The 55541-nt window shown below is 64.4% G+C and carries 56 protein-coding genes (2 of these 56 only partly in view); 22 read left to right on the top strand and 34 right to left on the bottom strand.

From position 1 onward, the window contains the following. A protein-coding gene (locus DH08_RS06065; protein WP_192178354.1) for a methyltransferase family protein crosses the window boundary here: on the bottom strand, positions 1–597 show its 5' portion. Its footprint begins 48 nt before the window's first position; 597 of the gene's 645 nt are visible here — the first part of the coding sequence; its start codon is at positions 595–597; its stop codon lies off the left edge, out of view. Between the two features lie 160 nt (positions 598–757). After that, positions 758–1294 (bottom strand): translation initiation factor IF-3, encoded by a 537-nt coding sequence (gene infC, locus DH08_RS06060; RefSeq protein WP_081482097.1) that lies wholly within the window; start codon positions 1292–1294, stop codon positions 758–760. Between the two features lie 207 nt (positions 1295–1501). On the opposite strand from infC, the gene DH08_RS06055 reads away from it, so the two are divergent. The 4 genes from DH08_RS06055 (at position 1502) to DH08_RS06040 (ending at position 4892) form a co-directional block, all read left to right on the top strand. Beyond that, the gene (locus DH08_RS06055) at positions 1502–2272 is read left to right on the top strand and encodes an alpha/beta hydrolase (protein WP_192178353.1); all 771 of its coding nucleotides are present in this window, start codon (positions 1502–1504) and stop codon (positions 2270–2272) included. Between the two features lie 3 nt (positions 2273–2275). Next, a complete protein-coding gene (locus DH08_RS06050; protein WP_192178352.1) occupies positions 2276–3418 on the top strand; it encodes a benzoate/H(+) symporter BenE family transporter in 1143 nt (380 codons plus the stop codon). A gap of 116 nt (positions 3419–3534) precedes the next feature. Continuing rightward, complete coding sequence (locus DH08_RS06045) at positions 3535–4014, top strand: DUF2852 domain-containing protein (protein WP_192178351.1); 480 nt, start codon at positions 3535–3537, stop codon at positions 4012–4014. 119 nt (positions 4015–4133) lie between these two features. Beyond that, a complete protein-coding gene (locus DH08_RS06040) occupies positions 4134–4892 on the top strand; it encodes a M48 family metallopeptidase (protein WP_192178350.1) in 759 nt (252 codons plus the stop codon). A gap of 27 nt (positions 4893–4919) precedes the next feature. Here DH08_RS06040 and DH08_RS06035 read toward each other — a convergent pair whose 3' ends face one another. Continuing rightward, the gene (locus tag DH08_RS06035; RefSeq protein WP_246800695.1) at positions 4920–5207 is read right to left on the bottom strand and encodes a hypothetical protein; all 288 of its coding nucleotides are present in this window, start codon (positions 5205–5207) and stop codon (positions 4920–4922) included. Positions 5208–5250: 43 nt separating this feature from the next. Here DH08_RS06035 and DH08_RS06030 point away from each other — a divergent pair, with 43 nt between their 5' ends. From DH08_RS06030 to DH08_RS06005, 6 genes are all read left to right on the top strand, one after another. Further along, positions 5251–5910, top strand: a complete 660-nt coding sequence (locus tag DH08_RS06030; protein ID WP_192178384.1) for a phosphoribosylanthranilate isomerase — start codon at positions 5251–5253, stop codon at positions 5908–5910. Positions 5911–5998: 88 nt separating this feature from the next. Then, positions 5999–7219 carry a tryptophan synthase subunit beta gene (trpB, locus tag DH08_RS06025; RefSeq protein WP_192178349.1) on the top strand — a complete coding sequence of 407 codons (1221 nt, stop codon included), beginning with the start codon at positions 5999–6001 and terminating at the stop codon, positions 7217–7219. Between the two features lie 2 nt (positions 7220–7221). Further along, complete coding sequence (gene trpA, locus DH08_RS06020; protein ID WP_192178348.1) at positions 7222–8061, top strand: tryptophan synthase subunit alpha; 840 nt, start codon at positions 7222–7224, stop codon at positions 8059–8061. 36 nt (positions 8062–8097) lie between these two features. Continuing rightward, positions 8098–9024 carry an acetyl-CoA carboxylase, carboxyltransferase subunit beta gene (gene accD / locus DH08_RS06015; RefSeq protein WP_192178347.1) on the top strand — a complete coding sequence of 309 codons (927 nt, stop codon included), beginning with the start codon at positions 8098–8100 and terminating at the stop codon, positions 9022–9024. Between the two features lie 62 nt (positions 9025–9086). Continuing rightward, on the top strand, positions 9087–10412 hold the full coding sequence (locus DH08_RS06010; RefSeq protein WP_192178346.1) for a bifunctional folylpolyglutamate synthase/dihydrofolate synthase: 1326 nt from the start codon (positions 9087–9089) through the stop codon (positions 10410–10412). Positions 10413–10442: 30 nt separating this feature from the next. Next, positions 10443–10862, top strand: coding sequence for a VOC family protein (locus DH08_RS06005; protein WP_192178345.1), 420 nt, complete (start codon positions 10443–10445; stop codon positions 10860–10862). Positions 10863–10883: 21 nt separating this feature from the next. Here the strand turns inward: DH08_RS06005 and DH08_RS06000 are convergent, their stop codons facing one another. The 13 genes from DH08_RS06000 to DH08_RS05940 all read right to left on the bottom strand — a co-directional run bounded on the left by DH08_RS06000 (position 10884) and on the right by DH08_RS05940 (position 28816). Further along, positions 10884–11165 carry a cupin domain-containing protein gene (locus DH08_RS06000; protein ID WP_140606681.1) on the bottom strand — a complete coding sequence of 94 codons (282 nt, stop codon included), beginning with the start codon at positions 11163–11165 and terminating at the stop codon, positions 10884–10886. 132 nt (positions 11166–11297) lie between these two features. Next, entirely contained in the window at positions 11298–11621 is a 324-nt protein-coding gene (gene trxA, locus DH08_RS05995; protein ID WP_006201263.1) for a thioredoxin, read from the bottom strand. Between the two features lie 73 nt (positions 11622–11694). After that, entirely contained in the window at positions 11695–15213 is a 3519-nt protein-coding gene (gene addA, locus DH08_RS05990) for a double-strand break repair helicase AddA (protein WP_192178344.1), read from the bottom strand. After that, the gene (gene addB, locus DH08_RS05985; protein WP_192178343.1) at positions 15210–18329 is read right to left on the bottom strand and encodes a double-strand break repair protein AddB; all 3120 of its coding nucleotides are present in this window, start codon (positions 18327–18329) and stop codon (positions 15210–15212) included. The genes addA and addB overlap by 4 nt, the downstream gene beginning before the upstream one ends. Continuing rightward, positions 18326–19054 carry a nucleotidyltransferase family protein gene (locus DH08_RS05980; RefSeq protein ID WP_345892352.1) on the bottom strand — a complete coding sequence of 243 codons (729 nt, stop codon included), beginning with the start codon at positions 19052–19054 and terminating at the stop codon, positions 18326–18328. The genes addB and DH08_RS05980 overlap by 4 nt, the downstream gene beginning before the upstream one ends. Next, the gene (tsaE, locus tag DH08_RS05975; RefSeq protein WP_192178342.1) at positions 19051–20556 is read right to left on the bottom strand and encodes a tRNA (adenosine(37)-N6)-threonylcarbamoyltransferase complex ATPase subunit type 1 TsaE; all 1506 of its coding nucleotides are present in this window, start codon (positions 20554–20556) and stop codon (positions 19051–19053) included. Before tsaE ends, DH08_RS05980 begins: the two co-directional genes overlap by 4 nt. Before the next feature lie 8 nt (positions 20557–20564). Then, the gene (locus DH08_RS05970; RefSeq protein WP_192178341.1) at positions 20565–23129 is read right to left on the bottom strand and encodes a sensor histidine kinase; all 2565 of its coding nucleotides are present in this window, start codon (positions 23127–23129) and stop codon (positions 20565–20567) included. A 186-nt stretch (positions 23130–23315) separates the two neighbouring features. Further along, the gene (gene ahcY, locus DH08_RS05965; RefSeq protein ID WP_192178340.1) at positions 23316–24716 is read right to left on the bottom strand and encodes an adenosylhomocysteinase; all 1401 of its coding nucleotides are present in this window, start codon (positions 24714–24716) and stop codon (positions 23316–23318) included. Positions 24717–24907: 191 nt separating this feature from the next. After that, on the bottom strand, positions 24908–25204 hold the full coding sequence (locus DH08_RS05960) for an HPr family phosphocarrier protein (protein ID WP_006201270.1): 297 nt from the start codon (positions 25202–25204) through the stop codon (positions 24908–24910). After that, a complete protein-coding gene (locus DH08_RS05955) occupies positions 25201–25602 on the bottom strand; it encodes a PTS sugar transporter subunit IIA (protein ID WP_006201271.1) in 402 nt (133 codons plus the stop codon). The genes DH08_RS05960 and DH08_RS05955 overlap by 4 nt, the downstream gene beginning before the upstream one ends. Positions 25603–25766: 164 nt before the next feature. Further along, positions 25767–26228, bottom strand: coding sequence for an HPr kinase/phosphorylase (locus DH08_RS05950; RefSeq protein WP_192178339.1), 462 nt, complete (start codon positions 26226–26228; stop codon positions 25767–25769). A gap of 17 nt (positions 26229–26245) precedes the next feature. Further along, complete coding sequence (locus tag DH08_RS05945) at positions 26246–28030, bottom strand: sensor histidine kinase (protein ID WP_006201273.1); 1785 nt, start codon at positions 28028–28030, stop codon at positions 26246–26248. An 84-nt stretch (positions 28031–28114) separates the two neighbouring features. Continuing rightward, positions 28115–28816, bottom strand: a complete 702-nt coding sequence (locus tag DH08_RS05940; RefSeq protein ID WP_006201274.1) for a response regulator transcription factor — start codon at positions 28814–28816, stop codon at positions 28115–28117. 344 nt (positions 28817–29160) lie between these two features. Here DH08_RS05940 and DH08_RS05935 point away from each other — a divergent pair, with 344 nt between their 5' ends. The 3 genes from DH08_RS05935 to DH08_RS05925 all read left to right on the top strand — a co-directional run bounded on the left by DH08_RS05935 (position 29161) and on the right by DH08_RS05925 (position 31994). Then, positions 29161–30762 carry a phosphoenolpyruvate carboxykinase gene (locus DH08_RS05935; RefSeq protein ID WP_192178338.1) on the top strand — a complete coding sequence of 534 codons (1602 nt, stop codon included), beginning with the start codon at positions 29161–29163 and terminating at the stop codon, positions 30760–30762. Between the two features lie 82 nt (positions 30763–30844). Further along, a complete protein-coding gene (gene arfB, locus DH08_RS05930) occupies positions 30845–31282 on the top strand; it encodes an alternative ribosome rescue aminoacyl-tRNA hydrolase ArfB (protein WP_040582465.1) in 438 nt (145 codons plus the stop codon). 94 nt (positions 31283–31376) lie between these two features. Further along, positions 31377–31994 carry an alpha-ketoglutarate-dependent dioxygenase AlkB family protein gene (locus DH08_RS05925; RefSeq protein ID WP_192178337.1) on the top strand — a complete coding sequence of 206 codons (618 nt, stop codon included), beginning with the start codon at positions 31377–31379 and terminating at the stop codon, positions 31992–31994. A gap of 38 nt (positions 31995–32032) precedes the next feature. Here the strand turns inward: DH08_RS05925 and DH08_RS05920 are convergent, their stop codons facing one another. From DH08_RS05920 to hisB, 14 genes are all read right to left on the bottom strand, one after another. Continuing rightward, positions 32033–33631 carry a diguanylate cyclase family protein gene (locus DH08_RS05920; RefSeq protein ID WP_192178336.1) on the bottom strand — a complete coding sequence of 533 codons (1599 nt, stop codon included), beginning with the start codon at positions 33629–33631 and terminating at the stop codon, positions 32033–32035. 114 nt (positions 33632–33745) lie between these two features. Beyond that, positions 33746–35344 carry a hypothetical protein gene (locus DH08_RS05915; RefSeq protein WP_192178335.1) on the bottom strand — a complete coding sequence of 533 codons (1599 nt, stop codon included), beginning with the start codon at positions 35342–35344 and terminating at the stop codon, positions 33746–33748. Then, a complete protein-coding gene (locus tag DH08_RS05910) occupies positions 35337–35738 on the bottom strand; it encodes a GtrA family protein (protein ID WP_192178334.1) in 402 nt (133 codons plus the stop codon). The genes DH08_RS05915 and DH08_RS05910 overlap by 8 nt, the downstream gene beginning before the upstream one ends. An 8-nt stretch (positions 35739–35746) precedes the next feature. Beyond that, complete coding sequence (locus tag DH08_RS05905) at positions 35747–36511, bottom strand: class I SAM-dependent methyltransferase (protein ID WP_192178333.1); 765 nt, start codon at positions 36509–36511, stop codon at positions 35747–35749. Beyond that, positions 36511–37446, bottom strand: coding sequence for a glycosyltransferase family 2 protein (locus tag DH08_RS05900; protein ID WP_192178332.1), 936 nt, complete (start codon positions 37444–37446; stop codon positions 36511–36513). The genes DH08_RS05905 and DH08_RS05900 overlap by 1 nt, the downstream gene beginning before the upstream one ends. Before the next feature lie 150 nt (positions 37447–37596). Beyond that, positions 37597–38556 (bottom strand): type I pantothenate kinase, encoded by a 960-nt coding sequence (gene coaA / locus DH08_RS05895; protein WP_006201285.1) that lies wholly within the window; start codon positions 38554–38556, stop codon positions 37597–37599. Between the two features lie 23 nt (positions 38557–38579). Beyond that, the gene (locus DH08_RS05890) at positions 38580–38903 is read right to left on the bottom strand and encodes a phosphoribosyl-ATP diphosphatase (RefSeq protein WP_192178331.1); all 324 of its coding nucleotides are present in this window, start codon (positions 38901–38903) and stop codon (positions 38580–38582) included. Positions 38904–38912: 9 nt separating this feature from the next. Beyond that, positions 38913–39707: an imidazole glycerol phosphate synthase subunit HisF gene (gene hisF / locus DH08_RS05885; protein ID WP_192178382.1), complete on the bottom strand. Its 795-nt coding sequence runs from the start codon at positions 39705–39707 to the stop codon at positions 38913–38915. Then, a complete protein-coding gene (locus DH08_RS05880) occupies positions 39704–40540 on the bottom strand; it encodes an arginase family protein (RefSeq protein WP_192178330.1) in 837 nt (278 codons plus the stop codon). Before DH08_RS05880 ends, hisF begins: the two co-directional genes overlap by 4 nt. Next, entirely contained in the window at positions 40537–41283 is a 747-nt protein-coding gene (gene hisA, locus DH08_RS05875) for a 1-(5-phosphoribosyl)-5-[(5-phosphoribosylamino)methylideneamino]imidazole-4-carboxamide isomerase (RefSeq protein ID WP_192178329.1), read from the bottom strand. Before hisA ends, DH08_RS05880 begins: the two co-directional genes overlap by 4 nt. Beyond that, entirely contained in the window at positions 41284–41574 is a 291-nt protein-coding gene (locus DH08_RS05870) for a DUF1330 domain-containing protein (RefSeq protein WP_192178328.1), read from the bottom strand. Between the two features lie 3 nt (positions 41575–41577). Then, a complete protein-coding gene (gene hisH, locus DH08_RS05865) occupies positions 41578–42228 on the bottom strand; it encodes an imidazole glycerol phosphate synthase subunit HisH (protein ID WP_192178327.1) in 651 nt (216 codons plus the stop codon). Between the two features lies 1 nt (position 42229). Further along, entirely contained in the window at positions 42230–42703 is a 474-nt protein-coding gene (locus tag DH08_RS05860) for a DUF2628 domain-containing protein (RefSeq protein WP_192178326.1), read from the bottom strand. Positions 42704–42706: 3 nt separating this feature from the next. Next, positions 42707–43306 carry an imidazoleglycerol-phosphate dehydratase HisB gene (hisB, locus tag DH08_RS05855; RefSeq protein WP_192178325.1) on the bottom strand — a complete coding sequence of 200 codons (600 nt, stop codon included), beginning with the start codon at positions 43304–43306 and terminating at the stop codon, positions 42707–42709. Positions 43307–43533: 227 nt separating this feature from the next. On the opposite strand from hisB, the gene hslV reads away from it, so the two are divergent. The 5 genes from hslV (at position 43534) to DH08_RS05830 (ending at position 47641) form a co-directional block, all read left to right on the top strand. Continuing rightward, positions 43534–44085, top strand: a complete 552-nt coding sequence (gene hslV, locus DH08_RS05850) for an ATP-dependent protease subunit HslV (RefSeq protein WP_006201294.1) — start codon at positions 43534–43536, stop codon at positions 44083–44085. Then, entirely contained in the window at positions 44075–44611 is a 537-nt protein-coding gene (locus DH08_RS05845; RefSeq protein WP_192178324.1) for a GNAT family N-acetyltransferase, read from the top strand. Before hslV ends, DH08_RS05845 begins: the two co-directional genes overlap by 11 nt. 4 nt (positions 44612–44615) lie before the next feature. Beyond that, a complete protein-coding gene (locus DH08_RS05840) occupies positions 44616–45215 on the top strand; it encodes a DUF2585 domain-containing protein (RefSeq protein ID WP_192178323.1) in 600 nt (199 codons plus the stop codon). Positions 45216–45220: 5 nt separating this feature from the next. Next, positions 45221–46534 carry an ATP-dependent protease ATPase subunit HslU gene (gene hslU, locus DH08_RS05835; protein ID WP_192178322.1) on the top strand — a complete coding sequence of 438 codons (1314 nt, stop codon included), beginning with the start codon at positions 45221–45223 and terminating at the stop codon, positions 46532–46534. A 147-nt stretch (positions 46535–46681) separates the two neighbouring features. Further along, the gene (locus DH08_RS05830) at positions 46682–47641 is read left to right on the top strand and encodes a DUF1402 family protein (RefSeq protein ID WP_192178321.1); all 960 of its coding nucleotides are present in this window, start codon (positions 46682–46684) and stop codon (positions 47639–47641) included. An 18-nt stretch (positions 47642–47659) separates the two neighbouring features. Here the strand turns inward: DH08_RS05830 and DH08_RS05825 are convergent, their stop codons facing one another. The 4 genes from DH08_RS05825 to DH08_RS05810 are packed head-to-tail and all read right to left on the bottom strand — an operon-like array spanning position 47660 to position 51203. Then, the gene (locus DH08_RS05825; RefSeq protein ID WP_192178320.1) at positions 47660–48466 is read right to left on the bottom strand and encodes a 3-methyl-2-oxobutanoate hydroxymethyltransferase; all 807 of its coding nucleotides are present in this window, start codon (positions 48464–48466) and stop codon (positions 47660–47662) included. A gap of 39 nt (positions 48467–48505) precedes the next feature. Further along, positions 48506–49744: an NAD(P)/FAD-dependent oxidoreductase gene (locus DH08_RS05820; protein WP_192178319.1), complete on the bottom strand. Its 1239-nt coding sequence runs from the start codon at positions 49742–49744 to the stop codon at positions 48506–48508. Continuing rightward, positions 49741–50055 carry a Rieske (2Fe-2S) protein gene (locus tag DH08_RS05815; RefSeq protein ID WP_006201301.1) on the bottom strand — a complete coding sequence of 105 codons (315 nt, stop codon included), beginning with the start codon at positions 50053–50055 and terminating at the stop codon, positions 49741–49743. The genes DH08_RS05820 and DH08_RS05815 overlap by 4 nt, the downstream gene beginning before the upstream one ends. A 44-nt stretch (positions 50056–50099) precedes the next feature. Then, a complete protein-coding gene (locus tag DH08_RS05810; protein WP_192178318.1) occupies positions 50100–51203 on the bottom strand; it encodes a fatty acid desaturase family protein in 1104 nt (367 codons plus the stop codon). A gap of 173 nt (positions 51204–51376) precedes the next feature. On the opposite strand from DH08_RS05810, the gene DH08_RS05805 reads away from it, so the two are divergent. The 4 genes from DH08_RS05805 to DH08_RS05790 all read left to right on the top strand — a co-directional run. Next, a complete protein-coding gene (locus DH08_RS05805) occupies positions 51377–52408 on the top strand; it encodes a LacI family DNA-binding transcriptional regulator (protein ID WP_192178317.1) in 1032 nt (343 codons plus the stop codon). A gap of 311 nt (positions 52409–52719) precedes the next feature. Next, complete coding sequence (locus tag DH08_RS05800) at positions 52720–53661, top strand: sugar ABC transporter substrate-binding protein (protein WP_192178316.1); 942 nt, start codon at positions 52720–52722, stop codon at positions 53659–53661. A gap of 112 nt (positions 53662–53773) precedes the next feature. Further along, complete coding sequence (locus DH08_RS05795) at positions 53774–54844, top strand: ABC transporter permease subunit (RefSeq protein ID WP_192178315.1); 1071 nt, start codon at positions 53774–53776, stop codon at positions 54842–54844. A 2-nt stretch (positions 54845–54846) separates the two neighbouring features. Next, on the top strand, positions 54847–55541 hold the 5' portion of the coding sequence (locus DH08_RS05790) for an ATP-binding cassette domain-containing protein (RefSeq protein ID WP_192178314.1). The gene runs 76 nt beyond the window's last position; only the first 695 of its 771 coding nucleotides appear in the window; its start codon is at positions 54847–54849; its stop codon lies beyond the right edge, outside the window.

Here is a 55541-nt window from a genome sequence, read left to right as displayed (position 1 = left end):
ATCGATGGTTTCGAAGACGGGCAGCGCCACCAGGAACACCAGGCCGTCGAGCAAAGTGGTCAACAGCAGGCGCGGCTTGAAGCTGCCGGTATCGCCTTCCTCATAAAGCGAAAGCTTCGGCAGGAAGCGCGGCACCTTCGCCAGATAGGCCTGGTAAGGCGCGCCGAGAGCCTCCTTGAGGAATTTCTCCTCGCGCAGGATGACGATGTAGAAGGCGCCGGCGCAGAGCAGCCCAAAGCCGATCGTGGCTGTGATCGAGCCGATCTGTGCGCCGACGCCGGCGGCGGCGATGCTCGAGAAGACATAGAGTGGGTTGCGGGTGATCGAATAGGGTCCGCCGGTCACCACCTCGGCGGATTTGCGCCCGCCAATATAGAGCGTCGACCACAAGCGTCCGACGACGCCGAGGAAGATCAACAGCACGCCGAACATTTCGATGGACTCATGCACCGGGGTGTCTGGCGGAAAGGTCGACTGCCCGAACAGCAGCGCCGCGAACAGGACGACGACGAGCACCGCAAGCACCATCCGGCGCGTGTGCTGGTAGTTGCCCAGTCCATATTTGAAGTCCTCGGCAGGCTTCACTTCATTGACCATGTCGGAATCCGATCGTCGAGGGGTTCGGAGCAATCCTTGCTCCAGCCGGCAATCGCAGCGTTTGGACAAGAAAATAAGGCGTCCCGCCGATCGCCGGGACGCCCTGGGGTATGATTCAGGCGGATTTAAAGCGCGACGACCCACGCTGAACTGATCGTGATCAGCGGGGCGCCAGCACCATCATCATCTGGCGGCCTTCGAGCTTCGGTTCCGCTTCGACCTTGGCGATCGGCGCCACTTCCTCGCGGACCTTGTTCAGAAGCTGCATGCCGAGTTCCATATGCGCCATCTCGCGGCCACGGAAGCGCAGCGTCAGCTTGACCTTGTCGCCTTCCTCGAAGAAGCGCCGCACGGCCTTCATCTTGGTCTCGTAGTCGTGGCTGTCGATGTTCGGGCGCATCTTGATCTCCTTGATCTCGATGACCTTCTGGTTCTTGCGCGCCTCGGCCGCCTTCTTCTGGTTGGCGTATTTCAACTTGCCGAGATCGAGGATTTTTACGACGGGCGGTACCGCATTGGGCGATATCTCGACCAGATCGAGCCCGGCCTCTTCGGCGAGCAGCAATGCGTCGTTGATGGAAACGTCGCCGCGGTTCTGGCCTTCTGCGTCGATAAGCTGGACCCGGGGAACCCGGATGTCGCGGTTGGAGCGCGGCCCATCCTTGGTGGGCGCCGCTGCTTTGAAAGGTCTGCGAATGGTCGTGGTCTCCTTGAGCCGTTTCGTTCAGGGTTCTTCAGTTCGGATGTTCAGGACGCGCCAATGTGGTGAGCGCGCGGCGCAAGTCAATAGCACAGCCTTCTCAGGAAATCACCTGATCGCGAGCTTGCACCAAGCAAAGAAAGTTGCAGGCCGCTTTTCGTTGAACGCGTGGCTGTGCCAAAAGACCCGGCGTGAGGGAAAGCCATGACCGCCACTGCGCCTGAGTTTCTGGAAGTCGAGGGAACCGATATCGCCGTCAGACGCGCGCCGGGGGCTGCGCCCGGCGTCGTCTGGCTCGGCGGCTACAAATCCGACATGCTGGGCACCAAGGCCGAGACGCTGGCTGAGTGGACGGCAAAGGAAGGCCGCGCCTTCCTGCGCCACGACTATTCCGGCCATGGCGAATCGGGCGGCGCCTTTGCCGATGGCACCATCTCGAAATGGCTCGGACAAAGCCTCGCCGTCTTCCGTCGCTTCACCAAGGGCAAGCAGATCCTGGTCGGCTCCTCCATGGGCGCCTGGATCGCGTTGCGCATGATCCAGGAATTGCACAAGGCGGGTGACGACCGCATCGCCGGCCTGGTGCTGCTGGCCCCCGCGCCGGATTTCACCGCCGAGCTGGTCGAGCCAGTGCTGACTGAGGCGCAGAAGCGCGATCTCACTGAGAAGGGGTTCTTCGAGGAGCCGTCCGACTATTCGGCCGAGCCTTACATCTATACGCGCGCCTTGATCGAGGACGGCAGGAAGAACCTTGTCATGACCGGGCCGATCGACACCCATTGCCCGGTCCACATCCTGCAGGGCCTGGCCGATGCCGACGTGCCGTCGAGCCATGCGCTGAAGCTGGCCACCTTGCTGCCGGCCGATGACGTGACGCTATCGCTCATCCCCGATGGCGACCACCGCCTGTCCCGACCGCAGGATCTCGACATGCTGCTGCGGGCAGTGGGCGACATGGTGCGGCGAGCAGGGTAGGCCATGCGCATTTCCATCCCGATATCCGCCTTCGTCGCGGCAATCGTCGGCTTTGGCGGCACGCTGGCCGTGGTCATCGCCGCCGCCAAGGCGGTCGGCGCCACCCAGGTCGAGACCGCGAGCTGGGTCACCGCACTGTGCCTGGCGATGGCCATCGAGTGCCTGTGGCTGTCCTGGCGCACGAAAATGCCCGTCATCACCGCCTGGTCGACGCCGGGCCTGGCGCTGATCGCGGCATCGAGCGGCTTTACGGTAAATGATGCGGTGGGCGCCTTCATCGTCACCGCCATCCTGTTGATCGCCACCGGCCTGTTCAAGCCGCTGACCCAGCTGATCGCCAGGATACCGGCCTCGGTCGCTTCCGGCATGCTGGCCGGCATCCTCGTCAGCTTCGCCACCGGCGCGGTCAAGACCATTCCCGCCGACCCCTGGCTGATCCTGCCGCTGATCGGGGCATTTTTCGTCATCCGCCTGTTCAACCCGGCGCTGTCGGTTCTCGCGGTGCTGATCGGCGGCGGCTTCGCGGCCTTCCTCACCGGCCGCGTCGGCGGCCTGCCGACGCCGGAACTGTCGACCCTGACGCTGATTGCGCCACATTTCAGCACCGCATCGATCATCGGGCTGGCTCTGCCGCTCTACCTCGTCACCATGGCCTCGCAGAACCTGTCCGGCCTCGCCGTGCTGAGGGCCGCCGGTTACCATCCCGAGCCTGGCCCGCTGATCGGCGTCACCGGCCTGTTCTCGCTGCTGTCGGCGCCATTCGGCGCCTCGACCACCAATCTGGCGGCGATCTCGGCGGCGATCTGCACCGGGCCGGATGTCCACCCCGACCCGGCCGAGCGCTGGAAGACCGGTCCCTTCTATGCACTGGCTTATCTCATCTTTGCCATCTTCGGCGCCTCGCTGGTGGCGATCTTCGCTGTCCTGCCGCAGAGCCTGATCGTGCTGGTCGCCGGCCTGGCGCTGATGGCGCCTTTGGCCAACGCGCTGTCGATAGCCTTGAAGGAAGAGGGCGAGCGCATGGCCGCCACCGTCACCTTCGCCGTCACCGCTTCCGGGCTGACGCTGTTCGGCGTCGGCGCCGCATTCTGGGGCCTGGTTGCCGGCCTAGCCGTGCTTTTCCTCGAAATGCTCAAAAAGAAATAATCATTTCAGCCCTTTGTCCGGTTTTGGCCGGATCTGTCTTGAATAGCCGTTTTCCCCATCCCATTTCGATTCCACGCAGCCGATCTGGCTGTCTCCAACGGAAGGACTGGGAGAAAATGAACACGACTGCATTGATCCGCCCGGCCTGGACGCCGGCGACCATCGCGTTGATGGTGATCGGCTTCATGGTGTTCTGGCCGCTCGGCTTCGCCATGCTCGCCTACATCATCTGGGGCGACCGGCTCGACGGCTTCAAGCGCGACGTCAACCGCGCTACGGACGGCATCTTCGCCGGCTGCCGCCGCGGTTCCGACAAGGCCGCGCGCTGGGGCCACGGCTCCGCCCGCACCGGCAACGTCGCTTTCGACGACTGGCGCGAAAAGGAGCTTGAGCGCCTTGCCGAAGAGCGCCGCAAGCTCGACGAGATGCTGACCGAATTCGACGACTATGCTCGCGAACTGCGCCGCGCCAAGGACCAGGACGAGTTCGACCGGTTCATGGCGAACCGCAACAAGTCGACTGCTCCGACGACGACTGAGTCGAGCAAGTCGGCGACCACCAAGCGTGGCAAGGGTTCGAACCTGCTTGACGACTGAGGCCGCGCGACAGGTCTCGGCATGACAAACGGCGTCGCGCAAGCGGCGCCGTTTCTTTTTTGTTCTCTTTTCAGCTTCGCTCCACTGGCCGTTTTCCTCGAATCGCGTATCGTCCAGCCATGTCTTTCGGCTTCTTCCGCAACCTGACCAAGCCCAAGCCCTCGCCCGTCGTCGAGCGCGAGCATAGCGTCGCCGGCCGTACGCTGCCGCTCAAGATCGTCGAGAGCGCCAGGGCTCGCCGGCTGACGCTACGCATCGATTCCGGCGGTCAGGGCCTGCGCATCACCGTGCCGCCGGGCCTGCGGCGCGGCGAGGTCGAGAAATTCCTCGACCGTCACCAGGACTGGCTGGAGCAGCGGCTGGCCAAGGTGCCGACACGGCCGCAGGTGCGGCCCGGCATCAAGATCCCGGTGCGCGGCGTGGCGCACCGCATCGTCCATGAGCCTGCGAAACGCGGCACCGTCACCGTGTCGCGCGACGAGCGCGGCCCGCTGCTGATCGTGCATGGCGAGCGCGTGCACCTGCCGCGCCGCATCGCCGATTTCCTCAAGCGCGAGGCCAAGCGCGAGATCGAGCGTCTGGTGGCCAAGCACAGCGCGGCGATCGGCAAACGCGCCAAGGCGATCCGCTTCAAGGATACGTCGAGCCGCTGGGGCTCCTGCACCTCCGACGGCAATCTGTCCTTCTCCTGGCGCATCATGATGGCGCCCGCGCCGGTCATAAACTACCTGGTCGCGCATGAAGTGGCGCATCTCAAGGAGATGAACCACGGCCCGAAATTCTGGAAATTGTGCGAGCAACTGTGCCCCGACACCGAGCGCTGCAAGGACTGGCTTAAGCGCAATGGCGGCGCCCTGCAGGCGATCGTGTTCGACTAGGGCGTCCGGGTCGGCCTCGCCAGCCGCTCAATCGTCATTCGCCGCGTTCAACTCCTCCGGCCGCAAGCCCTCATCGCCCTGGCGCGGCCACGGCAGGAAATTCCGCTCGAAGGCGTCGCCGCCGAAATAGTCGAGCGCGCGGTGCGCCTCGGCGCCGTTGAAGGCTGCCTTGTCCATCAGATGCGCGATCACTTCGTGGGCCTGCGCGATCTTTTGCCTGAGTTGGGCAACGCTCTGGTCAGTCATGACTATCTGCTCCCGCCTGTGTTTCCCTAATTGAAAGGTAGTGCTTTCCGCCCCGGCGGCAAACAGCATGCTTTTTCTCGACTCTTATGCTGTTTCGTGCCAATCCCGCGCCATGGCGCTCGACATCAAGATATGCGGGTTGAAGACCGATGACGCATTGGCCGCGGCGCTCGCCGGCGGTGCCAGCCATGTCGGCTTCATCTTCTTCGCCAAGAGCCCGCGCTACGTCGCGCCCGAAGAAGCCGGGCGCCTGCGCCAGGTAGCAATCGGCAAGGCCAGCGCGGTCGCCGTGACGGTCGATGCAGGCGATGCGTTCCTGGATGAGATCGTCGAAAAAATGCACCCCGACATGCTGCAGCTTCACGGCTCGGAGACGCCTGAGCGGGTGGCCGGGGTCAAGGCCCGTTATGGCCTGCCGGTCATGAAGGCCCTGTCGGTCAGCGAGGCCGCGGATATCGAGCGGACAAAGCCCTTCATAGGCATCGCCGACCGCTTCCTGTTCGATGCCAAGCCGCCGAAAGGTTCGGAATTGCCGGGTGGCAACGGCATCGCCTTCGACTGGCGCATTCTGGCCGGCCTTGACGCCGGCGTCGATTACATGCTTTCCGGTGGGCTCAACGCCGCCAATATCGGCGATGCCCTCCAGCTTGCCAATCCGCCCGGAATAGACATTTCGTCGGGCGTGGAAAGCGCGCCGGGTGTCAAGGATCCGGCGCTGATCGAGCAATTTTTCCGGGCCGTCAGGGCCGCGCGCGACAACCGCGCCGCCTGAGCGTGCTCTAAACCAAAGCATGTCCCGGAAAAGTGGGAACCGGTTTTCCGCCAAGGACATGCTCAAGACCAGATGCAGGAGATCGGCGATGGACAAGCCGGCGACACCCAATTCCTTCCGCACCGGACCCGACGAGCAGGGCATGTTCGGCATCTTTGGCGGCCGTTTCGTCGCCGAGACGCTGATGCCGCTGATCCTCGACCTGGAGCGGCACTGGAACGAGGTCAAGAACGATCCCGATTTCAAAGCCGAGCTGCAGAACCTGTCGACCCACTATGCCGGGCGGCCGTCAAAACTTTATTTCGCCGAAGGCCTGACGAAACATCTCGGCGGCGCCAGGGTCTACTTCAAGCGCGAAGACCTGAACCACACCGGTTCGCACAAGATCAACAACTGCCTCGGCCAGATCCTGCTCGCCAAGCGCATGGGCAAGAAGCGCATCATCGCCGAGACCGGCGCCGGCCAGCATGGTGTCGCCTCGGCCACGGTCGCGGCCCGCTTCGGCTATCCGTGCGTCGTCTATATGGGCGCCACCGACGTCGCCCGCCAAAGCCCCAATGTCTTCCGCATGAAGCTGCTCGGCGCCGAAGTCAGGCCGGTGACCGCCGGCCACGGCACGCTGAAGGACGCCATGAACGAAGCGCTTCGTGATTGGGTGACCAATGTCGAGGACACCTATTACCTGATCGGCACCGCCGCCGGTCCGCATCCCTATCCGGAATTGGTCCGCGACTTCCAGTCGGTGATCGGTTCCGAAGCGCGCGCCCAGATCCTCGAACAGGAAGGCCGGCTGCCCGACACCATCATCGCCTGTGTTGGCGGAGGTTCGAACGCCATCGGCATGTTCCATCCCTTCCTCGACGACAGGCAGGTCCGCATCATCGGCATCGAAGCCGGCGGCCGCGGCCTCGACGGCATCGAGCATTGCGCCTCGATGAATGCCGGCGCGCCCGGCGTGCTGCATGGCAACCGCACCTATCTCCTGCAGAATGCCGACGGCCAGATCATGGACGGCCACTCCATCTCGGCCGGCCTCGACTATCCGGGCGTCGGCCCGGAGCATTCCTGGCTGCGCGACAGCGGCCGCGTCGAATATGTGCCGATCCTCGACGACGAGGCGCTGGAAGCGTTCCAGCTGACGACGCGCGTCGAAGGCATCATCCCGGCGCTGGAATCGGCCCATGCCATCGCGCATGCGGTCAAGATCGTGCCGGCCATGGACAAGGACCAGATCGTCATCGTCAACCTGTCCGGCCGCGGCGACAAGGACGTGCACACGGTGGCCTCGATGCTGGGCATGGAGATCTGATCATGACCACCCGCATCGACCGCCGCATGGCGAAACTGAATGCCGAAGGCCGCCCGGCTTTAGTCACCTATTTCATGAGCGGCGACCCGGACTATGTCACCGCTTTGTCGATCATGAGGGCCTTGCCCAAGGCGGGCGCCGACATCATCGAAATGGGCATGCCGTTTTCCGATCCGATGGCCGATGGCCCGGCGATCCAGGCGGCGGGCCTGCGCGCGCTGAAAGGCGGCCAGACGCTGGTCAAGACGCTGCAGATGGCGGCCGAGTTCCGCGCCGGCGACAATGAAACGCCGATCGTTTTGATGGGCTATTACAACCCGATCTACATCTACGGCGTCGACCGCTTCCTCAAGGACGCGATCGCCAGCGGCATCGACGGGCTGATCGTCGTCGACCTGCCGCCGGAGATGGACGAGGAGCTCTGCATCCCGGCGCTCAAGGCCGGGATCAACTTCATCCGCCTGGCGACGCCGACCACCGACGACAAGCGTCTGCCCAAGGTGCTGCAGAACACCTCCGGCTTCGTCTACTATGTCTCGATGACCGGCATCACCGGCTCGGCTTTGGCCGACACCGGCAAGGTGGCGGCGGCCGTCAGGCGCATCAAGGGCCATACCGACCTGCCGGTCTGCGTCGGCTTCGGCGTCAAGACCGCCGAGCAGGCGCGCATTATCGGTGCCAATGCCGACGGCGTCGTCGTCGGCACCGCGATCGTCAATGCGGTGGCCAGTGTACTCGGACCCAAGGGCGAAAAGACCGCCGATCCGGCCGAAGCGGTTGCCACTTTGGTCAGCGGGCTGTCGCAAGGCGTGCGCTCGGCCCGCCTTGCTGCCGCCGAATAATCTTCCTACCTCTTCGTCAGGACAGGAGCCGAAGCGATGAACTGGATCACCAATTACGTCCGCCCGAAAATCAATTCGATGCTCGGCCGTCGTACCGACATGCCCGAAAACCTCTGGATCAAGGATCCCGAGACCGGCGAGATGGTGTTCCACAAGGACCTGGAGCAGAACCAGTTCGTCATCCCGTCCTCCGGCCACCACATGAAGATCTCGGCCAAGGAGCGGCTGAAATATTTCTTCGACGACGGCAGATATGAGACGCTCGAAAACCCCAAGGTCGTGCAGGACCCGCTGAAGTTTAGGGACGAGAAGCGCTACACCGACCGGCTGAAGGACGCCAAGGCCAAGACCGGGCTGGAGGACGCCATCGTCAATGCGCTGGGCACCATCGATGGCCTGCCGGTGGTGGTCACGGTGCAGGATTTCGCCTTCATGGGCGGCTCGCTCGGCATGGCCGCCGGTGACGCCATCGTGCACGCCTTCGAGGTTGCCCTGCAGCGCAAGCGGCCGCTGATCCTGTTCGCTGCCTCCGGCGGCGCCCGCATGCAGGAAGGCATTCTCTCGCTGATGCAGTTGCCGCGCACCACGGTCGGTGTCGACCGGCTGAAGGAAGCCGGCCTTCCCTACATCGTCGTGCTCACCAACCCGACCACCGGCGGCGTCACCGCTTCCTACGCCATGCTGGGCGATGTCCACATCGCCGAGCCCGGCGCGCTGATCGGCTTTGCCGGCCCGCGCGTCATCGAGCAGACCATCCGCGAAAAACTGCCCGACGGCTTCCAGCGCGCCGAGTATCTGATGGAGCACGGCATGGTCGACATGGTGGTGTCGAGGCTCGAATTGCGCCAGACGATTTCGCGGCTGTTGAAGATGCTGCTCAAGATGCCGGAAGAGCAGAAGCCGCTGGAGCCGGAGATCCTGCCGCCGGCGCTTGCCCAGCCGGAAGCACGGCCGCAGGCCTGACGCGACATTCTTAGCCGCGAACCGCGATTGCGCGAGACTCCGCGCACGCTTAGGATTCTTTTATGACCACGCTTGCCGCCGACCGCGAAATCGAAGCCCTGATGGCGCTTCACCCGAAAGGCTTCGACCTTTCGCTCGACCGCATTTCGCGGCTGCTCGAACGGTTGGGCAACCCGCAGGACCGGCTGCCGCCGGTCATCCACATCGCCGGCACCAACGGCAAGGGCTCATGCGCAGCCTTCTCGCGGGCGCTGCTCGAAGCCGCCGGGCATCTGGTCCATGTGCACACTTCCCCGCATCTGGTGAACTGGCACGAGCGCTACCGTCTCGCGGCCGATGGCGGCGGCAGGCTGGTCGACGACGAGGTTTTCGCCGAGGCCATCGCCCGCGTCGCCAAGGCCAATGCAGGCAAGAAGATCACCGTCTTCGAGATCCTTACCGCCGTCACCTTCATCCTGTTTTCCGAACATCCTGCCGCCGCCGCCATCATCGAGGTCGGCCTCGGTGGCCGCTTCGACGCTACCAATGTCGTGGCCAGGCCGGCGGTGTCGGTGATCATGCCGGTCTCGCTCGACCACGAGGCCTATCTCGGCGACCGTGTCGAGCTGATCGCCGCCGAAAAGGCTGGCATCATCAAGCCCGGCTGCCCGGTTGTCATCGGCGCGCAGGAAACCGAAACGGCACTGCAGGTGCTGATCGAAACCGCCGAGCGGCTCGATTGCCCGACCTTCGTCTACGGCCAGGATTTCCTCGCCTACGAGGAAAACGGCCGCATGGTCTACCAGGACGAGGACGGCTTGATGGACCTGCCGCCGCCGCGCCTGCCGGGGCGTCACCAGTTCGCCAATGCCGCCGCGGCGATCGCCGCGGTCAAGGCGGCGGGCTTCGAGATCAGCCACCGCGCCGCCGAGAAGGCGATGACCAGTGTCGCCTGGCCGGGCCGCATGCAAAAGCTGGCGCAGGGCCGTCTGGCCGAGCTTGCGCCGAAGGGCGCCGACATCTGGCTCGACGGCGGACACAATCCCGGCGCCGGCATCGTCGTCGCCGAGGCGCTGGCCGAGCAGGAGGACAAGAACCCGCGGCCGCTGTTCCTGATCTCCGGCATGATCAACACCAAGGACCAGAGCGGCTATTTCCGCGCCTTCAAGGGCCTCGCCCGCCATGTCTACACGGTGCCGGTGAGCATGAGCGATGCCGGCGTGCCGAATGACGAGCTGGCCATCCGCGCCGTCGAGGCCGGCCTGTCGGCCGAGCCGGTCAGCTCCGTCGCCAGCGCCCTGATGCTGCTGCGCGACACATGGGACGGTCCGCCGCCGCGCATCCTGATCGGCGGTTCATTGTACCTAGCCGGCGCCGTGTTGGCCGAGAACGGCACGCCGCCAGCCTGAGCGCACGGCGACCACCGCAAGGAGCCAGTGATGATCAAGGTAAAGCAGCTCGCTCACGCCTGCATTTTCGCGCATGATCTGGAAGCGACGCGAAGCTTCTACCGGGACGTGCTTGGCATGGACACCCAGTTCAATTTCCTGCGCGACGGCACGGTTTTCGGCTTCTACCTCAATTGCGGCGGCCGCAGCCATGTCGAGGTGTTCCAGAAAGACGAGGCCAGCTACAGCGAGCTGAATCAGATCAACCATTTATGCCTTGAAGTGGAAAACATCGACGCGGCGATCGCCCACATCAGGTCAAAAGGCGTTGAGGTTACTGCCAAGAAACACGCCTGCGACGATACCTGGCAGGCCTGGATCCGCGACCCCAACGGCGTGAAGATAGAGCTGTTAGAATATACCGAAAAAAGCGCGCAATTCACCGGCGGCGATCGCATCGCCGACTGGTGATCGCTGGGCCGCGAGAGAGATTTACTTCAGCTCGATCTCGATGAAGGCGTATTCGCCCTCATTGGCGTTGATCACGTCGTGCTCGACGCCTTCCTTGCGGAAATAGGGCGCCCCCTTCTTCATCTCGGCGAAGGATTCGCCGTCCTTGGTCAACAACTTCACCTTGCCGTCCATCAGCGGCACGACGACATAGTCGTGGCCATGGCGGTGCCAGCCGGTGTTGTCGCCCGGCTGGAAGCGGTACTCGGTGACGATGACGCGCTCATTGTCGATGAAGACGGTGGCCTTGGCGGATCCGGTCATGGGGTTCTCCTGTCCTTTTCAAGCAGAAGACATGGAAGACCGTAGCGCGAGGGCCAGAGCACGTTGAGCGATGACGCCAAAGAAAAAGCCCGGCGCGATGGCCGGGCTTATCCTTCAAACACTTTGATTGGCTCAGGCGAGGTTGCCGTTGATCCAGTGCGACAGGGCGGTCTTCGGCGCGGCACCCACCTTGATGTCGGCGCGTTCGCCACCCTTGAAGATCATCAGCGTCGGGATCGAGCGAACACCGAACTGCGCCGCCAGTTCCGGGTTCTCGTCGATGTTCAGCTTGGCGATCTTGACCTTGCTGCCGAGTTCGGTGGCGATCTCTTCGAGCGCCGGCGCGATCATCTTGCACGGGCCACACCATTCGGCCCAGAAATCAACCACGACCGGCTCCTTGGCGTTGAGCACATCGGCCTCGAAATTGCTCTTGTCGACCTTGACGGTGGCCATGCGGAAATCCTTTCGAAAATTCGGTTGCACCAAATGTGGTGGTTGTCGCGCCCTTCTTCAAGCAGTTCTTGTGTCACGCTCCCGTGAGTCGAGCAAGGGCATCGTCCATGACCGCCGACGGCAGTTCGATCACGCGGGGAGCCTCGGTAAACAGCAGTGCTGCCGAGATCTCATGGCCGGGATAAAGCGGCTGAAGCAGCGCCCGATAGAGCGCGAGTTGCAGCACATAGGCCGGCGGCACCCCGGCAATCGTCGCCGGCGCCGGCCGGTTGGTCTTGTAGTCGACGATCGACACCCTGCCCGAAGTCACCGCCAGGCGGTCGATCTTGCCGGAGATGGAGCGTTTCCTGCCCTTCACCTCGAGGCTGCCCATGATCGAAACCTCGGCGCGCGATGACGAACCGAATAGCGGTGCGAAGCGCGGGCCGGCGAGGATCGAGAACACCGAGGCGAGCGCCCTGCCACGCTCGGCCGCGGGCCATTCGGCGCCGGCGCGCGCCAGATAACGCTCGGCCGCATCCCGGCGTTCGCTCTCCGCGATGCCGGGCAGCATTTGCAGCAGTTTGTGCAGCGCCAGCCCGCGCATAACAGCGAAACCGGGCTCCGCCTCCGCATCCAGCACCGGCGAGCGCGTGTCGGCCACCGTTTCCTTCCCCTCGTCGATCAGTGCCGAAGCGCCGGACGGCGACAGCGGCCGCGGCAGGTCCTCGTAAGGCGGCAGCGGCCGGAACAGGCTCTCGGGCAAGGGCGCGAACTGCTGCGTCGGCCTGTTCTCTCCACTCGCCGCAAGCGCCACCGACGGCAACTTGGTCATGTGATAGCGGTGTACGGGCTCGCCGGTGGCGGGATGCTTGCGCTCAGTGCTTTCCGGCGCGCCGACCAGCGCGCGGCTGACGATCGAATGCCAGGTGCCGGTGCTTGGCGCGCGCTTGCCGTGATAGCCGCAGACGATCAGCCGGTCCTCGGCGCGGGTCATGCCGACATAGAGCAGCCGGCGGTACTCGTCGTCGGCGAGTGCGCGCGCGCGGGCGGCTGCGGTCTTGGAAAAGCCGTTGGCGACGTCGCTGGCCGAGCGCCAGAGATAGCCCTTGCCGGCAAAATGCTCGCCCGAACTATTGAACGGCATCAGCCTCGGCAGATGCTGGTCGCTGAACGGCGCCGAGCCGCCATCGACCAGGAAGACAATTGGCGCCTCCAGGCCCTTGGCGGCGTGCACCGTCATGACGCGCACCTCGTCGCGGGTCTGGTCCATCTCGCGCTTGATCTCGGGGCCGGTGCTTTCCAGCGTCGCCAGGAAGGCTTCCAGACCGGGCAGGCCGGTCCGCTCCTCGGCGAGGCAGAAGCTCAGGAATTCGTCGATGATATCGCCGGCTTCCGGTCCGAGCCGCGCGATCATCCTCTTGCGCAGCCCGTCGCGGGCGAGTGCCGCGGCATAGAATTCGAACACCGGCTTGAACGCCGCTTCGTCCGACCAGGCATCGAGCCGGCTAACGATGGCGGCCAGCGCGGCGTCTTCGCCGGCGTGCTGTCTGAGCGATCCGATCAGCGACTTTCCCGATGGCCGCCCGCTTGCCAACGCAAAAAGCCGCTCCTCGGAAACGTCGAAGATCGGACTGCGCAGCACGGCGGCCAGCGACAGGTCGTCTTCCGGCTGGATCAGAAAATGCCCGAGCGCGATCAGGTCCTTGACCGCGATATGGCCTGGCAGGCTCAGTCGGTCGGCGCCGGCGACCGGGATCTGCCGGTTCTTCAGGCTGCGCGACAGCGCATGAACAAAGCGGTCGCGCTTGCGCACCAGCACCAGTATGTCGCCGGCCGTCAGCTTCCGTCCCTTGCCTTCGATGATCTCGCCGTCCCTGAGCCAGGCCTGGATGGTCGCCGCCACATGCTCGGCGACGCGCACCGCCGGCGCGCTGGCATGGTTGACCGGCAAGGTCCAGTCGTCGGGTTCCTCGACCGCATCGGCGCCGATCGACGGCCAGACCTCGACATAGCCCGGCGCATCGGTGCGGATCGCCTTGTGGTTCAGCGGGTCGGGGTCGTGGCTGATGCCGCGCCGCACGCCCGGTTCGGCGAAGACACGGTCGACGGCGGCCAGCACGTCGTCGGTCGAGCGGAACGACCAGGTCAGCTTGAGATCGGCAAACGAAGCGTCCGCGTCGCGCACGCGTCCGGCAAACAAAAGCCGGCTGTCGGCAAAGGAGTCCGGGGCGGCGCCCTGGAAGGAATAGATCGACTGCTTTTCGTCGCCGACGGCAAACACCGTCCGCTGCACGGTCTCGCGTTGGCCGAGCCCGGCAAAGAATTCTTCCGTCAGCCGCTTCACCACCTCCCACTGGTCGGGGCTGGTGTCCTGCGCCTCGTCGAGCAGGATGTGGTCGATGCCCTGGTCGAGCTTGTATTGCACCCAGGGCCCGGCGTCGGGTCGCGCCAGCAGGCTGACCGTGCGGGTGATGAGATCGTTGAAATCGAGGAAGCCGCGGCCGCGTTTCAGCTGCTCGTAGCGCGCGATCAGCCAGCCGGCGATCGTCAGCGCGGCACACGTGCCTTCCAGCATCCGGAATAGCGCCAACCTGTCCGAAACCTCGATTATGGCATTGACGGCCGCCAGATAGCGTTCTGGAAGGTCGGGCAGCCGGTCGAGCAGCGCCTTCTTGAACGCCTTCTGCGGATCGTAGGGGTCGCCGTCCGCTTTGAGGAAGGCCTTGCCGAGCATCTGCAGCCGGCGATTCGGATCCTTCTCGGCGAAGGCGGCACGCGCATAGGGCAGCAAATTGTTCAGCACCGTGCGGGCGTCGGTAGCCTCGGCAGCCTGGGCGAAGCCGGCAAAATAATCGGGCAGGAAGCCCGGCAGCGGCCAGACGGCGGCGGCTATGCCTTCGGCCGTTTCGCCGGCGCGGAACCGGAATTCGTCGAACAGCGGCTGGAAGCCCCGCCCGTCACGGCCAAGCGCGCCGATGAAGGCGCGTAGGCCATCGCGCTTGTGCACGATCTCGGCTAGCAGCGCGTCGAGACCGGCTTCGCCGCCGCGCTCCAGCACCGTGGCAAAAGCCTCTGCCAATCCAGCGTCGCCGGCGCTCGTGCCCGAGATCATGTCGCGGCGGGCGGTGGCGAAAAGCGACGCCTCCATCTGCGGGTCGAGCATTTCGAAATGCGCGGGAATGTTGGCTTCCAGCGGAAACTGGTGCAGCACCGATTCGCAGAAGGCGTGGATGGTCTGGATCTTCAGCCCGCCCGGCGTTTCCAGCGCCTCGGCGAACAGCCGCCGTGCCCGGCGCATCGTGTCGCGATCGGCCCGACGGCCGTCCAGCGCTTCGATCCGTGCCGCCAGTTCCGCGTCGCCGAGCGACGTCCATTCGGAAAGCGTCGAGAACACCCGGTTCGACATGTTGGCGGCGGCGGCGCGCGTATAGGTCAGGCAGAGGATCTTCGACGGGTCGGTGCCGCGCAACAGAAGCCGGATGACGCGCTGCGCCAGCACATGGGTCTTGCCGGAGCCGGCATTGGCCGAGACCCAGGCCGAATTCAGCGGATCGGAGGCGCGCGCCTGGCTGGCGGCGGTGTCGCTCGGGATCGGGTAGGCCTTCTTCATGCCTCCCCCGCCTCGTCGTCGCTGTCGCCGCCGGCCGACCATTCGAGCACGCGGGCGAGATGGTCGTAATCGCCGTCCGCCTCGCCCTCGCGGAAAGGCAGAGCGCGCGACAGATAGCCGGTCGTCGGGTCGGCATAGTGGAAGAGCAGCTTTTCCAGCCGCGCCCAGGCCTCTTCGGCGAGGTCGGCGGCGGTCCTCGGCTTGCGGTTGTATTCGAGGATCGATTCCTCGAACACATCGCCATTAGGCTTCAGCCTGACGAAGGCGAGCTGCGATGGCTCGCGGCCGCCAAGATCCCTGAAGGCGCCGCGCCTGAGCAGCGCGCCTTCCAGCGCCAGCTGCGGCGCCAACAGCGTGTGCGCCTGCGCTTTGGAGGGCGAGGAGCCGGTCTTGTAGTCGAGAATGTCGGCCATGCCGCCGGCCAGCAGGTCGACGCGGTCGGCATAGCCGGACAGCGTCACGCCGGTGCGGCCGACCGTGGTCTTTTCAGCCCGCTCCTCGGCATGGCGCCTTGCCACGGCCTCGGCGCGGCCGTGCTCCCATTCGATGATGTTGGCAGCAAGCTTTTCGAAGCGCGGCCACCACACCGCCTCGACATCGGGCGGCAGCGCCGCCTCGGCAAAGCAGATGCGGCCGGCTTCGATCAAGCCAGCGAGGGCGCCGGGCTCGCGCGGGTCCAGCACACGGCGCGAGAATAGATGCAGGATGGCGTGAAACAGCGTTCCGCGCTCGGCAGCACCCGGATCGCGGATCACCGGATCGAGCGGCATCAGGCCGAGGATCCTCCTGGCGTAGATCGCATAGGGGTCGCGGCGCAGCGTCTCGATCTCGGTGACCGAGAAGTGCTGCGGCCGGACGCCGACCGGCGGCCTCGGCTGCGGCCTTGGCGCAAAATCCTGTTTTTCGCCGGCGTCGAGCGCCCGTGCCCAGGCCAGCAATTCGTCGCCGCGGCGCAACGGCGCTGCCGCATGCTCCTTGCCGATGAAGGTGAGCAGGCGCTGCAGCCAGCGCGACGGCACCGCCGGTGCGTCGCCGGAACGGGCGGAGCGCGTCAGCACGACCTTTCTCGCCCCCATCGCCATCTGGAAATCATGCGCGGCTAGGCCGATGCGCCGTTCCGGCGGCTCGAGGTCGATGCCGGTCTTCATCAGCCGCGACATGAAGCGGTCGCTTTCCGGCTTGCGCGGCCACACGCCTTCATTGAGCCCGCCGATGACCAGCGTGTCGACGCTTTGCAAGCGTGCTTCCAGTGCGCCCCAGATGGCGATGCTGCGGTCGGTGCCTTGCGCCGGCTTGACCGTTTCCGGCGCGATCATCGCCTCCATCACGTCCGGCCATTCGACGGCCGCGAAGGAGAACGGCGCCGATGCCGCGACCAGGCCGCGCAACAGTTCGGCAAGCTTTTCGCCGGCGTCGCCGGCATAGAGGTCGACAAGGCTACCATCCACTGCCCGGCCGAGGTTTTCGAGCGCGATAATGCTCGCCCGCGTCAGCGCGGCGAGATCGGCATCGGCTTCGTCGCGAAAAGCGAGGAGCGGGGAGAGTGCCGCCACGAGGCGGGCAAGCACGTCCCGCGCATTATCGATGCCGCGTACCGTCAGGCGTGAGAACCAGAAGGGCGGTCGGCTGTCGCCAAGGCCCGAGAGCCGAGCCTCGAAAAGGTCTGCGAGCGTCGCCGCGTCGGGACGGCCGGTACCGCCGCGCAACGCCACCAGTTCGACGATCTCCGCCGCGTGGCGCACGCTTGTGCGTTCCAGGCTAAGGCTGAGCAGCGGGTGCTTGAGTAGCGACAACAGGCCAACCGGATCGCCGGGCCGGAACACGGCTTGCAGCGCCAGTCTCAGCAGGCTGGCGGCTGGCGTGTTGGCTAAAGGCGTGCCGCCGGAATCGTCGGCGATGACGCCGAAGCGCTTGAGCTCCGCCGACACGCGCCGCGCCAGCGCACGATCGCCGGTGACGAGGGCTGCGCGCTGGCCGGGCTGATCGACGGCGCGTTTGAGCGCCACCGCGATCGCCACCGCCTCATCGCGTTCGCTGCCGGCTTCCACCAAAATCACGTCGGCCAGGGCCTCGGCGATATCCCCGGCTTGGAAGGCAAGCCGTGTCTCGGTCCACAGTTCGGTGGTCTCGGCCGGCCGCAGCGCCTCGCCGACCAGGGCCGCGCGCAGCGCCAGCGGCCGGTCTGCGGCGGCGATCTCCTCGACATCGGCCCTGAGCACGCCGATGCCGCTGATCAGCTTGGCCAGGCCGTATTGCGGGTGGCCAAGCAGAGCCGGGCGCGCGCCGGGCGTCGAAAGTGCGGCGAAGGACGCCTCGTCCAGCCTGCTGCCGAGGCCGGGCAGCACGACGGCGCCATTGGGCAGGCCGGCGATCGCGGCCAGCAGTTCGGCCGTCGCCGGGATCGAGCCGGTCGAGCCGGCGGCGATCACCGGGCCGGCCGGTGGATTGCGTTTCAGCCGCGCCGCCTCCAGCCGGATCAGCGCGCTGCGATGCGCGGCCGGGTTCGAGCGATGCCGCTCGTCCAGCAGCTTCGGCCAGTTGTCGGTGACGATGCCGAGAAAATCCAGCGTCACCTGCCACCAGCCGGCGAGATTGCCGGTCACCAGACCTGCGAGCTTGGCCCAGTCCGTACCCTCGGTCTCGATCTCGTCCATCAGCCGGGCAAGGTCGCGCGCCAGCCAGATCGCATCGGCGGCCGAGGCCGGGATGACGATCTCCTCGTTGAAACGGGCAGCGACCGCCGCCGGCAGATGGCTCTTCCACAGCCGCACCAGCGGCGCCAGCAAGAGCAGGCGCTCCTGCGCCGCGATTGGCGGCGCCAGATCGATGGCCGAAGCTGCCTCGGCATCGAACGCGGCCTCGTCCTCGTCGAACTCGCCGAGCGGGCGCACCACCGGCAGGATCGCCGAGCGGCCGCCCAGATGGTCGACAAAGGCGCCGCGCAGCGCCCGTGCGGCACGGCGGGTCGGCACATAGATGGTGACGTCGGCCAGCGCCAGCGGGTCGCCGTCGAAGCGGAAACCGGGAACCAGCCGGCCGGCCAGCAGGGCCTCCGCCAGCGTCGGCAGAAACGGCGCTCCTGATGGGATCGAGAAGACGCGGCGCGAGCCGCTCATTGCGACTCGGTGAGGGCGCCGGCGACCGCCGCTTCCGCCAGCGGAATGGCATCGGGCGTGCCGACGGTGATCCAGTGCCCTCGCATCTGCATGCCGAACAGGCGGCCAGCGGCAATGGCCGTATCGAAATAGGCGTTGAGCGAGTGCGGCTTCGCCGGTGCGTCCTTGAAGATGCGCGGATGCATGATCGCCGCCCCGGCATAGATTACCCCGGCCGGATCGCCCTTCGAGCGCCGCAACGCGCCGTCCGGCGCCATCAGGAAATCCGTACCGACGCAGTGTCCGGTCGCTGAGTCGAGATCGGTAAGCATCAGCAGAATATCCATTCTCGAGGCGTCCCATGCAAGGGAAAGGCGCTCGAGGCTGGGCTGGCCGCTGTCGATCCAGAACGTGTCGGCGTTGATGATGTAAAAGGCATCCTTGCCCAGATCCGGCAACGCCTTGACGATGCCGCCGGCCGAGTCGAGTAGGGCAGCGCTCTCGTCGGAGATGACGATTTTCGGTGCCCGCCTGTCGGCGACATGGGCGACGATCTGCTCGGGAAGATAATGGACGTTGACGATAGCCGTCTCGACGCCGGCCATGGCCAGACTGTCCAGCCCCCAGTCGAGCAGCGTCTTGCCGGCGATTTTCACAAGCGGCTTCGGCATCGTGTCGGTGATCGGCCGCATGCGCTTGCCGAGCCCAGCGGCAAGCACCATCGCAGTCTTGGGGTTAGCGGTCACAGCGGTCGTTCTTCCAGCAGGCCATGGGCAACATAGAAGGCGTGTAACCCGGCGAGCGCCGGATGCGCCAGTGCCCGCCGCAGATAGTCGCGGATGCGCGGCAGGTGCTTGAGGTAGAATGGCTTGCCGTCGCGCTTCTCGAGCCGCACGAAAATGCCGAGGATCTTCGAATTGCGCTGCGCCGCCATGATGGCATAGGCCTCCTTGAACGCTGCTTCGTCGAACGCGCCGGCCGCGTGGCGCGCCACGACATACGCATCGACGGTTCGCTTCTCGATCTCGGGCGATATCGTGACGCGGGCATCCATGGCGAGCGAGGCAACGTCATAGGCGGCGGGCCCGATCAGCGCGTCCTGAATGTCGACGATGCCGAGGCGGTCGTGGCTGGAGCGCTCGCCGCGCCAGATGATGTTGGGCGAATGGAAGTCGCGCAGCATCAGCGTGTATTCGCTGGCCGCGAGCCGGTCGAGAACCGCGTTCCATTCCCGGGCGTAGCCGGCCCGCAAAGCATCGCTGGCCGGACCGCCGGTAACCATCGGCACATACCAGTCGACCAGCAGCTCGGCCTCGATCAGCATGGCTTCACGATCGAAAGGCGGCACGTCGTGGAAGATCCCGGGCGCTGCCTGCATCCGCTCGGGCCAGGCCTTGCCGTGCATCATCGCCAGCAGTTCGGCCGCCGCCGCGTAGCGCTCGGCCACCGGCTCGCCGTCGCTGCCCAGAAACCCTTCCGGGCCTAGATGCTCGAGCAGCAAAAAACCCTGGTCGAGATCCTCGGCATGGATTTCCGGCACGCAGACGCCGGCGGCCAGCAACGCCTTGTCGATGGCGACGAAGGCCGTAACGGATTGCGCGGAATGGGCGATCATGGCATAGGGCTTGCCGTCACGCACCGGCGGGCCCAGCACCAGCCGCGGCGAATTCATCAGCACGCGTGGCGGAAAGCCGGCGCGCGAGACGATCTCATAGGAGCGGGCCGAAGCGTCGCCGACGAAATGGCGGCGGCTCGCCTCATCCCATCCGGCCGAGTCGAGAAAATCGCGCATCGCCAGCGACCGCGCCGCGCGATCGAAGGCAGCACCTTGCCCCGATAGGCTTGCCCGACGGCCCTCGTCCTGATGAACGAGTTCGATCCAGAGCGTGCCTGCCGGCATCCGGGTTTCGGCCCGCTCCGGCCACTCGACCAGTGCTGCCCCTTGCGCCAGCGCGTCTTCGAAGCCGAGTTCGTCGAGCTCGGACGCCGAAGACAGACGGTAGAGATCGAAATGATGCACGGGCACGCGCGTGTCGTAGCTCTGCACCAGCGTGAAGGTTGGGCTCGGCACGTCGAGGGCCGTATCGTCGGCCAGCGCCCTGATCAGCGCCCGTGCCAGCGTCGACTTGCCGGCGCCGAGATCACCCTTCAGCGCCAGCACATCGCCGGGGCGCAGCGCCATGGCGAGATCCTCGCCGAGCCTTGCGGTCGCGGCCTCGTCGGCGAGAAAACGCTCCAGCCCTGCCATGAAGCGCGCTACTCGGCCGCGGCGCGAATGCCCGAAGGCGCGTCGGGGAAGGTGCAGATGACCGTGGTGCCGCTGTCTCTGCCGGTCTGGATGCGGACACTGCCGCCATGCAATTCGACGAAGCTCTTGACGATCGACAGGCCAAGCCCGGCGCCGCGCCGGCGTCCGCCATTGGTCCTCGGCTCGAAGCGGCGGAATACTGAATCGAGCACGTCCGGCGGCATGCCGGGGCCGTCGTCGTGGACGGAGAATTCCACACCCTCGGCCAGCTGCCGGCAGGCAAGCGTCACCGTGCTTGCCTCCGGCGCGTAGTTCGCGGCGTTGCTCAGGAGATTATAGAGGATCTGGCGGATGCGGGTTTCGTCGCCGTGGAAGCTTTTCGGCGCCGCCGCCGCATCGACTTTGAGCTTGATCGAATGCTCCTCCAGCCGCTCGGCGACCAGTTCGGATGCTGCCGCGATGGTCCGCTCGACGCTGACTTCGGAAATGTCGAGCTGCATGATGCCGGCGTCGACCGTCGCCAGGTCGAGTATGTCGTTGACGATGGTGAGCAGCACCGAAGAGGACGAGCCGACATGCTCGACATATTCGCGCTGCTTCGGCGTCAGCGGACCGGTCGCCGGCAGCGACAGAAGCTCGGTGAAGCCGATGATGTTGGTCAGTGGCGAGCGCAGCTCGTAGGAAACGTGCTGCACGAAATCGTTCTTCAGCTGGTCGGATTTCTCCAGCGCCTCGTTCTTGTCCTTCAGCGCCCGCTCGACATTGACGCTGTCGGTGACGTCGACGAAGGTCATCATCACCTGCCCGTTGGGCAAATGGATGACGGCATAGCGCAACACGGTGCCGTTGGTGAGTTCGGTCTGGCCATGGCGGTCGCGGCGCTCGTCGTCGAAGCCGGTGATTGCGGCGACGAACCCGCCCCACGGGCTGTCCGCGGCGCGCTGGTCGCAGAGGTCGCGGATCGCCTGGACATGGACGTTGGGCTTGACCACGTCCTGGCTCAGCCCCCACAGCGCGACGAAGGCCGGGTTGGAGAGGCGAAGCCGCCCGTCGGGTCCGAACACAGCAACACCTTCGGCAAGGTTGTCCAGCGTCTCGCCCTGGACCCGCACCGCCGTCTGGTAGCGGCTTTCGAGGTCCATCTTCTCGGTCAGGTTCTCGAATACCCAGGTCACGCCGCCCTTGGGCTGCGGGTTGGCGACCACGCGGATCGTCTTGCCGTCAGGCAGATGCCACCAGTGCTCCTGCGATTCGACCGCGCGGTAGGCGCTGAGCAGGCCCTCCTTCCAGCGCCGCCACTCGGGCTGCTCGGCGATCTTGCCTTCGCTGCGCAGCCGGTCGAGCAACAGGGCATTGTCCGGGGCGCTGTGCAGGAAGCCGCTGTCGAGATTCCACAGCTTCTGGAAGGCCTGGTTGAAGAAGCGCAGCTTCTCGTCGGTGTCGAAGATCGCAACCGCCGTATTGAGCTGGTCGAGCGTGTCGGCGTGGCTTCGGACCGTGCGCTCATATTCGCCGCGGATGGTTTCGGTGGCGCTGGTGTCGCAGGCAAGCCCGGCCGAGCCGTCGGTGCCGGCGAAATCGGTCACCGCGAACACACGACGGTCGCCCTCGATCACCGTCGACAGCGTCTGTTCGAAGACCAGGCGCGATTTGTGCTGTTCGGCGATCGTGTCGCGCGCCTGGCCGCCGAGGAATTCCTTGGCCTCGCGAACCGCGGTTTCGGCGTTCGGCGCCTCGACCGCTTCGGCATAGGCGCGGTTGACCCATTTCAGCCGCCCGTCGGCCGCGCGCAGCCATGCCGGCATCTTCAGTGCGTCGAGCAGGCCGAGCATGGTGTCGTAGTCGGCGCCGAGCCGCTGGTTCTCGATCTTGAGCCTTGCCTGGCTGCGCAGCGTTTCCGACAGCGAGACGAAACGCACCAGCACATGCGCCGCGCTCTTGCGGCCATAGACTTCGAGCGGCACGCCGGCCTGCGATTCGATGACGAGATCGAAGGCCTTTGCCTTTTCGCGCAAGGCGGTGATCGCGTGTTCGAGCGCCGCCGCCGAACGCGGCATCAGCCAGCGACCGAAGGCGAGGAAGGCTGCCCGGTCCTCGGGCGCGCCGCTCTCCACCGGCAAGGTTCCGAGAAGCTCGGGCTTCTTGTTCTCCGAGGCCCAGACGACCACGCGCTGGTCGCGCAGGTTGAGCAGCGCCTCGGAGCGCTGCAGCGCCGCGTTGACGTCTGCTATGCGGGTCCTGAGTTCGGCATTCTGCGCCGAGGTGCGGGCTCTTTCGCGGATCAGGAAGATCGCCGAGACGAGTGCCGCGCCCATGACGCCGGCAAACATGGCCATTTGCATGACCTCGACCGCGCTGACCCCCAGTCCGGCCTTTTGCGCGACGTCGGGTTCGGCATGCGCGGCAAACACAAGCAGCGGACCGGAAAGCACCGAGGTGGCAAGAAATGTCCCGATGCGGGCTCCGGCACGCGATGAAAGACGCCCGCCCGCAACGGCGGGGCCGGTCCTTGTCGAATCGTCATGGCCGCCGGAAACGGCCTGTCCCGCCTGACGCGGGTTTTCCCCCGGCATGTCTTGGTCCTCTTCGCCGCCTGAATGCAAGACCGCCCTGATGCGTGCGCCGTCCCTCGTCCCCGGACCGCGAATCACAACATAGCGCTTGCTGGAATCGGCGTGAAGAATCAATCGACGCAAAAATAAAGCCGGGCGAAATGTCAATCGCCCGGCGTCAATATGTGGTAGGAATTTTGGCTTTGGTTAATAGCGGTAGTGTTCCGGCTTGAACGGCCCCTGCGGCGTCACGCCGATATAGGCGGCCTGTTCGCCGGACAGTTCGGTTAGCCGGGCACCGAGCTTGCCGAGATGCAGGCGCGCGACCTTTTCGTCGAGATGCTTCGGCAGCACGTAGACCTGGTTCTGGTACTGGCCAGGCTTGCTGTAGAGTTCGATCTGCGCCAGCACCTGGTTGGTGAACGAGGCCGACATGACGAAGCTCGGATGGCCGGTGGCGTTGCCGAGGTTGAGCAGGCGGCCTTCCGACAAAAGGATCATCCGCTTGCCGTCCGGGAAGGTGATCATGTCGACCTGCGGCTTGACGTTGGTCCATTTCAGGTTGCGCAGCGACGCCACCTGGATCTCGTTGTCGAAGTGGCCGATATTGCCGACGATCACCATGTCCTTCATCGAACGCATGTGGTCGAGGGTGACGACGTCCTTGTTGCCGGTGGTGGTGATGATGATGTCGGCGGTGGGCGCGGCGTCTTCCAGCGTGACGACCTCAAAACCGTCCATTGCCGCCTGCAGCGCGCAGATCGGATCGACCTCGGTGACCTTGACGCGGGCGCCGGCGCCCTTCAGCGAAGCCGACGAGCCCTTGCCGACGTCGCCATAGCCGCACACCACGGCGACCTTGCCGGCCATCATGGTGTCGGTGCCGCGGCGGATGCCGTCGACCAGCGATTCCTTGCAGCCATATTTGTTGTCGAATTTCGACTTGGTCACCGAATCGTTGACGTTGATCGCCGGGAACGGCAGCAGGCCCTTCTTCTGCAGCTGATAGAGCCGGTTGACGCCGGTCGTCGTCTCTTCGGTGACGCCGCGGATCGCTTCCTTCTGTTTGGTGAAGAAGCCGGGCGAAGCCTTCAGCCGCTTCTTGATCTGGGCGAACAGGATCTCTTCCTCTTCGCTGCCCGGGTTGGAGAGCACGTCCTCACCGGCTTCGGCGCGCGCGCCGATCAGGATGTACATGGTGGCATCGCCGCCATCGTCGAGGATCATGTTGGAGGTGCCGCCATCGGTCCACTGGAAGATCCGATCGGTGTAGTCCCAGTAATCCTCGAGCGTCTCGCCCTTGATGGCGAACACCGGGATGCCGGCTTCGGCGATCGCCGCCGCCGCATGATCCTGGGTCGAGAAGATGTTGCACGAGGCCCAGCGGATATCGGCGCCCAGCGCCTTCAGCGTCTCGATCAGCACCGCCGTCTGGATCGTCATGTGCAGCGAGCCGGTGATGCGCGCGCCCTTGAGCGGCTTCTTGTCGCCGAATTCCTCGCGGCAGGCCATCAGGCCCGGCATTTCCGTTTCGGCAATCTCGATCTCCTTGCGGCCCCAGCCGGCAAGTGAGATGTCGGCGACCACATAGTCCTTGCTACCCGTCATGGCAGTGCTCCGGTGTGAATTGTCTGCGGCACGCGCCCGCGCCGGAAGGCGCATGGAGGGGCGCGAATTGCCGGCCTGACTAGCAGATCGCCCGTCAAACGACAATGGGATATAAAGAAATCTTTATTCGTGCATGTCTTCGCACGACGCGCCGGCTTGTCCGCCGTCAGGGTTCTGCCGGAAAGTCGCCGTCAGCTTTCCTCGCCGAAGCGCGAGGCGACCAGCTGCTCCAGCGCGTCCATCGCCTGCAAGGCTTGCGGCCCGCTGGCGGTGACGCGGATCGAATAGCCGGGGCTCGCCGCCAGCATCATCAAGCCCATGATCGAAGTGCCGCCGACCTTGACGCCGTCCTTCTCGACATCGACCGTGGCGTCGAAACCGCTGGCGACCTGGACGAACTTCGCCGAGGCGCGCGCATGCAGGCCGCGCTGGTTGACGATCGGAAACTCGCGCACGACCTGGTCTTTCTCCGGCGACAGCGCGTTCATTTGCTGCTCAGGAGCTGGCTGGCCACGTTGATGTATTTGCGCCCCGCCGCCTGCGCCTCGTCGAGCGCGGCGGCCATGTTGTCGCCCTTGCGGATCGAGGAAAGCTTGATCAGCATCGGCAGGTTCATGCCGGCGATCACCTCGGTGCGGCCCGATTCCATCACCGAAATGGCGAGGTTGGAAGGCGTGCCGCCGAACATATCGGTCAGGACGATGACGCCGGCCCCGGTGTCGACGCGCGCCACGGCGTCGACGATGTCGCTGCGCCGCTGCTCCATATCGTCATCGGCACCGATCGCCACGGTTTCGAAATTGTCTTGTGGCCCGACGACATGTTCCACGGCATGTCGGAACTCGGTGGCCAGTTGACCGTGCGTTACAAGCACGAGTCCGATCATTCGTTGGTGGCTCCCGTCATCGCCGCTTCACAGGCGCATTTTATGCTCGCCAGCCATTCCAGGCGGCGGGAGCGCTATCTTGTCGACGCGAGGCGCGTTGACAAGCCCAAAATTGCGCCGGCCCGGGCCATTTTGACGCATTGCAACAAAAAATCCGGACCGGATCATAAAAAAGGCGCGATGGACAACCGCGCCATCACCGCCGGCAAGGCGGTCGCGGCGTTGCGCTCGGCAAGGTCGATACGCGGCACCGGGCAGCCGGCGACCGGCTCGCTGATTTCCTCCTGGAAACGGGCCATCTCTGCCTTCGGCACCAGCCGCACATGCAGGTCGATCACGCCGCCCGGCTCGAACGGCAGCGGACGCGGAATGAACCCAGGCACCTCGGCGAGACCGGCGATGGCCGCTGGCACGCGGCAGACCAGCCGCCCCGCATGGCTTGAGGCAAGCAGCCGGTCGTCGCCTATCATGCGTGAAAACAGCCCGCGTGCGCGGCAATGATCGAGCAGTATCAGTGCCAGCGTCGTCTTGCCGGCGCCCGACGGCCCGGTGATGAGGACGCCGCGCTCGCCGATCAGGATCGCGGTTCCGTGGATGTTTTCAGGCTTCGCGGCGGCATCGGGCATGATCGTGTTCGGACCGGTCAGCCTTCGGCCGGCAAGGTGACGACGAAGCGCGCACCCTTGATCTCGCCGGGCTTGGTGCCAGGGATGTTCTCGGCCGTCAGCGTGCCGCCATGCGCCTCGACGATCTGCCGGCTGATCGACAGGCCGAGGCCCGAATTCTGGCCGAAGGCTTCGCCGGCCGGTCGGTCGGTGTAGAAGCGCTCGAAGATGCGGTCGATGTTGTCGGCCCGGATGCCGGGACCGTTGTCGTCGACGGTGACGATGTTGACCTTGCCGGCGCGCGCCAGCGAAATGGCGATGTGGCCATGGTCTTCCGGCACGAAGGAGCGGGCATTCTCGATCAGATTGGTGATGACCTGGCCGATCCTGAGGTCGTGGCCGGTGACGAAATAGCCTTTGACGCCCTGCGGCAGCTTGGCGACCTTGAACTCGATCTCGACCGCCTTCTTGTTGCGAGTCGCCTCGCGCGACACGGCGACGAGATCGGTGATGAACTTCTTCAGGTCGACGGTCCCGGCGTCTTCGCGCGCGAGCTCCGCGTCCAGCCGGGAGGCGTCGGAAATGTCGGTGATCAGCCGGTCAAGCCGGCGGACATCGTGCTGGATGATCTCCATCAGACGCGCGCGTGAATTGTCATTCTTCGCCAAAGGTAGAGTCTCCACGGCGCTGCGCAGCGACGTCAGCGGGTTCTTCAATTCATGCGAGACGTCGGCCGCGAAACTCTCGATCGCCTCGATGCGGGCATAGAGCGCATTGGTCATGTCGCGTACGGCGATCGACAGATTGCCGATCTCGTCCTGGCGGTCGGAAAAGTCGGGGATTTCCTCGCGGTTCTTGACGCCGCGCCGCACCCGCACGGCAGCGGCTGACAGCCGCCTGAGCGGATTGGCGATGGTCGAGGCAAGCAGCATCGACAGGATGGCGGTGACGAGTGCGGCGATGCCGAAGACGCGCAGGATCGCCTTGCGCTCGGCAGCGACGATCTTGTCGATGTCGCCGCCCTCGGTCGACAGCATCAGCACGCCGAGCACGGCGCGGAAGCGCTGGATCGGCACGGCGACCGAAACGATCTGCTCGCCCTGCTCGCTGATCCGCACGATGGTCGACGGGCTGCCGGTCAGCGCCTTGACCACTTCGGGGAAAGCCGCACCATTGCCGCCCGGCTGTTCGTGGTAGACCGGCAGGTCGGTGTTGCGGAAGAAGTCGAAGACGAATTTCTGCACCCGCTCCAAAAGGTCCGGTTCCTCCTCGTCGACCGGCGGCAGGTCGTAGCGCAGGATCTGGCCGCGCGAATAGAGATGGCGCGAATCGAGCAGCAGGTTGGCGTCGCGGTCGTAGATGCGGGCGCGCGTGCGCGTCGGCGAGATCAGCCTTCTCAGCACCGGCGCGACGCGCTCCGGATTGATCGGGAAATCCAGATTGTCGAGCTGGTCGGAGCCGGGTCCGAGGCTTTCGCCGGCCTGCAGCTCCAGCAGCTTTTCCGGATCGATGCTGATCGAATCGGTTTCGACCGTTGCCGACGCCGCGATCGCGCCGGCGATGATCTCGCCCTGCGTCATCAGGCTTTCGACACGGGCATCGATCAGCCCGTCGCGGAAGGTGTTGAGGTAGAGAATACCGGTGACCAGCACGGCCAGCCCGGCAAGGTTGAGGAACAGGATGCGCCGGGTCAGGCTGGAAAAGATGTGATGGCCGAGGAAACGGCGCATCGGCACGGTGATCTTCGACAGGAATGCGGGCAGAATCCGCGACGGGCGCCTGGCAGCGCCCGCCCTTCTGCTCCGCTCTACGTCCACTGCCATCGAATAGCAGCTCCCGCCTAGTCCTGGTTTTGATGCATGTCGTTGCCCCAAAACCGGGACCACTTTTGGGCGACATGCATTAATTTATGCCTCGCGGAACCGGTATCCGACTCCGTAAAGGGTTTCGATCATCTCGAAGTCGTCGTCGACGGCCTTGAACTTCTTGCGCAGCCGCTTGATGTGGCTGTCGATGGTGCGGTCGTCGACATAGACCTGTTCATCATAGGCCGAATCCATCAGCGCATCACGGCTTTTTACCACGCCCGGACGCTGCGCCAGCGAATGCAGGATCAGGAACTCGGTCACGGTCAACGTCACCGGCTCGCCCTTCCAGGTGCAGGTGTGGCGCTCCTGGTCCATGACCAGCTGGCCGCGTTCCAGCGAGCGGGCCTGCTGGCTGGGCGCCTTGGCCGCCGCCTCGCGGGCGCTGGTGCGGCGAAGCACCGCGCGCACCCGCTCGACCAGAAGACGCTGCGAGAACGGTTTGCGGATGAAGTCGTCGGCGCCCATCTTGAGGCCGAACAGCTCATCGATCTCGTCGTCCTTCGAGGTCAGGAAGATCACCGGCAGATCGGATTTCTGGCGCATCCGGCGCAGCAGCTCCATGCCGTCCATGCGCGGCATCTTGATGTCGAGGATGGCGAGATTCGGTGGCCGCGCCGCCAGGCCTTCCAGCGCTGACGCCCCATCCGTATAGGTCTCGACGCGGTAGCCCTCCGATTCGAGGGCAATCGACACAGACGTCAGAATGTTGCGGTCGTCATCGACAAGCGCGATTGTTGCCATTTCAAGCGGCTCCCTCATGAGCTGTCCCTTCTTTCGTAGAGAAGGGGCTTTTGCAGGACAAATTAGGTACAAAATGTGGCATAGGCTCCGCCCGCTGTCACGGACGGTATACCGGCGGCCACTATCGCACCCCTACGCGGATTGGACGATCGACGACTGCCAATCCTTTGGGCAACCATCAGGCTTTTTTGCACATATAAACGATTTAAACAACTTTCAAAATTTTTAAATCGATTAAAGATTTGATATCATTCGTGTTTTCTGGTTCTGACCGTCTCAGCCTCCTTCGCGGGGCACCGGTAATTCACCGGCCAGGACGCGGCAAATCACAGAAGGGACACTTGATGTCGGAAGCCGGCAAACGCAATCCCGCATGCAAGATCGATCTCGAGACCACCGGTGTGGTGCGCTATAATTTTAGCGCCGCGGCACTCTACGAGGAGGCGATCGGCCGCGGCGAGGCCCGGCTCACCGCCCATGGCGCGCTCGTCGCCGAGACCGGCCAGCACACCGGCCGCTCGCCGAAGGACAAGTTCGTCGTCCGCGACGCGACGACCGCGCCGCATGTCTGGTGGGACAACAACAAGGCGATTTCACCGGCTGAGTTCGACACGCTGCTTGCCGATTTCCGCACCCATGCGGCAGACAAGGACCTCTATGTCCAGGATCTGGTCGGCGGCGCCGATGCCGAACTGAAGCTGCCGACCAGGGTGATCACCGAATTCGCCTGGCATTCGCTGTTCATCCGCAATCTGCTGATCCGCCCTGAAGCCGACGAGCTCGAGCATTTCGTACCCGAAATGACCATCATCGACCTGCCGTCCTTCCGCGCCGATCCGGCCCGCCACGGTACCCGCACCGAGACGGTGATCGCGGTCGATCTCACGCGCAAGATCGTGCTGATCGGCGGCACCTCCTATGCCGGCGAGATGAAGAAGTCGGTCTTCACCATGCTCAACTACCTGCTGCCGGCGAAAGGCGTGATGCCGATGCATTGCTCGGCCAATGAAGGGCCTGCCGGCGACGCGGCGGTGTTCTTCGGCCTGTCGGGCACCGGCAAGACGACGCTGTCGGCCGATCCCTCGCGCACGCTGATCGGCGACGACGAGCATGGCTGGGGTCCGCACGGCATCTTCAATTTCGAGGGCGGCTGCTACGCCAAGACGATCAGGCTTTCGGCTGAGGCCGAGCCGGAGATATTCGCCACCACGCGGCGCTTCGGCACCGTGCTGGAGAATGTCGTGCTCGGCGCCGACCGCGTGCCGGATTTCGACGACGGCAGCCTCACCGAAAACACGCGCTGCGCCTACCCGCTCGACTTCATCCCCAACGCCAGCAAGACGGGCCGCGCCAGCCATCCCAGGAACATCATCATGCTGACCGCCGACGCCTTCGGCGTGATGCCGCCGATCGCCAGGCTGACGCCGGCGCAGGCGATGTACCATTTCCTCTCCGGCTACACGGCCAAGGTGGCCGGCACCGAAAAGGGCGTCATCGAACCGGAAGCGACGTTCTCGACCTGCTTCGGCGCGCCGTTCATGCCGCGCCATCCGTCGGAATACGGCAATCTGCTGCGCGACCTGATCGCCGGCCACGACGCCGATTGCTGGCTGGTCAACACCGGCTGGACCGGTGGCGCCCACGGCACCGGTCGCCGCATGCCGATCAAGGTGACGCGGGCGCTGCTCGCAGCCGCACTCGACGGCTCGCTGAAATCAGCCGATTTTCGCACCGACGCCAATTTCGGTTTCGCGGTGCCGGTGGCGGTTGCCGGCGTCGACAGCGCCATTCTCGATCCCCGTTCGACCTGGGCCGACAAGCCGGCCTATGACCGGCAGGCGGCAAGGCTGGTCGGCATGTTCGCCACCAATTTCGAGAAGTTCGAAGCCCATGTCGATGCAACGATCATGGGCGCGGCGCCGCGCCTGCAGGAAGCCGCGGAATAGCGCTTTCGGCATCCGCCTGCGTATCGAGACCCGGCTTCGGTCGGGTCTTTTCTTTTTTGTCTCGCCGCGTCATGACTGCGGCATGAATGCCGACGAAAAAATCATCATTGCCGACGAGGCGACAATCCATCCGGGCGACCTGCACGAGGATTTCATCCGCTCGTCCGGCCCAGGCGGCCAGAACGTCAACAAGGTGGCGACCGCGGTGCAGCTGCGCTTCGACGCCGCCAACGCGCAGGGCCTGTCGGAGCGCGTGCGCGAAAGGACCATAAAACTCGCCGGCCAGCGCGCCACCAAGGACGGGGTCGTCGTCATCGAGGCCGGGCGCTTCCGCACGCAGGAGCAGAACCGGGCGGACGCGCGCGCCAGGCTGACGGCTCTCGTGGCCAAGGCGGCCGAGCCGCCACCGCCGCCGCGCAAGAAGACCAGGCCGTCCAAGGGCGCCGTCGAACGCAGGCTGAAAACCAAGGCTGGGCGCTCCACGGTGAAGAAGCTGCGCGGCCGCGTCGGTGACGACTGAGGTTGTCTTGCCCGGCAAAAGCGGCTTTCGGGTCGCCGCTTTCTTCTGAGGATGGCATTCTCCGCCGGACAAACCGGATGAGGCGCAAACTCTGATGCTCGTTTTGCCCAAAGGCGTGCGCCATATGCCCGGCTACCTGCCGCGTGCCGCGCAGGAAGCGCTGGTCGAGGAGATCAGGAAGGTGGTGCAGGCCGCACCCTTGTTCGTGCCGGCGATGCCGCGCACCGGCAAGGAGATGAGCGTGCGCATGACCAATTGCGGTCCGCTCGGCTGGGTCACCGACATGCAGCAAGGCTATCGCTATCAAGCGGCGCATCCGGCGACCGGATTGCCATGGCCGCCGATTCCGGACGCGTTGCTGCAATTGTGGCAAGAGGTAGCGGCTTATCCGCATCCGCCGCAGGCCTGTCTCGTCAATTTCTATTCGAGCGAGGCCAAAATGGGTTTGCACCAGGACCGCGATGAGGCGGATTTCTCCGCCCCCGTCGTCTCCGTGTCATTGGGCGACGACTGCCTGTTCCGCGTCGGCCAGACGACGCGCGACGGGGCGACCCGATCGGTCAGGCTGAAGAGCGGCGATGTCGTCGTGCTCGGCGGCGAGGGCCGCCTCTGCTTCCATGGCGTCGACCGGATCTATCCGTCGACCTCAGCGCTGCTCAAGAATGGCGGCCGGATAAATCTGACGCTGCGGCGGGTGACCCTGCCGGCGTGATGGCCCGGCGCCGGGGCGTCTCGGGCCCTGACACTGGCTTACTTTGAAGCGTGTTCGGTGCCGGCCTGGAGAGTGGAAATCCTACTGCTGCGCACATAGACGGTGACTGTCGGCTCGCGATGCAGGACCTCGTATTGCTGCAGCACAAGCGCGATCCGCGGATCGCGCAGCATGAGATCGTCCCAGAGCTTCCCGGTCCCGGCGCTGTATAGCACGATGTCCGGTTTCTTGGCGGCGATCTCCGACGCCAATTGCCCGATGATCTCGTCGCGGATGGCTTCCAGCCGGTACCGCTGCCCCGGATCATCGGTGCTGGCGGCGAGCAGGTTGGCGTTGTAGACGGCCCAGGCCGCGGGATAGCGCGAGACAAAGTCGCCATTGACCAGCCTGGCGAGGGGGTGGGCCACCTGCAGCCGGGCTGCAAGCGACGTGATCGTCGGCTTTGGGCCGATGCGCTGGATCGAGGCGACGGACCGCTCGATTGCCCCGTTGTCGGCGATTAGGAAAAGCCGCTGGATACCGGCCGAGGTCTGCAATATGAGGAAGCCGCCAAGGGCGGCGGCGAGCCAGCCGACCGGCTTCACCCGGCCATTGTCGCCCGCGCGTAGCAATTGCACGCCAAAGGCGAAAATGCCGAGAACCATCATCGGCAAGGCATGATTTGGCCAGCCCTTGCCCATGATCAGGAAGGCTGGAACGAAGCCAAGCGCGGCTAGCAACAGGATTTTGGCGTCCCAATGCATCTGCCTGAAACCGCCGGCCAGAAGCACCGTCGCCGCCGCGAAAAAGAGCAGCAAACGCGGCCAGGTCGAAAGCAGAGCCAGCCAGGGCGCGCGCGCCGGCAGATAGACGTCTCGCAGAAACGGCAGGATCTCGGTCAGGAATGTCGTTTGAAAAATCACGACATAGGAGATGTAAAGAGCAACGATCGCGGCGCCGACGATGTTTTCGACGACGAACAGCGGTTTCAGGGATCGGCGCTGGAATGCCAGGCAGATGGCGGGCAAGGCAAAGGCCAGCGCGAAATGCGGCGGCTTGACCATCACCACGATGGCCGCGCAGACGCCTGCGACGACCTGTTCCCAACCCGTGCCGGCGGCAAACCCCGGCGCCCGCTGGCGAGCGCATTGAAGCGCGATCCAGGGCAGGATTGCGATCGTCGCGAAATGCTCGCGCTGGCCGAATTCGCCGGGGTGGAAGCAGAGCAGGACAAAGAGTGCGGCCGGCAGCGCCCAGAGCGCGCGGGGCTGGCGATAGGCCGAATCGGCGCGCGCCAGGATGCGGGCGGAGATGGCAAGGCTGGCCAGTCCGGCGCCGATCACGCCGAGGGCCAGCCACAGTTCGGCGCGGCCACCGACCAGCCGTTCCAGGAGCATGAATGGCATGTAGAGCCAGATCGAGAACGGCGGATTGACCTCCATGAGGTCGACGTTCAGCCGCTCGCCGTTCAGCAGCCGGTCGCAGACGACCAGCAGCCACGACACATCGACATTGGTCGGCACGACCACGAGCGCCAGCCATGCCGCGTAGGCGGCCACCGCCAACGTCAGGAAGAGCGGCACCACTGTCACCCAGAGGGGCAGCGTCGCCGGCGCCGTGTGCGCCATGGGCTTGTCGAACGGTTCCACCCTAGACATGGCGGAACGCCCGGCGGTCGAGCGTGATGGAATTCGCCAAAGGCGCGGCGATGCCGGTTATAACGACCGCAGCGGCCATACCCCGGTTCTCGGTGAGTAAGATGATCGCCAGGCTCACCATAAGGTCTTGCGCCGAAGTCCCTCGGCCTCCTGACTTACGGTGGAGCGAACATAGACAGTGATTGCCGGCTCCGTGTGCAGCACACGATAGTCGCTCAAGACTGCGGCGATCCTCTTGTCGCTCAGCATGAGCGCATTCCAGGCGGGATCGGCTTCGGGGCCCGACAGCACGATATCGGGCTTCCTTGCCGATATCTCGGCGGCGAACTCGCCGATTGTCCGATCGCGGATGGTCTCCAGCCTCTGTTTCTGTTCGGGATCATCGGCGGTGCGCACAAGTTTCTCCGCCTTGGAGACCATCCACGCACCCGGGTGGCGCGATATGAATCTGCCATCGACCAACCGGGTCAGGGGGTGTGCGGCCTGCATCTGAGCGGCAATCGATATGATCGTGGGGTGCCCGATCGTGCCGCGGATTGCCGCGACCGATCGCTCGATCGGCCCGTTGTCCGCCGCCAACGCGATATACTGCGCTCTGACCGTCGTTTGCAGCACGAGCACGCAGCCGAAGATCAGCGCGGCCCTGCGCACGATCCCTGCCTTGTGAAAATCACCAAACCGCAGGAGCTGAAGGCCTGACGCAAGTACCGTGATCGCCACCATCGGCAGCGCATGGTTCGGCCAGCCCTTGCCCATGAGCAGGAATGCAATGACCAGGCCGAGCGCGCTCGTCAGCAGTATCCTGGTGTCCCAATGCACATGCCTCGTCCCGCCCATGGCGATGACGATGGCGGCGGACAGCAGCAGCACGACCTTTGGCCAGTTTTCCAGATTGTCGATGAACGGGGCGCGGATCGGCAGATAGACGTCCCCGAGAAGGGGCAGGATGTCGGTGAAGTAGGCGCGGTCAAAGATCGCAATGCAGGCGACATAGCCGACGACGATCGCTGCGCCGACGAGGTTTTCCGTGACGAAGAGCAGTCTTGGGGAGCGCCGCTGAAATGCAAGACACAGCGATGGCAGCACCAGAGCCAGCGCGAAGTGGGGCGGTTTGACCATGACCATGACAGCCGCACTGAGTCCGGCCAGGATGCGCTCGGCAAGCGATCCGGCGACGAAATCCGGCGTCCGCTGGCGCGCGCACTGCAACGCCAGCCAGGGCAAGATGCCAATCAGTGCGAATTGCTCGCGTTGACCAAACTGGTCCGGCAGGAAACACAGGATCATGAATACTGCAGCCGGCAATACCCATAAGACGCCAGGCTGCCGGTAGACCGGGTCGACGCGGACCAGAATTCGAGCGGAAGCGAACAGGCTGGCCAAACCGAGACAGACGACACCGAGCGTCAGCCAGAGTTCAGCCCCTATGCCGGTCAGCTTTTCCAGGAGCATGAACGGCATGTAAAGCCAGATCGAAAACGGCGGATTGGTCTCCAATATGTCCGTGTTCAGCCGCTCTCCCGCGAGCAGCCGGTCGCACACGACCAGCAGCCACGACACATCGACATTGGTCGGCACGATCGCGATCGCCAGCCATGCGGCGTAGGCTGCACCCGCCAATGTCAGGAAAAGCGGCGCCGCCGTCAGCCAGACGGGTCGCGACGACAGCTCCAGGCCAGCCAGGGGTCTGTCGAAGGGTTCAGCGCTAGACATTGCGGAACACCCAGCGGCCGAGCACGATATAATTCACCAGCGGCACGGCGATGCAGGTCAGAACGACCGGAACGGCCGCGGGCATGCCCAGTTTCTCGGTGAGAAGGACCGGCAGGGCGATGGCTGTCGCCAGGCCTGTTGCGTTGAGCAGGAGAAAGCGCGGCAATTCGAAGGCGTGGGCGCCGGCCGACACGAAGGTGAAATATTTGTGCCCGGCATAGGAGAACAGCCCGGCGATCGCATAGGCGACCGCCGACGCCAGGGTCGCCGGCAATATGGCGGCCCCGGCGCCGCCTCGCGAAAGCAGCAAGGCGCAGGCGCCATAGATCAGCGTCGAGGCGCCGCCGATGACGGCGAAGCGCGAAATCCGGCCATAGCGGGGCACGTTCAGCATCTTGGGGGTCAGGCCGCCAGTCTGCCACCTTCGGCGTCGAAAGCCGCATCTTTGCCGAACACGGCCAGCAGCGACACGCCGAAAGGCAGCTCGGCATTCGGCACGATCCGGCTCTCCGCCGAAAACAGCGCCTTCATCGCGCTATTGATCGGCTTCGGCGGCATTGCCTGTCCGGAGGCGGTGTTCGAGCGGCGCAGGCGATCGGCAAGGCGGGCAAGTGCCGCGACCGGAAACAGCGCCGCGTTGGTATAGCTCAGCTTCTCGATCCGGTATCCGGCCTGCTCGATGCGCGCCTTCAGCAGTTCGCGCGAATAGCGCCGCATGTGGTGCAGCCCGACATCGTGCTTGCTCCACAGCCATTGGTGCGCGGGAACCGTTAGCACGACCTTGCCGCCTGGCTTCAGCATGCGGCGGATCGTTGCCAGCGAGGCTTCGTCTTCGGCAACGTGTTCCAGCACGTCGAACAGGCAGATGAGGTCGAAGCCTTGCGACGCGACGGGCATACCGTCGGGGAGGTGCCCGGCAAGGAAGTCGTGGCCGGTCTTCTCGCGGGCGATCTGGCGGGCAAGATCGTTCATCTCCACCGCTGTGACAGCGCCGAACTGCTGCAGCATCTGGATGTTGCCGCCGGTGCCGGCACCAATCTCGAGGATGTCGGCGTCGCCCGGCAGGCCGAGACCGCGGATGACCGCTTCGGCGATGGCGCGCCGCCCGCAGAACCACCAATGCTCGTCCTCGGTGGCCGCCATCTGTCGGTAGGCGTCGAGCTCCATCAGTCCGTCCCCTCATATGTGCGGCGCACGATGTAGATCGGGCGCTGTTTGATCTCGGCATAGACGCGACCGAGGTACTGACCGATGATGCCGATGCCGAGCAACTGGATGCCGCCGAGAAAGAGGACGCTGACCAGCAGCGAGGCATAGCCGGGCACGTCGATGCCGAACACCAGTGTCTTGGCGATGATCAGCAGGCCGTAGAGGAACGACAAAGCCGAGATCGTCGCGCCGACATAGGTCCAGATCTCAAGCGGCGCGGTCGAGAAGCTGGTGATGCCTTCGAGCGCGAAGTTCCACAGCCGCCATCCAGAAAACTTGGATTGGCCGGCGATGCGCTGATCGCGTTTGTATTCGACCGTCGCGGTGCGAAAGCCGACCCAGGCGAACAGGCCCTTCATGAAGCGCCGCCGTTCAGGCAAAGAGCGCAGCGCCTCGATCACCTGCCGGTCGATCAGCCGGAAGTCGCCGACATCGTGCGGGATCTTCTGCTGCGCGATCCAGTTGTGGACTCGATAGAACATCGACGCGGAGCGCTGCTTGAGAAAGCTGTCGCTCGACCGGTTGGCGCGCTTGGCAAGCACGACCTCGAAACCCTCGCGCCATTTTTCGACGAGCATCGGAATGACATGTGGCGGATCCTGCAGGTCGACATCCATGGGGATCGCGGCATCGGCATCGCAGCAGTCGAGACCGGCGGTGAGCGCGGCTTCCTTGCCGAAATTACGCGACAGGTCGATCACCTGGATGCGCCGATCGGTTCGCTGTGCCTCGATCAGCCTCTCGAGCGTCGCATCGCTGCTGCCGTCATTGATGAAGATGAATTCGAAGGCGACGCCGGCGTCCTTCAGCGGGTCGATATTTTCACGCACGGCCGCCAGGAAGGGAGCGATCGCTGCTTCCTCATTGTGCACCGGCACGATCAGAGCGACCATGGCCGTCCCGCTCTTCGGGCTCGTTTCGCCGGCAGTGGCCGGTCGATCGATATGAAGGAATGGCGCGTTCATTGCCTGCCGAAGCCCGCGGATCAGGCCCCGACAATAGAAAAGCTCGGTTAAGATGACTTTAAGGAATGCCTCAAGATTTCACAGCTTCCTGAGAGCCACTTCCTCGACCAGGTGATTGGCGCCCTTGCGCAGGATGAGATCGGCCCGTGCGCGCGTCGGCAGGATGTTTTCGCGCAGGTTCTTCAGGTTGATGTTGGCCCACAACCCCTCGGCGATGGCGCGCGCCGCATCTTCTGAAAGCTGCGAATAGCGGTGGAAGAAGGAGTCCGGATTGCGGAAGGCGGTTTCGCGCAACCGCATGAAGCGCTGGATATACCATTGGTGGATCAGCGCCTCATCGGCATCGATATAGATGGCGAAGTCGAAGAAGTCGGACAGGAACGGCACGATCTTGCCGTCCCTCGGCAACTTGCCCGGCTGCAGCACATTGATGCCTTCGAAGATCAGTATGTCTGGTCGGTCGATGGTGACGAATTCGCCGGGGATGACGTCATAGGTCAAATGCGAATAGACAGGCGCGCGGACATTGCGCTGCGCCGATTTAATGCCTGACAGGAACCTGAGCAGTGCGCCGACATCGTAGCTGTCGGGAAAGCCCTTGCGCTCCATCAGATTGTCGCGGCGCAGGATTTCGTTCGGCAACAGGAAACCGTCTGTCGTGATCAGATCGACCTTGGGGCTCGACGGCCAGCGCGCCAAAAGTTCCTTGAGCACGCGCGCCGTGGTCGATTTGCCGACCGCGACGGAGCCGGCAATGCCGATGATGAAGGGCGTCTTGACCACGTCCTGGGCGTTGAAGAAGGCCTGCCGCTGCCTGAACAGCAGCTGGCTCGCCTCGACATGCGCCGAGAGCAGCCGCGACAGCGACAGATAGATGCGCTTGACCTCTTCGAGGTTGACCGGGTCGTTCAGCGAACGCAGGCGGTTGATCTCGTCCTCGGTCAGCGTCAGCGGCGTGTCGGCGCGGAACTGTGACCATTGCTCGGCTGAGAAGAAACGATAGGGCGAATATTTCTCGGTAGGAGCAAGCTGGTCCATCGAGTTTCCTGCCCTCCTCGCGGTCAGCCCTTCGGCCGGGATGCCTTTTCGGCGACGCCCGAGCGGCCGGTGCGGCCCTCGAGTTCTCTCAGCACGTCGTGCAGCGGAACCCCCGCGATGCCAAGGACGACAAGCCAATGATATATAAGATCGGCACTTTCCGAAACGAGGGCCTGCTTGTCGCCCTTCACGGCGGCGATCACCGTCTCGACCGCCTCTTCGCCGAGCTTCTGTGCCGCCTTGTCGATGCCCTTGGCGAACAGTTTTGCCGTCCACGAGTCCGGGTCGCCGGACCGGGCGCGTTCGCCGATGATTTTTTCCAGATCAGACAGTGAAAACTGAGCCATTTGCGCCGTTTAGAGCCGATTGTCCAGGGAGTCCAGCCGCATGGGCAGCCCGGCACGGGCCATATGCGTCTTGGCCTGCGCGATCGTGTAGGTGCCGAAATGGAAGATCGAGGCCGCGAGCACGGCCCCGGCATGGCCGTCGCGTATGCCTTCCACCAGATGGTCGAGCGTGCCGACGCCGCCGGACGCGATGACCGGCGCGCGCACCGCATCCGCAATGGCGCGGGTCAGCGCAAGGTCGTAGCCGGCCTTGGTGCCGTCGCGGTCCATCGACGTCAAAAGGATCTCGCCGGCGCCGCGATCGACCATCTGCCTTGCGAAGTCGACGGCGTCGATACCGGTCTTCTCGCGCCCGCCATGGGTGAAGATCTCCCAGCGGTCGGCCTCATTGGCCGCGGATACCTTCTTGGCGTCGATGGCGACCACGATGCACTGGTTGCCGAACTTGTCGGCGGCTTCCGCGACGAAATCGGGGTTCTTCACCGCCGCCGTGTTGATCGACACCTTGTCGGCGCCGGCCAGCAGCAGCTTGCGGATGTCGGCCACCTGGCGCACGCCGCCGCCGACCGTCAGCGGCATGAAACATTGTTCGGCGGTGCGGGCGACAACGTCGAAGATGGTCTCGCGGTTGTCCGACGACGCGGCGATGTCGAGAAAGCAGAGCTCGTCGGCGCCGGCCGCGTCATAGGCCTTGGCCGCCTCGACCGGATCGCCGGCATCGACCAGGTCGACGAAATTGACGCCCTTGACGACGCGTCCGTTCTTGACATCGAGACAGGGGATGACGCGGGCCTTCAGCATCAGCTTTTCTCCAGGGTCGCAAGCAGGTCGACCAGCAACTGGCCGACCAGCGGCGGCACGTCGCCCTTGGCGTCGAAGGCCGGATCGTAGGCGGAGATGGTGAGGCCGACGAGCGTCAACGGTCCGGCCATGCCGCACATCGCCTGACGCACTTGCTCCGGAGCCGGACCGCCAGGAGTGGCGTAACGGTTGGCCTGCAGCGCTTCGGGGTCATGCACATCGAGATCGATGTGCATGTGGATGCGCTCGGCGCCGGCGTCCTTCAGTTTTTGCGCCGCGCCGGCCCAGTCCGGGCATTCGGTCCGGATGACCGGCAGCGTCTCCAGCAATTGCTCTTCCGCAGTGTCGAGGTCGCGCGCGTTGACCAGCACGCAGCGGGCAGGATCGATTGCCTTGAACCCGGGGATCCGCGCCGAGATAGGTCGCCAGCAAAGCCCGAGCACGGTCGCCAGCGCCATGCCGTCGAGAAAGCCCGATGTCGAGGTATCGGGCGTGTTGAGGTCGCCATGCTGGTCGGCCCAGATCATGGCATCGGCGCCTTCGCCGGCCACCGCGCCGGCGCTGGTCAGGCAATTGCCGGCAAGCACAATGGGAAACCGGCCACGGTCACAGGCGATGCGGACTTCGCCCGACACAGCGCTGCAGACGGCGAAGCCGGTTGCGATCTCACGCTCCTGCTCGTCGCTCATCCTGCCTATGTCGTGAACGTCAATGTCGTGCCCGGCAAGCTTGAGCGCGTCGGTCAGCCCGCCGGCAATCAACGCGTCCGGCCCCTGGCCGCAGCCGCCGTGATAGTAACCGCTGTCATAGGACGCCAGGATGATCGTGACGTTCACGGCGTTGTCTCCGCCTGTTTGCCGCTCAAGATCGCCAGCGCCTCGGCCGGATCGATGCGCCCGTCATAAAGCGCGCGGCCGGAGATCGCGCCTTCGAGCCTCTTCGCGTCGGGCATGGTCATGCGCACGATGTCGGCGATCGAGGCGAGCCCGCCGGAGGCGATCACCGGGATCGACACCGCTTCGGCCAGGTCGATGGTGGCGTCCCAGTTGATGCCGGTCAAAACGCCGTCGCGGTCGATGTCGGTGTAGATGATGGCGGCGACGCCGGCGCCTTCGAATTTCTTCGCCAGTTCGATGACGCCCAGGCTCGACGCCTCGGCCCAGCCTTCCACCGCCACCTTGCCGCCCTTGGCGTCGATGCCGACGGCGATCTTGCCCGGGAAGGCCCTGCAGGCCTGCCTGACCAGGTCGGGGTCACGCACCGCAACCGTGCCGAGGATGACGCGGGCAAGCCCGCGGTCGAGCCAGTCCTCGATCTGCTCGAGCGTGCGGATGCCGCCGCCGAGCTGAACCGGGCTCTTCGTCGCCTTGAGGATGGCGCCGACCGCCGCGCTGTTGACGCTCTGGCCCTTGAAGGCGCCGTTGAGGTCGACGACGTGCAGCCACTCGAAGCCTTGCTCCTCGAAAGCTTTAGCCTGTGCGGCCGGATCGTCATTGTAGATCGTCGCGGTCGCCATATCACCGTGCTTCAGGCGCACGCATTTGCCATCCTTGAGGTCGATGGCCGGAAACAGGATCATCTAGGCGCCCTCGACAATGACGAAGTGGCCGGTCGATGCCGCCAGCCGGTATTTCGAGGCTTCTTTGTATTCAGGCGATTCGTAGCAGGCGATCGCCGTCTCGTAAGACTCGAACTCGACCAGCACGTGGCGGTTTCCGGTCGGTCCCTCCGGGCTCACATAACGTCCGGCGCGCACGGGGAACTTCGCGCCATATTTGACGAAGGCTTTTGCATTGGCCTCGATGTACTGCTTGTAGACCTCGGGGTCGCGAACATCGATCATCGCCATCCAATAGCCCTTCTTGCTCATGGGTTAAGGCCTCCAGCGCAGGAAATTGGTGATCAGCGCCAGGCCGAGCGCCTGGCTCTTCTCGGGATGGAACTGTGTGCCGACGAGATTGTCGCGCGCGACTGCCGCCGTCACCGGGCCGCCATAGTCGGCAATTGCCAGCACCTCGTCGGCCTTATTCGCATCCAGATGGTAGGAATGGACGAAATAGGCGTGCAATCCCTTGGTCCCGGTCGTGATGCCCGAAAACAGCGGATGCTTGCGCGTCATCTCGATGGTGTTCCAGCCGATCTGCGGGATCTTCAGCGCCGGATCGGTGGGCGTGATCTCCTTGACGTCGCCGGCGATCCAGCCAAAACCCTTGGTCACGGTCTTTTCCAGACCACGTTCCGACATCAGCTGCATGCCGACGCAGATGCCGAGGAAGGGCCGGCCCTTGACGATCGCCACCTCTTCCACCGCGTCCCACATGCCGGCGACGGCCTTGAGGCCGGCCGCGCAGTCGGCATAGGCGCCGACGCCGGGCAGCACGATGCGGTCGGCGGTGCGGACGCGTTCCGCATCGGCGGTCAGCTCGATCGCCGCCGCGATGCCGGCCTCATGCGCGGCGCGCTCGAAGGCCTTGGTGGCCGAGCGCAGATTGCCCGACCCGTAATCGATGATCGCTATCCGCATGTCAGGGCTTTCCGGGCGTGTGGGTCAACCCCAATGCAATGCCGGTCTGAGGCGGCCGCGCCAGGGCGGCGTCCGGAACGATGCGCTGCATCGTCGCCTGCTCCTCCGCCTTCGCTTCGGCCTCCAGGGCATCGCGCGTCTCAGCGTCATAAAGCCTGTCGGCCGCGACGACGCCCCTTTCATGCCAGCCGCGGCGGCGCAGTGCGGCGATCCGCAACGCCTGCCCCTCCAGACCGATGTAAAGCGAGACCAGCAGCGACAGCAGCGAGCCGGCCCAGGCAAGCCCCAGTTTTTCGCCAAGCATCGACAGGATGGCCATGACGACAAAGGCGAGTGCAGCCTCGACCCACAGCCGGTGCCAGGCGAGCCACAACGGCGCCGCCAGGAAGCCGAGCCAGGCAAATCCGTCGCGGACAAAGGTCACGTCGGCCTTTTCGCTGCGGCCTGGCGGTTCCATCACGACATAGACGGCCATCGCCTATCCTTTCAGAGATCCCTTGGTGGAGGGCACCGCATCCGGCTGGCGCGGGTCGCGTTCGAGTGCTGCGCGCAGCGCCCGCGCCACCGCCTTGAAGCAGGTCTCGGCGATGTGGTGGTTGTTGGCGCCGTAATGATTGGTCACGTGCAGCGTGATCCCGGCGTTCTGCGCCAGCGCTTGGAAGAATTCGCGCACCAGCTCGGTGTCGAAGGTGCCGATCTTGGGCGACGAGAAGGAGACGTTCCAGATCAGGAACGGACGGCCGGAGACGTCGATCGCCGCCCTGGTCAGCGTCTCGTCCATGGCAAGATCGATCGAGGCATAGCGCATGATGCCGCGCCGCTCGCCGAGCGCCTTGGCCAGCGCCTGGCCGAGCGCGATGCCGGTGTCCTCGACAGTGTGGTGATCGTCTATGTGCAAATCGCCCTTGGCCTTCACCGTCATGTCGATCAGCGAATGGCGCGACAGCTGGTCCAGCATATGGTCGAAGAAGCCGACGCCGGTCGCGATGTCCGACTTGCCCGAGCCGTCGACATGGACCGATACGGAGATATCGGTTTCCTTGGTCTTGCGGCTTGCTTCGGCGGAACGGGGCGACATGACCTCATCCTTGTCCATGGTTTCACGGCCTTCCAAGCCCTCACACGCTTGAAAGCGAGAGCCTTCTAGCAGCATGGTCCGGCGATTGCCAGTTGCCATGCGCGGCGCTATCGAGGCTTGCCGGAGGCCGGTTTGCAATCGCTTGACCCATGCATACATATGGCCGATCAAGTCACTCGTAACGCGCCGGATCGCCTTATCGGGATCGGTGCTGATCGGAGCAGGAAATGTCGAATGAACTGACCATGCACGCCACGACCATCGTGACGGTGCGCAAGGGCAGCAAGGTGGTGATCGCCGGCGACGGCCAGGTCAGCCTTGGCCAGACCATCATGAAGGGCAACGCCAAGAAGGTGCGCCGCATCGGCAAGGGCGGCAATGTCATTGCCGGTTTCGCCGGCGCCACCGCCGATGCCTTCACTCTTTTGGAGCGGCTTGAAGCCAAGCTCGAACAATATCCGGAGCAGCTGACGCGCGCCTGCGTCGAGCTCGCCAAGGACTGGCGCACCGACCGCTACCTGCGCCGGCTGGAAGCCATGATGCTGGTGGCCGACAAGTCGGTCTCGCTGGCGCTGACCGGCACCGGCGACGTGCTCGAACCCGAACATGGCGTCATGGCCATCGGCTCCGGCGGCAATTACGCGCTGGCCGCCGCCCGCGCCCTGATGGATTCCGACAAGGACGCCGAAGAGATCGCCCGCAAGGCGATGCAGATCGCGTCCGACATCTGCGTTTACACCAACAACAACTTCGTCATCGAAACGCTCGATGCCGCCTGAGCCGGCCAAACAGAGCGATGTGTACGAATTTCGGCCGGTGACCGAAAAGGACCTGCCGATGATCGCCGGTTGGCTGGCCGAACCGCATGTCGCCGAATGGTGGGACGATCCCGACAAGGAAATCGCCGAGATCCGCGAGCATATCGACTCGATTTCGGTCGAACCGCTGATCGTCGAGCTGGACGGCAAGCCGATCGCCTATCTGCAGAGCTACGACCCGCATCTGGAGGACGACCATCCCTATGCCGACCAGCCGTTCGGCACGCTGGGCATCGACCTGTCCATCGGCAGGCCGGAGCTGGTCGGCGTCGGCCATGGCTCGGCCATCGTGCGTCAGTTCGTCGAACAGCTTTTCGAGGAAGGGGTGCCGCGCGTCATCATCGATCCGCATCCGCAGAACGCGCGCGCCATCCGCGCCTATGAGAAGGCCGGCTTCAGGGCGATCGGACGCAGGCAATCGGAATATGGGGACGCCGTGCTGATGGCTGTTGATGCGGCCGATGGCGACGCGCAAGAGGGGCACTGACCAAATGAACACTATCGGCGAAGACAAGACGCTATCGGCCTATGAAGACAGCTGGCGGATGGGGCTTCTGCTCGTTCTCGCCCTGATCATCTTCCAGGCAGGGGTCCTCTACGGCATGGGCCATCCGCCGATCTGCACCTGCGGCTACGTGAAGCTCTGGCACGGTGTGGTGAACAGCTCCGAGAATTCCCAGCACATTTCCGACTGGTACACGCCTTCGCACATCATCCACGGCTTCCTGTTCTATGCGCTCGCAAGGGTCCTGTTTCCGCGTTCGCCGGTCGGGCTGCGGCTGGCGTTCGCCGTCCTCATCGAGGGCGGCTGGGAGCTCTTGGAAAACAGCCCCTTCATCATCGACCGCTATCGGGCCGGCACCATCTCGCTCAACTATTACGGCGACAGCATCATCAATTCCGTGGCGGATACGTTCGCCATGGTGCTGGGATTTGTGATGGCGCGAAAGCTTCCTATATGGGTGATCGTCAGCCTTGCCGTGATCTTCGAACTGGGCACCGGCTACATCATCCGGGACAATCTGACGCTCAACGTGATCATGCTGCTGCATCCGTTTGAGTCCATCCGGCAGTGGCAAAGTGGAATTTGAGTGATATGAGCACATTCTCCCCGCGCGAAATCGTTTCGGAACTCGACCGCTTCATCATCGGCCAGAAGGACGCCAAGCGCGCCGTGGCCATTGCCTTGCGCAACCGCTGGCGCCGCCAGCAGCTCGAAGGCCAGATGCGCGAAGAGGTGATGCCGAAGAACATCCTGATGATCGGCCCGACCGGCGTCGGCAAGACCGAGATCTCGCGCCGCCTGGCGCGTCTCGCCGGTGCGCCCTTCGTCAAGGTCGAGGCCACCAAGTTCACCGAGGTCGGCTATGTCGGCCGTGACGTCGAGCAGATCATCCGCGACCTGGTCGAGATCGCCATCGGCCTGGTGCGCGAAAAGATGCGCGAGGACGTCAAGGCGCGCGCCCACATCAATGCCGAGGAACGGGTGCTTGAGGCGCTCGTCGGCAAGACGGCAAGCCCGGCCACGCGCGACTCCTTCCGCAAGAAGCTGCGCGACGGCGAGCTCGACGACAAGGAGATCGAGGTCGAAGTGGCCGACACCGGCAGCGGCGGCATGCCCGGCTTCGAGATTCCCGGCATGCCGGGCGGCAATATCGGCGTGCTCAACATAAACGACATGCTGTCGAAGGCGATGGGCGGCCAGAGGACCAAGACACGCAAGACGACGGTGAAGGAATCGTACGCGCTGCTGATCGGCGACGAGTCAGACAAGCTGCTCGACCAGGACGAGGTGGTGCGCAGGGCGCTGGAATCGACCGAAAACGACGGCATCGTCTTCCTCGACGAGATCGACAAGATCGCGTCGCGCGAAGGCGGCATCGGCGCCGGCGTCTCCCGCGAAGGCGTGCAGCGCGACCTGCTGCCGCTGGTCGAGGGCACCACGGTGGCGACCAAATACGGACCGGTGAAGACCGACCACATCCTGTTTATCGCCTCGGGTGCGTTCCACGTCGCCAAGCCGTCGGACCTGCTGCCGGAACTGCAGGGCCGCCTGCCGATCCGGGTCGAACTGCGGGCGCTGGAGAAGGACGATTTCGTCCGCATCCTGACCGAGACCGAGGCCAGCCTGATCAAGCAGTACATCGCGCTGATGAAGACGGAAGGCGTCGAGCTCAGCTTCACCGATGACGCCATCGATTCGCTTGCCGGCATCGCCGTCGATCTCAACGCCAGCGTCGAGAACATCGGCGCCAGGCGCCTGCAGACGGTGATGGAGCGGGTGCTGGACGAGATTTCCTACGACGCGCCGGACCGCAACGGCACGTCGGTCACCATCGATGCCACCTATGTGCAAAAGCATGTCGGCGACCTTTCCAGGAACACGGATTTGTCCAGATTCATCCTGTAGAAGCGGCGCCGGGCAGTTCCCGGCGCAAGAACCAGGGTGTGGCCAAATGGAAGCATCTGGCCGCTTTCGTCCGGCGAGACGAGGCGGTTCTCTCGACTCTCCATTGAGCTTTACCTAGTTTGCCCGGCCACTCACAGGCGGCGGCGCATGAAAAAACGCATACTTCTCCTTCTCGGCTTGGCGCTGGCGGCAGCGGTGGTCGCCGCCGACGCGGCGACGCTGGTGCCGCCGGGAAACCGCAATGCCGAGCAGCCCGACATACCGGGCGCCTCGAGCCGCCGCACCCAGGCCACCAATACCACCTTCCAGGCCAAGTACCGCAAGGTCTACGCGCTGCTGCAGAACGACGCCGACCTTCGCGGCAAGATCAAGCAGCAGGCGGCGGCCTATGGCATCGATCCCATTCACATCGTCGGCGCCATCGTCGGCGAGCATACCTACAATGTCGATGCCTACGACCGGCTGCAGACCTACTACGTCAAGGCGATCTCCTATCTGTCGAGCAGGCTGTCCTTCGCCTATGAGGGCGAGGACATCACGGATTTCGTGCAGCGGCCGGAATTCAAGAAATGCGCTGGCCTGACCGACAGCTACGATCTGTGGGAGTGCCGCGAGCAGGTGTGGAACCATGCCTTCCGCGGCAAGAGTGTGGGCGGCGAGAGCTTTCCCAACGACCGTTTCGGCGCCACCTTCTTCCAGCCCTATTATGCCGGCCAGACCTTCGGCCTTGGCCAGCTCAATCCGCTGACCGCGCTGCAGATGAGCGATTTCGTCCACAAGGTGTCCGGCCTGCCCAAGCTCGACGTCGCCGATCCGAACGGGGTCTACAAGACCATCATGGATCCGGACCTGACGCTTCCTTACGTCGCGGCGACGATCAGCAAATCGATCGATGCCTACAAGAGCATCGCCGGCTTCGACATTTCGGGCAATCCCGGCCTCACGGCGACGCTCTACAATGTCGGCAATCCCGAGCAGCGCGCCGAAGCGCTGAAGGCCGAGAACGACAGGCGCCGAGCCGCCGGCGAGCCCGAAAAGCTGCCCGAGGAAAATTATTATGGCTGGCTGGTCAACGACAAATTGTCGGAGCTGAAGGCGCTCTTTTAGAGCTGAGGGGTAAGCCGCTCAGGCCTGGGATTCGAGGAACGCCTCGAATTTGCGCAATTCCTCGGCGTCCACCCCGACCATGTGCTGCGGTGCTGGATAGGCGCCGGACTGGATGTCGTCGGCATATTCACTGAATGCTGCAATGCGCTCGCTCTGGATACGGTCGAACTCCGCCGCCAGGTCGCGATAGCGTTTGGCATGGCGCGGATAGTGTCCGCGATGGGTGCCGAGCACATCTTCCGAGAACAGATACTGGGCATCGCAGCCGGCGCCGGCCCCCATCGAGATCATGATCAGCGGCGTGCGCCTGGAGATCGCGCTCGCCATTTCGGCCGGCACCACCTCGATCTCGGCGGCGAAGGCACCTGCCGCTTCCAGGTCCCTGACCTGCTTCCAGACGAAGGCAGCACTTTCGGCGGTCTTGCCGACCGCCTTGAAGCCACCCGTCCAGGTCGCATGCGCCGGGATCAGCCCGACATGGCCGCAGACCGGAATATGCTCGTCGCGCAGCCTCCGGATCGTCTGCAGGCTGGCCGAACAATACATGGCGTCAGCGCTTGCCGCGCGCAGCTTCACCGCCGTGCGCAGGATCTCGTCGGTGGTCGCGCCCATTTTGGACTGCTCGTCGCCGGGAATGGCAAAGCGGGTCGGTGCCGCATCGCGAAACCGCGGGTCAAAGATCAGGCCGTAGGGGACGGAGATGATATCGATGCCGGCGCGCTCCGCGGCCTCGGCCTCTTCCAGCGAGAAGACCCTGAGCTTGGAAAGCTGCCGCTTGCCCTTCAGCGATTGCAGGTCGGCGACCGTCGGTCTGGTGCGCGGCATTTTCTTCCCCCTAGGTCCTTGATTTCCGGACGGCGCGCCTCACGCCGCCAGCAGCGACTTCAGCTTGACCGTCTGTGAGCCGAGCGCCTCCGGCGCCGGCTTCGCCCGCTTGGCGATCAGCATTTCGGCCAGCCTGATGTCGCGGGCGACCGCATTGCCCGGCCCGATGCCGCTTGCGGCGACCAGACGGCCGTCCCCAGCCAGATGGAACAGGATGAAGGCGCCGTCTTCGAGGTCGCGGCGCACGACGCTGTGCCCCTCGTCCGACAGACCGGCGATCTGCAAGGTCAGGCCATATTGATCCGACCAGAACCATGGCACGGCGGCATGGGCCTCGCCGGCGCCCAGCATGTTCCTGGCCGCCAGCGCGCCCTGCTCCTGCGCGTTGCGCCAGGCTTCAAGCCGCACCCGCCTTCCGCCGTAGACGGCAAGCGGAAACGAGCAGCAATCGCCGGCGGCAAAGATGTCCGGATCGCAGGTGCGAAGTTCGGCGTCGACGGCAATGCCATTGTCGATCGCCAGTCCCGCTTCCGCAGCCAGTGCGGTCACCGGCACTGCGCCGATGCCGATGATAGCGAGGTCGGCAACGACCTCCAGCCCGCCGGCAAGCGTGATGCGCACCTCGGCGCCTTCATCGGCGATCGCCGAGATGCCCTGGCCGGCGAGGATCGTCACGCCTTCGGCCTCGTGCTGCTTGTGGATGATCTCGGCGATTTCGGCGGGCACGCCGCGCATCAGGATGCGCGGCTGCGCCTCGACGACGGTGACATCAGCGCCGAGTTTGCGCGCCGAGGCGGCGAGTTCGAGACCGATGAAGCCGCCGCCGACGATTGCCACGCGGTTTCCGGCCCTGAGATGGGCGTGGATGGCCTTTGCGTCATTGAAGGTCCTGAGATACACGCAGCGCGCACCGAGGCCCGGCATCGGCAGCTTGCGCGGCAGCGAGCCGGTCGCCAGCAGGAGCTTGTCGTACGGCAGCGCCGAGCCATCCGACAGGCGCACGACATGGGCGGCGCGGTCGATCGCCACGGCCTGAACCGAATGGATATGCCGGATCGACCGTTCGGCCAGGATTTCATCGCTGGCGATCGCCTTGATCGCGGGCGCCTCGCCGGTCATGGCTTCCTTCGACAGCGGCGGCCGCTCATAGGGCAGATGCGGCTCGTCGCCGACCAGCGTCACCGGACCTTCGAAGCCGAGATCGCGCAGCACGAGGGCTGCGCGTCCGCCGCATTCGCCGGCGCCGATGATGACCATTGCCTTTGTCATCACCGTCATCCGATCTGAATGAGGACTTTGCCGGCGTCGACCTTGACCGGATAGGTCCTGAGGTTGACGCAGACCGGCGCCCCTCTCGCCGCCCCGGTCTTGTAGTTGAAGCGGCCATTGTGCTTCGGGCATTCGATGATGTCGTCCATCACCAGCCCGTCGGCCAGATGCACCTTTTCATGCGAGCAAAGCCCGTCCGTCGCGAAATACTCGTCGTCGGGACTGCGGTAGATGGCGAAGGTGCGGCCGCCATGGTCGAACCGCATCACGTCTTCTTCGTCTATGTCCGCGGCCTCACAGGCCTCGACCCAGTCGCTCATTTGTTCCTCCGGAAAATTCGATTGCTCTGCGCCCGTCAGGCCAGTCATTCAGCCGCCGCGACGGCGTTGTCGTTGTGCAATTCCTCGCGATACGGCCTGGCGGTCGGCGGCAGTTCGCGCCTGAGGAAATAGTCTTCGTTGCGCAACTGGCGCAGGAAGGCCGGGATCACTTCGCGATAGCCGGCCAGGATCGACGGCGTCGGCGCCGGCAGATCGTGCTTGATCAGCTCGTGCAGCCGGGGCAACGCGTGATAGGGCACCATGGGGAACATGTGGTGCTCCACGTGGTAGTTCATGTTCCAGTAGATGAAGCGGCTGATGGGATTCATGTAGACGGTACGGCTGTTCAGCCGGTGATCGATGACATTGTCGGCCAGCCCGCCATGCTGCAGGATGCCGGTCAGCACATGGTGCCAGGCGCCGTAAAGGCGGGGCAGCCCGACCAGCATGAACGGCAGGAACGAGCCCATATAGAGCGCCAGAGCGATCGTCGCGGCATAGATCGCCAGCCAGATGCGGGCGAAGAAGATCGCCCTCGGCTGTTCCTGCTCGGGCACATAGGTCTTTTCCTCGGCGCTGATGATGCCGGCCGCGTGGCGGACCATGTCTTTCATGGCATGCCAGGCATCGAGGACGCCGACGAAGGCGAGAATGACGCGGATGAGGTCGGGCGGCCGCATGATGGCGATCTCGGGGTCGCGGCCGACGATGATGGTGTCGGTATGGTGGCGCGTATGGCTCCAGCGCCAGGTCACCGGGTTGCGCATGATCATGAAGCAGGCGATCTGATAGATCGCGTCGTTCATCCACTGCGTGCGGAAGGCGGTGCCATGGCCGCATTCGTGCCAGCGTGAATCGGTCGATGAACCGTAGAGCGTGCCGTAGACGAAGAAGAACGGCACGCACCACCAGGTCCCCCAGAACCAGGCGCCGCCGGCTCCGCTCAGGATGAGCACGCCGAGCCAGATGATGGTGTCGCGCATCGCCGGCCCGTCGGAGCGCTGCATCAGCTCCTTCATCTGCTTGCGTGGAACATCGGTGTGGTACCAATCAGCCGCCGCCAGCCCGTTCTCGACGGCCAGCTGCGTGTCCCGGCCCACCAGACTGTAGTCGCGCCGGGATGGCGTTGCAGACAGTGTTGCCGCCATTGGAAACCTCCACCAGCGCCTCGCGGTCCCTTCCCGGCGAATGCCAAGGGTATGATCGCAGGCGTCGGAATTCAAAATAGCGCCACTGGATGATAGGATCAATCTCACAAAGATAGTTTCTATCATTTCCCATCAAGATGTTGTAAAAGGATTCGACACATCTGAGGGCAGTCATGGCAAAACGGCCGACCATCACCGACCTGGCGCGCATCTCCGGCGTCAGCGTTGCCACCGTCGACCGGGTGCTGAACAACCGCCTGCCGGTGCGCGAGGAAACCGCGCGCCGTGTCTATGAGGCCGCGACCGGCATCGGCTATCACGCCGCCGGGCTGATCAAGCAGCGCATGCGCCAGGAACTGCCGGAATACCGCCTCGGCTTTCTGCTGCTGAGGGGCAATGATGTTTTCTACAGCGATTTCGCGCGGGAGCTCGAACTGGCGGTGTCGCAATCGCTGCGCTTCCGTGGCGTCGCAACCATCGACTTTGCCGGTTCGCTGGCCCCCGACGAGATCGCCGCCCAGATGCGCAAGCTGGCGGCGAAATCCAGAGCCGTCGCCGTCGTCGGCCCGGACCATCCGACGTTGACGGCGGCCGTCGAGGCGCTGAAGGCGAGGGGGCAACCGGTGTTCTCGCTGCTGTCCGACTTTGCCGCCGGCATCCGCGAGGGCTATGTCGGCCTCGACAACCGCAAGGTCGGTCGCAGCGCGGCCTGGATGATCGCCAAGGCGGCGAGGAAGCCTGGCAAGGTCGCCCTTTTCGTCGGCAGCCATCGCTTCCATGGCCATGAGCTGCGCGAGATCGGCTTCAGGTCATTCTTCCGCGAGCATGCGCCGGAATTCACGGTGATGGAGACGCTGGTCAACCTGGAAGCCAACCAGGTGACCCATGATGCGATGATCGATCTTCTGGCGCGATATCCCGATCTTGCCGGCTGCTACGTCGCCGGCGGCGGCATGGAAGGCGCGGTCTCGGCGCTCAGGGCAGCGAGGCCCGAAAACATGCCGGTGGTCGTCTGCAACGAGATCAATGCCGAATCGCGCGCGGCGCTAGCCGACAACATCCTCACCATGGTGATTTCCACGCCGCTGCCGGCGCTCTGCCGCGAGCTTGTCGGCCTGATGGCGCACGCCATCGAAACCGGCGCCGCCAATGCGCCGGGCCAGACCTTCCTGCCCTTCGACATTTACCTGCCGGAAAACATCTAGGCCATCGAGCCATTCGGAATGATGGGATCCATCACCCTGATAGAATATTGCAAGGCCTTGCCGCGAAAATCCGGCATCGGTTTTTGGAATCGCTCTTGACGGCCTCCCCCAAAATGGAATAAATATTTCACTGACTAGGCATTTTGGTCCTTTCGTTCCGGAACATCTGTTTCAAACAGAGGGCTTGGCGTTCCAATCGCTGGCAAAACGCCATCCGGAGCAGGGGAGCAGGCGGGAGAGATTCCTCGGGAGATCGGGGATTCCGGGCGAGATCGGTGCAGCCGGACACCAATGTGTGGAGGAGAAATACAATGAAGAAACTGATTTTGGGCGTCGCCTTTGCGGCGCTGATGAGTTCGTCGGCATTCGCGGCCAAGGTCGGCGTGTCGATGGCCAAGTTCGACGACAACTTCCTGACCGTGCTGCGTAACGGCATGATCGAGCAGGCCAAGGGTATGGACGGTGTCGAGCTGCAGGTCGAGGACGCGCAGAACGACGTCGCCAAGCAGCTTGACCAGATCAAGAACTTCGTCGCCTCTGGCGTCGACGCCATCATCGTCAACCCGGTCGACACCTCGGCCACCCAGGCGATGTCGGATGCGGCGGCCGCGGCCAAGGTCCCGCTGGTCTATGTCAACCGCGAGCCGGTCAACGTCGACACGCTGCCGGAGAACCAGGCCTTCGTCGCCTCGAACGAGGCCGATTCCGGCACGCTCGAGACCAAGGAAGTCTGCCGCCTGTTCACCGAAGCCGGCAAGAAGGAAGCCAATGTCTATGTCATCATGGGCGAGCTTTCCAATCAGGCCGCGGTGATGCGCACCAAGGACATTGACGACGTGATCGCCACGCCGGAATGCAGCTTCATCAAGATCATCGACAAGCAGACGTCGAACTGGAACCGCGATGAGGCCCAGAACCTGATGACCAACTGGCTGTCGACCGGCAAGCCGTTCGACGGTGTCATCGCCAACAACGACGAAAGCGCCATCGGTGCCATCCAGGCGATGAAGGCCGCCAACATCGACATGAAGACGGTCGTCGTCGGCGGCGTCGACGCCACCCAGGACGCGCTGGCTGCGATGCAGGCGGGCGACCTTGACGCGACCGTGTTCCAGGACGCGGCCGGCCAGGGTGCCGGTGCCCTCGACGCGGCGCTGAAGCTGGCCAAGGGCGAGAAAGTCGAACGGAAGGTCTATATCCCCTTCCAGCTCGTCACGCCGGCCAACATCGACAAGTTCCTGAAGAAGAACTGAGCCAGGCGCTTCGATAGGGGCGGCGCATCAAAATCAGAAGAACAGCGCCGCTCCTCACTTTCCTCCCGCCCCAGCGGGCGGGAGGATGAATGCGGCCGACGGAGGAAAAGACGTGGCACAGACATCTCATGGCATCGGTGGGCTCACCTATGATGCAAAAAAACGGACATGGCCTGCCGAATTCAACGTTTTCCTGGCGCTCGTCATCCTCGTCGGCGCTTTCGAACTGATCGGTCGGGTCTTTCTCGGCGACAGTTTCCTGTTCAACACCCGCGACAATGTCGATGCGATCTTCAACCAGCAGCGCCTCGAAATCATCATCCTGCAGGTGTCTATCGTCGGTATCATCGCCATCGGTGTGACGCAGGTGATCATCACCGGCGGCATCGACCTGTCCTCGGGCTCGGTCGTCGGCGCCACGGCGATGATTGCCATGAGCTTCGCCCAGGTGGCGACGGTCAATGGCAACCCGAACCCCAAGGCGATGTTCGTCGGCTGGACCGACCTGCCGGTGATCGTTCCGGTGCTGGTCGCCATTGGCTGCGGCCTGCTGGCCGGCCTGGTCAATGGTGCCTTGATCGCCTACACGCGCATCCCGCCCTTCATCGCCACGCTCGGCATGATGGTCACGGCGCGCGGCATCGCCAAATGGTGGTCGAAGGGACAGCCGATCTCGTTTCCGACCGAGAGTTTCGCTGGCATAGGCAAGGGCCTGATGCCGGTCGTGATCTTCATCTCGCTGGCGATACTGTTCCAGCTGATCCTGACCTATACCAAATACGGCAAGCACTGTTATGCGATCGGCTCCAATGAGGACGCCGCGCGCATGTCGGGCATCAAGATCGCCAACCACAAGATTCTCGTCTACGTCATCGCCAGCATCCTCGCCTCGCTCGCCGCCGTGGTGCTGTGCTCCAAGAACCTCACCGCCCAGTCCGGCATGGGCGTCATGTATGAACTCGACGCCATCGCCATGGCGGTCATCGGCGGCGTCTCGCTGTCGGGCGGCCGCGGCTCAATCATCGGCACGGTGATCGGCTCGCTGATCTTCGGTGTCATCATCTCCGGCTTCACCTTTCTGCGCCTCGACGCCTACTACCAGGAGATGGTCAAGGGTGTGATCATCGTCGGCGCGGTGGTTCTCGATCAATGGCGCCAACGTCGCCGCGCGATAGGAGCTTGACCATGTCGGACATCATTCTGAAGACCGAAAACCTGACCAAGCGCTATGGCGGCGTGCATGCGCTCGAAGGTGCCAACTTCGAGCTGCGCAAGGGCGAACATGTCGCCATCATGGGCGACAACGGCGCCGGCAAATCGACCTTCGTGCGCCAGATCACCGGCGTCGAGCAGCGCACCGACGGCAAGGTCTGGTTCGACGGCAAGGAAGTGAACTTCGCCGGCCCGATCGAAGCGCGCGAGGCGGGCATCGAAACGGTGTTCCAGAACCTGGCGCTGGCCGACGATCTCGACGTGCCGTCAAACCTGTTCCTCGGCCGCGAAAAGGTGCTGTTCAATCTCGGCCCGTTCTCGATCCTCGACCGCAAGTATATGCGCAAGGCGACAGAGGCGGCACTGGTCCGCACGGCGGTGAAGATCCCCAATTTGTCCAGCACCATCCGCCACATGTCGGGCGGTCAGCGGCAATGCGTGGCGATCGCCAGGACAGCGACCTTCGCCTCGAAACTGATCATCATGGACGAGCCGACGGCCGCCCTTGGCGTGCAGGAGACGGCGCAGGTCGAAAACATCATCCGCACGCTGAAGGCAAACGGCGAGCCGCTGATCCTGATCAGCCACAACATGCGCCAGGTGTTCGATCTCGTCGACCGCATCGTCGTCTTCCGGCGCGGCAAGATCGTCGCCAATCTGCGCAAGCA

This window comes from Mesorhizobium amorphae (genome assembly GCF_014843845.1).
In the GTDB taxonomy this organism is placed as follows: Bacteria; Pseudomonadota; Alphaproteobacteria; order Rhizobiales; family Rhizobiaceae; genus Mesorhizobium; species Mesorhizobium amorphae_A.
The sequence above is the reverse complement of the archived record's forward strand: the minus strand, read 5'-3'. Positions and strand labels throughout refer to the sequence as shown.

Excerpts from the sequence above, each read along its gene's own strand:
- hisH (WP_192178327.1), bottom strand. The coding sequence starts at position 42,228 with ATGCGGATAGCGATCATCGATTACGGGTCGGGCAATCTGCGCTCGGCC.
- DH08_RS06005 (WP_192178345.1), top strand. The coding sequence starts at position 10,443 with ATGATCAAGGTAAAGCAGCTCGCTCACGCCTGCATTTTCGCGCATGAT.
- DH08_RS05940 (WP_006201274.1), bottom strand. The coding sequence starts at position 28,816 with ATGGCAACAATCGCGCTTGTCGATGACGACCGCAACATTCTGACGTCT.
- DH08_RS06035 (WP_246800695.1), bottom strand. The coding sequence starts at position 5,207 with ATGCTGTTTGCCGCCGGGGCGGAAAGCACTACCTTTCAATTAGGGAAA.
- DH08_RS05915 (WP_192178335.1), bottom strand. The coding sequence starts at position 35,344 with ATGTCTAGCGCTGAACCCTTCGACAGACCCCTGGCTGGCCTGGAGCTG.
- DH08_RS05840 (WP_192178323.1), top strand. The coding sequence starts at position 44,616 with ATGAACACTATCGGCGAAGACAAGACGCTATCGGCCTATGAAGACAGC.
- DH08_RS05910 (WP_192178334.1), bottom strand. The coding sequence starts at position 35,738 with ATGCTGAACGTGCCCCGCTATGGCCGGATTTCGCGCTTCGCCGTCATC.
- hslV (WP_006201294.1), top strand. The coding sequence starts at position 43,534 with ATGTCGAATGAACTGACCATGCACGCCACGACCATCGTGACGGTGCGC.
- ahcY (WP_192178340.1), bottom strand. The coding sequence starts at position 24,716 with ATGACGGGTAGCAAGGACTATGTGGTCGCCGACATCTCACTTGCCGGC.
- DH08_RS06055 (WP_192178353.1), top strand. The coding sequence starts at position 1,502 with ATGACCGCCACTGCGCCTGAGTTTCTGGAAGTCGAGGGAACCGATATC.
- trpB (WP_192178349.1), top strand. The coding sequence starts at position 5,999 with ATGGACAAGCCGGCGACACCCAATTCCTTCCGCACCGGACCCGACGAG.
- DH08_RS06045 (WP_192178351.1), top strand. The coding sequence starts at position 3,535 with ATGAACACGACTGCATTGATCCGCCCGGCCTGGACGCCGGCGACCATC.
- DH08_RS06030 (WP_192178384.1), top strand. The coding sequence starts at position 5,251 with ATGGCGCTCGACATCAAGATATGCGGGTTGAAGACCGATGACGCATTG.
- accD (WP_192178347.1), top strand. The coding sequence starts at position 8,098 with ATGAACTGGATCACCAATTACGTCCGCCCGAAAATCAATTCGATGCTC.
- DH08_RS05925 (WP_192178337.1), top strand. The coding sequence starts at position 31,377 with ATGCTCGTTTTGCCCAAAGGCGTGCGCCATATGCCCGGCTACCTGCCG.
- DH08_RS05820 (WP_192178319.1), bottom strand. The coding sequence starts at position 49,744 with ATGACGGTGATGACAAAGGCAATGGTCATCATCGGCGCCGGCGAATGC.
- tsaE (WP_192178342.1), bottom strand. The coding sequence starts at position 20,556 with ATGGCAGGGCTGGAGCGTTTTCTCGCCGACGAGGCCGCGACCGCAAGG.
- trpA (WP_192178348.1), top strand. The coding sequence starts at position 7,222 with ATGACCACCCGCATCGACCGCCGCATGGCGAAACTGAATGCCGAAGGC.
- hslU (WP_192178322.1), top strand. The coding sequence starts at position 45,221 with ATGAGCACATTCTCCCCGCGCGAAATCGTTTCGGAACTCGACCGCTTC.
- hisB (WP_192178325.1), bottom strand. The coding sequence starts at position 43,306 with ATGTCGCCCCGTTCCGCCGAAGCAAGCCGCAAGACCAAGGAAACCGAT.
- DH08_RS05970 (WP_192178341.1), bottom strand. The coding sequence starts at position 23,129 with ATGCCGGGGGAAAACCCGCGTCAGGCGGGACAGGCCGTTTCCGGCGGC.
- DH08_RS05960 (WP_006201270.1), bottom strand. The coding sequence starts at position 25,204 with ATGAACGCGCTGTCGCCGGAGAAAGACCAGGTCGTGCGCGAGTTTCCG.
- hisA (WP_192178329.1), bottom strand. The coding sequence starts at position 41,283 with ATGATCCTGTTTCCGGCCATCGACCTCAAGGATGGCAAATGCGTGCGC.
- DH08_RS05815 (WP_006201301.1), bottom strand. The coding sequence starts at position 50,055 with ATGAGCGACTGGGTCGAGGCCTGTGAGGCCGCGGACATAGACGAAGAA.
- DH08_RS05905 (WP_192178333.1), bottom strand. The coding sequence starts at position 36,511 with ATGGAGCTCGACGCCTACCGACAGATGGCGGCCACCGAGGACGAGCAT.
- trxA (WP_006201263.1), bottom strand. The coding sequence starts at position 11,621 with ATGGCCACCGTCAAGGTCGACAAGAGCAATTTCGAGGCCGATGTGCTC.
- DH08_RS05825 (WP_192178320.1), bottom strand. The coding sequence starts at position 48,466 with ATGCCGCGCACCAGACCGACGGTCGCCGACCTGCAATCGCTGAAGGGC.
- DH08_RS05805 (WP_192178317.1), top strand. The coding sequence starts at position 51,377 with ATGGCAAAACGGCCGACCATCACCGACCTGGCGCGCATCTCCGGCGTC.
- DH08_RS06000 (WP_140606681.1), bottom strand. The coding sequence starts at position 11,165 with ATGACCGGATCCGCCAAGGCCACCGTCTTCATCGACAATGAGCGCGTC.
- arfB (WP_040582465.1), top strand. The coding sequence starts at position 30,845 with ATGAATGCCGACGAAAAAATCATCATTGCCGACGAGGCGACAATCCAT.
- DH08_RS05845 (WP_192178324.1), top strand. The coding sequence starts at position 44,075 with ATGCCGCCTGAGCCGGCCAAACAGAGCGATGTGTACGAATTTCGGCCG.
- addB (WP_192178343.1), bottom strand. The coding sequence starts at position 18,329 with ATGAGCGGCTCGCGCCGCGTCTTCTCGATCCCATCAGGAGCGCCGTTT.
- addA (WP_192178344.1), bottom strand. The coding sequence starts at position 15,213 with ATGAAGAAGGCCTACCCGATCCCGAGCGACACCGCCGCCAGCCAGGCG.
- DH08_RS05945 (WP_006201273.1), bottom strand. The coding sequence starts at position 28,030 with ATGGCAGTGGACGTAGAGCGGAGCAGAAGGGCGGGCGCTGCCAGGCGC.
- DH08_RS05810 (WP_192178318.1), bottom strand. The coding sequence starts at position 51,203 with ATGGCGGCAACACTGTCTGCAACGCCATCCCGGCGCGACTACAGTCTG.
- DH08_RS05950 (WP_192178339.1), bottom strand. The coding sequence starts at position 26,228 with ATGCCCGATGCCGCCGCGAAGCCTGAAAACATCCACGGAACCGCGATC.
- DH08_RS06010 (WP_192178346.1), top strand. The coding sequence starts at position 9,087 with ATGACCACGCTTGCCGCCGACCGCGAAATCGAAGCCCTGATGGCGCTT.
- DH08_RS05830 (WP_192178321.1), top strand. The coding sequence starts at position 46,682 with ATGAAAAAACGCATACTTCTCCTTCTCGGCTTGGCGCTGGCGGCAGCG.
- DH08_RS06050 (WP_192178352.1), top strand. The coding sequence starts at position 2,276 with ATGCGCATTTCCATCCCGATATCCGCCTTCGTCGCGGCAATCGTCGGC.
- DH08_RS05870 (WP_192178328.1), bottom strand. The coding sequence starts at position 41,574 with ATGAGCAAGAAGGGCTATTGGATGGCGATGATCGATGTTCGCGACCCC.
- DH08_RS06040 (WP_192178350.1), top strand. The coding sequence starts at position 4,134 with ATGTCTTTCGGCTTCTTCCGCAACCTGACCAAGCCCAAGCCCTCGCCC.
- DH08_RS05800 (WP_192178316.1), top strand. The coding sequence starts at position 52,720 with ATGAAGAAACTGATTTTGGGCGTCGCCTTTGCGGCGCTGATGAGTTCG.
- DH08_RS05920 (WP_192178336.1), bottom strand. The coding sequence starts at position 33,631 with ATGTCTAGGGTGGAACCGTTCGACAAGCCCATGGCGCACACGGCGCCG.
- DH08_RS05935 (WP_192178338.1), top strand. The coding sequence starts at position 29,161 with ATGTCGGAAGCCGGCAAACGCAATCCCGCATGCAAGATCGATCTCGAG.
- DH08_RS05900 (WP_192178332.1), bottom strand. The coding sequence starts at position 37,446 with ATGGTCGCTCTGATCGTGCCGGTGCACAATGAGGAAGCAGCGATCGCT.
- DH08_RS05955 (WP_006201271.1), bottom strand. The coding sequence starts at position 25,602 with ATGATCGGACTCGTGCTTGTAACGCACGGTCAACTGGCCACCGAGTTC.
- coaA (WP_006201285.1), bottom strand. The coding sequence starts at position 38,556 with ATGGACCAGCTTGCTCCTACCGAGAAATATTCGCCCTATCGTTTCTTC.
- DH08_RS05890 (WP_192178331.1), bottom strand. The coding sequence starts at position 38,903 with ATGGCTCAGTTTTCACTGTCTGATCTGGAAAAAATCATCGGCGAACGC.
- DH08_RS05860 (WP_192178326.1), bottom strand. The coding sequence starts at position 42,703 with ATGGCCGTCTATGTCGTGATGGAACCGCCAGGCCGCAGCGAAAAGGCC.